Origin of the sequence: Exiguobacterium sp. s152, assembly GCF_018618335.1 — a bacterium.
Lineage (GTDB): Bacteria > Bacillota > Bacilli > Exiguobacteriales > Exiguobacteriaceae > Exiguobacterium > Exiguobacterium chiriqhucha.
Map to the genome: position 1 here is coordinate 572,256 of NZ_JACSLX010000001.1, position 55,870 is coordinate 628,125.

A 55,870-nucleotide genomic window follows, 5' to 3' on the forward strand; every position below is an offset into this window, starting at 1 on the left:
TGACGGTTGACCTGACTGATTTTCGTCATCAAGTCGTTCACTTTCTTGACGACGACGTCGCCTTCTGAGGCGAGGTCGGCCTGCACTTTTTGGAGTGAGGACGACATGTAGTTGAACGTCTCCGCGAGCGTAATCGCCCGTTGGCGGACGACGCTGCGCGCGCCGGCGTCATCCGGGTTGACCGACAAATCTTGGAGCGAGGCCCAGAACAAGTCGAGCGATTTGGCGAGGCCGGTCTCGGACGGCTCGTTGACGATGTCCTCCATCCGACCGAACGCCGCCTCTTTCGTCGCGTAATAGGCGTTCTTCACCGACTCGTCGCGGTACTGCTGGTCGATCATCAAATCGCGGATTCGGGCGAGCGTCTCACCGCGGACACCCGTCCCGAACTGCCCGGCCTTCGTGCCCCCGAAGTTGACGCTGAGTTGTTCGGTCATGCCGAGCGACAAGCGTTGGCGCGAGTAGCCCGGGTTCGAGGCGTTAGCGACGTTGTTCCCTGTCGCCTGGAGCGCCCATTGGTGCGTCGTTAAACTGCGGCGCGCCGTTTCTAATCCCATAAATGTTGAGCCCATCAAACTTCCTCCTTATACATCCCGGCTGAACGAGCGCGTCTCGAGCGCCTGTTGACCGTACGTGAAATCATCTGCCTCTGGCATGAGCATGTCCAAATGCCATTCGATATACCGGAGCGACTGTTCGAGCAGGACGGCGTTCAATTCATTCTGCCGTTTCAGCTCGAAGAGAACCGGTCGTAACGCTTCCTTCTCTTCATCGTCCAAAACGAGCGTTCCTTGAAGTCGTTCCGCTTCTTTTTGTTTGATTTGTCGGACGAGCGTCGCCTCTTCCTTGACGAGCGCGCTGAAAGCAGGCATGTCGCCGTTGACGAGCAGCCGTTCTTTGTCATAAGCCAGTTCGAGCAAGCGTGTATGTAATGTGAGCATAAGTCTCTCCTTTGTCCAAAAAAAGAGCCGACTAAAGAAAGGGTGTCCCTTGTTTAGTCAGCTTCCGTGCCATCTTATTTATGCGAAGGTCTCCCTCGGACCCCGCTTTCATTCATCCTTGTAGAAAGCGTTTGGCGATGTCGCGCGCGTCCCGTGAATACGTCCCGGCGTTAATCTCTGCCTTCAAGGCGTTGATTTTCTCCAGGCGCTCCGGGTGTTTCACCGGTTCTTCAAACCGGGCGCGGGCTTCGGCCGATATCGATAGCTGGTCCGTTTGGCGTGTCAGCTCGGGCTTCGTCTCAGGTTGCGTTTTCTTCTCATAAGTGTTCGGTAAGTGTACCCACTTTGCAGAATCGATGCGCATGCGTGTCCCCCCTCTTCTCAGTTGTTAATCCAAACGATAAGCGCGAACGCTCTGTTTCGTGACGCTGGTTTGTAGCCCTTTCAGTTCTTGCTGCATGTCGCTCTGACAGCCCGCGCATACCTTTCCTTGGTTCGTCGGATTGCCGCAACGCACGCAGGCGATGTTCAGTGACGGGTTGTCCTTGATGATCAGGCGTCCTTCATGGATATATCGCGTGATATCAAGTTCGGAGACGCCTGTCGCTTCGACGAGGGCTCCAATTGTCGTCTGTTTGTTGGCGGGTTCGCGGATGAAGTCCCGGACTTTCAAGAAGTTTTGGAAATCGACTTCCGCGCAGGATGGGCAGTATGGCGAGCGGCTTTGTTTCATGAACAGCCGTCCGCACGTTTGACAAGTTGTTGCTTCCACAGTCATTCACCTCTGCCCTTTATATCGGACGCATTTTTGATTTGTTTAGCGTCCGGAACAGGCAAACGGCAGAAACTTGTTCCGCCCCGGCCCGGCGCAAGGTGAGCGCCGCCTGATGGAGCGTCGTCCCCGTCGTATAGACGTCGTCGACGAGGACAATTTTGCCACGGCGCGGCAACTGCTGTACAGCGAACGGATTCGTACGGTGCCGCCTTTCTTCTTTCCCAAGTTCACGCTGACTCGAAACCTCGGATTTGACGAGCACCTGCTCCGTCGGTCCGATCATCCTTGCGAGCAGCTCCGCCTGATTGAAACGCCGCGTCCGTAACCGCTCCTCACTGAGCGGGATCGGGACGTAGACGACACCCGGTTCCCGCACCGCGCGTAATACGTCGCGCAGTTGGTGCGCCAAGACGACGTCGCCGCCGAACTTATAACGATGGAGCCAATTCGCGCCCGCCTCGTCATAGGCGTAGAGCGAACGGACGGTCAAGTCGAGGTCAAGGGCGAGCCAACGGACGCAATCGCCGCACGTCGCTCCGTCCTCGGTCGGATGCCCGCAGCGCGGACAACCCGCGACGAGCGGTGTCAACATCTTCTCACAGTCTGGACAGGCCCAATCCCGCTTCAACAGCGTCGCCGGGCTCCACGGGACGGTGAACGGTTTTCGGCAGACGAGGCAGTTCATCGCCGGTTCGCCTCCTCAATCTCACGGATGGCTTTGTCTTGGCGAAACGTGCGCTCGTCGTAAAAAAAGACGACGTCGCCGGTCGGTGCGGTCGGTTTGCGCCCGGCCCGGCCAGCCATCTGAATGAGGGCGCGCGACGAGAACAAGGCGTGACTGCTGTCGAGGACGGCGACGTGAACCCCGGTGACGGTCATGCCCCGCTCCCAAATCGATGTCGCGAGCACGATTCCGTTCGTCGATTCGAGCCACTCGAGCACGTCGGTCCGCTCATCCGTATCGGCCGAGACGGCCTGGTAGGCGAACCCGTTCGCCGCGAGCAGTTCCCCGTAACGGACGAGGTCCGGTTTCGTCGGGACGAACAACAGACGCGGTGCCGCCTCGTACCGGCGACAGAAGTCGAGGATGGCGGATTCCTTCTCACGGATGAGCCGGGGCACGGGCAAGTCATGGCCGTGATAGCGCCGGGACAGATGCACCGTCGGGAACTGACGCTGCCAGACGGTCGGCGTCGCCGTCACGAATAAAAACAATCCTTTCCCGGCCCGGCGGAGCGTCCACCAGAGCGCGAGGTCGAAGGCGAACGGGAAGGCGTCGGACTCGTCGACGAGCACAAAATCGAACACATGTCGGAGGTTCACGAGCAGCGGCGCCGTCGCGACGGTGATCATGCCGATTGTGTCCTTGTCCCCACCGCCGTAGCGCCGGGTGATCGGGACGGTGAAGGCGGCCTCAAGCCGATCGGCCCACTCGATGGCGACGTCACGGCGCGGTGAGACGATGAGGACGCGCTTCCCGTCATTGACGGCACGCGCGATGACAGGGAACGTCATCTCTGTCTTCCCCGCCCCGCAGACGGCATGGACGAGCCCGCTCGTCTTCGTCTCCCACCAAGTGAGAAGCTGTGCGCTCACGCGCTGTTGGTCCGCACCCAATTGGAACGGCATGACGAGGTCAGTCGGCTCGACCGACGTCGTCACCTCCGCTTCGGCAAGACGATCGCACTGACAGACGCGACCGAGGTGGAGGCAGTTGCGGCAATAGCGGCACGGTCCGTGATGGCACATATAAGCACGCGTGTCCGTGCTCAGACAGCGCTGGCAGACGCCGAAGCGGATGGCGGGAGTTCCTTCGGGTGTCACGATGAGTTGACCCATAACATCAATCCTTTTTCTATACACGCTAGCAGACGAACATCACGTCCACACGTCACGTTCGTCGATGGAACGTGGACGGTTAACGGCAAGACACCCTCTCATTTCAGGCTGTAGACGGAGGTGAACGAGCAGACAATCGACTATACTCCAAGTAGACCAATTACTGGAAATGAGGAAACAGTCATGTTCAAACGACCCATCCACAATATCTTGACCGGTTTAGGCATGCTCGGCGTCCTGCTGGCTGGTCTCTGGCTTTCCTACGAGGTGCTCGGGAGCGACAAAGCGAAACAGCGGGCCATCACCGCGGCGGAGGCTTACGTCGCGACGACGTATCCCGCGCTCACGCTCGACGTGTCGGACACGCAATACATGTTCCCGTACGGTTCGAGCTATGCCGTCACGTTCACATCGCCCACGAGCGTCGACACGACGTTTGCGGTCCTCGTCACGAAATCCGGCGACGTCATCCATGATGAGTATGAGGACGTCATCAGTGGCGAACAGACGTATCAACGATTGAACGACGCCTACTTCGAACTGACGGACCGTCTGTTCACGTCGGGGCGTTTCCCGTTCGCGGTCACATATGGGCATGGCCACATCCCTCAGGAAGACGATCAGACGAGCCCCCCAGGTGTCCGGCTCGCAGACCTTCAGCTCGATGAGACGCTCGACGTGTCCCGCTATGCGGCCGAGTATGGCCACATCCACCTCGATTTGCCGGACGGGCCGTTCTCGCCTGAGGCGATGGCCGACTCGTTGACGGCGACGAAGCGCTTCTTCGACACCGAAGACGTCCCGTTTCATTCCATCAGCCTCAGCCTCCTCGACTACGAGACGGTCTACTTCGTCCGCAGCATCCTGTACGAGGAGATCTCGTCACCGCGTCTTGCAGAGATTATCCGGGACCGCACATCCACTGACTGACAAAAGGTTCAACCGACGGCCATCGGTTGAACCTTTTCGTCGTCCATCATGAGCAGACAAAAAAACAGGCACGCCATTTCTGGCGCACCTGTGTTTATGATTCGTCCGTGTCTTCCGACGCCGTCTCACGCAAGGCGAGTCGCACCCGCTCCACGTGATTCTCCGTCATCTCGATGACGGTCAAGACGTAACGGTCGAACTCGAGCGTGTCACCGACCTCGTGCGTCTCGCGGTGGACCTGGAGCCAACCGCCGAGCGTATCGATGCCTTCTGAACGTTCGAACGTGATGCCGAACCGTTCCTCGAGTTCTTCAAGCAAGACGCGCGTATCGATTTCATACGTCGTGTCGTCAACCGTATGAATCGGGTCGACCTCGTCCTCGTCGAACTCGTCACGGATTTCTCCGACGATTTCTTCAAGCAAGTCTTCGAGCGTGATGAGACCGGCCGTCCCGCCGTATTCGTCCAAGACGATGGCGATGTGGGTCCGAGCCTCACGCATCTGTTTCAATGTATCTTCCAAAGGCGTCATTTCATGCACGACCGGAAGCTCTTTCACATAAGTGGAGAGATTGATGGACGGGCTGACCGCGAGTCCCATCAATACCTCTTTGACGTTGATGTAGCCGATCAAGTTATCCTTGTCGCCGTCCTCAGTGATCGGATAACGGGTATATTGACTGTCCGCGAACGTCTCGAGCACTTCGGCCCGCGTCGCTTCAATATCAATCGCCTCGACTTTCGTCCGGGGCACCATCACGTCTTTCGTGACGTGCTGGTCGAACGAGAAGATGTTTTGCATCATCGCGAGTTCCGTCTGGTTGATTTCACCGCTTTGGAAACTTTGCGCCATGATGATCTTCAACTCTTCTTCCGAGTGCGCTTGCTCATGTCCGGCCGGTTTGACGCCGAACAATCCGAGCAACATCCGTGCCGATCCGTTCAATAACCAGATGAACGGGAACATGATCCGTCCGAACCAGAACAACGGTCGGGCGAAGATGAGCGTCATCCGTTCCGCATATTGAATCGCGAGCGTCTTCGGTGCGAGTTCCCCGATGACGACGTGCAAGAACGTCACGATCGCGAACGCGACGGCGAACGAGATAATCGATGCGAGCGACGCCGGGATGTCGAACTCGTTAAAGAGCGGGGTAAGCAATCGCACGACCGACGGTTCCCCGAGGAAACCGAGTCCGAGCGCCGTCACCGTGATACCGAGCTGACACGCCGACAAGTAATAGTCGAGGTCAGATGCGACCTTTTTCGCGAGAATCGCCGACTTGTTCCCTTCCGCCACCAATTGATCGAGTCGTGACATCCGCACTTTGACGACCGCGAACTCCGATCCGACAAAAAATGCAGTGAGCGCGATCAATAACGCCACCAACAACAACAATACCCAAATCGGGCCTTCCACTTCTCCGCCACCGCCACCGGCAGCCATTACGTGTGTAGAGTAGATCCTGTCCACATGTTCCTCGAGAGACTCGAGGGTCACCTCCATATAAATAATTTACAAGGTCACACGACTGTGTCCTTGCCTAATGAATAACCTACCATGAGAGCCCGCCTCTCGGCAACTAAAAGGAGGCGCTCACATGGAACGCCTCCGAACACTCAGTTTTGTTTATAGAACATGATCGCCTCATACGCCCGGAGCGACAGCGTCGTCCCGTCGAGTTGCGGCACATCATAGTTATGACTGACGACGTCGGCATGCGTGAAACCGGCCGGAATCTCATATGTCGTCTCCGGTCCATAGAAGTTCGCGACGACGAGCACTTCCTCGTGTTCCGTCTTGCGCGTGTATGCCCAGACGTCGAGCGCGTCCGGCGTCAGAATCGTATAGTCCCCGTCCGTCAAGACATCGAGCTCTTTGCGGAGCGAGATCAAGTTCTTGTAGTGGTAGAACACCGAGTTCGGGTCATCGAGTGCCGTCTCGACGTTCACATCCGCATAGTTCGGCGCCACGTTAATCCACGGTGTCCCGCTCGTGAATCCGGCGTGCGGCGTCGCGTCCCACTGCATCGGCGTCCGCGAGTTGTCACGCGACTTTTGTTTGATGGCGGCCATCATGTCCTCGTGCGACACGCCCTGTTCGCGCTTCAACTTATACACGTTGAGCGTCTCGATGTCGCGATACTCGTCGAGCGAGTCGAAGCCCGGGTTCGTCATCCCGATCTCCTCGCCTTGATAGATGTACGGCGTCCCTTGCAGGCCGTGGAGCACCGTCGCGAGCATCTTCGCGCTCTCGACGCGGTGGTCGGTGTCGTTGCCAAAGCGGCTGACGACGCGCGGCTGGTCGTGGTTGCACCAGAAGATGGCGTTCCAGCCCTTGCCGTGCATTCCTTCCTGCCACGTCGACATGATGTCTTTCAGTTGCACGAAGTCGAACGGTGCGGCGACGAACTTCTCGCCGTTCGGATAATCGACTTTCAAATGATGGAAGCTGAACGTCATACTGAGCTCGCGCTCGTCCGGACTCGAGTAACGGACGCAATGCTCGAGCGTCGTCGACGACATCTCGCCGACCGTGATGACGTCGTGCCCGTCGAATACTTCGCGGTTCATCTCTTTCAAATATTCGTGGATGCGCGGCCCGTCCGTATAGAACTTGCGGCCGTCCGAATCGTCTTCTGGGAAGTCCTGCTGCTTCGAGATCAAGTTGATGACGTCGAGGCGGAACCCTTTGATGCCTTTGTCGCGCCAGAAGCGCATCATCTCATAGACGTCCTCACGCATCTGCTCGTTCTCCCAGTTCAAATCGGCTTGGGTCACATCGAACAAGTGGAGGTAATACTGGCCGCTCGCCTCGTCATATTTCCAGGCGTTGCCGCCGAACTTCGACTCCCAGTTCGTCGGTTCGTCGCGCCAGATGTAGTAGTCGCGATACCGTTCGTCACCGGCGAGCGACTTCTGGAACCATTCATGCTCGGTCGAGGAGTGATTGACGACGATGTCCATCATGAGCCCGATGCCGCGTGCCTCGGCCTCGCGGACAAGCTCGTCGAGGTCGTCCATCGTCCCGTATGACGAGTCAATCGCGTAATAATCGCTGACGTCATAGCCGTTGTCATTTTGCGGCGACTTGTACACCGGGGTCATCCAAATGTATTCGATGCCAAGCTCGGCCAAGTAATCGAGCTTCGCCGTCACCCCTTTGATGGAGCCGGTGGCATTGCCTTCCGGGCTATAGAAGCTTTTCGGATAAATTTGATAGACGACAGATTTGCGCCAGTTTGGTTGTGTCATAGATGTAGTCTCCTTTTGTAAGAGTTTTCATTTGTACAGGAAAAGGGGAAGAACCTCCGTCCCTCCCCTTGTCAGTGATCTTCTTATGCAACTTTGTTTTGTTCGATTTCACCCTTCTTCATGTAACGTTTCGACAGCGCGAGCGTCAACACGAACGGAATGACGAGGGCGATGACCATTCCGACGATGAAGATGAGAATCTTATCGGTGAAGATTGACAGGAATCCAGGAAGACCCCCGACCCCGACAGCGAACGCCTGGACGTCGTTCAACGTGATAAACACCGCCGCGACGGCCGACCCGATCATCGCCGAGTAGAATGGGAACTTGTTCGGCAAGTTCACCCCGAACATGGCCGGCTCGGTAATTCCGAAGAAGGCCGAGATCGATGACGTCGACGCCATGCTCTTTTGTTTGGCGTCATGTTTGAACACGAGGAACATCGCGAGTGCGGCTGCACCTTGGGCAATGTTCGACAAAGCGAGCATCGGCCAGAGGAACGTCCCGTTCGTCTCCGCGATGAGCTGCAAGTCGATGGCGAGGAACAAGTGGTGCATCCCGGTGACGACGAGCGGTGCGTAGAGCAAACCGAACAGGAGTGCCCCGACGACCGGTACCGCTTCGAACACGTTGACAATTCCCGTCGCAATCACGTTACCGAGGCCGCGTGTGAGCGGTCCGACGATTGAGAGGGCGAGGAAACCGGTGATGACGATTGTCGTGATCGGCACAACGAGCAATTGAATTGCGTTCGGTACATGTTTCTTCAAGAAGATTTCAATGTGGCTCAAAATGAAAGCCGCGGCCAAAATCGGAAGAATCTGACCTTGGTAGCCGACTTTCTCGATTTCGAACAGGCCGAGGATGTTGAACGTCGGAACTTCGCCTTCAAGCGCCGCTTGTCCGTAGCCCCATGCGTTCAAGAGGTCCGGGTGGACGAGCAAGAGACCCATGACAATCCCGAGCACTTCGCTGCCGCCGAACCGTTTCGTCGCCGACCAACCGACAAGGGCCGGGAGGAAGACGAACGCCGTGTTCGCCATCATGTTGACGAGGTCCCATAGCCCTTGCAGGTTCGGATACTCCTCAATCAGCGTCGCGCCTTCGACGAACAGTCCTTCTGAGGCGAGCAAGTTGTTAATCCCCATCAAGAGACCGGCGACGATGATGGCCGGGATGATCGGCATGAACACGTCCGAGAACACTTTGACGAGTTTCTGGAGCGGGTTCATCTTCTTGCCGCCGGACGATTTGACCTCGGCGACCGTCGCTGCTTCAAGCCCGGCGAGTTTGATGAACTCGGCGTAGACGCGCTCGACGTCACCGGCTCCGATGACGACCTGGTACACACCCGAGTTTTCGAATGCCCCTTTGACGAGATCGGCTTCTTTCACTTTCGCTTCATTGACGAGCGACTGGTCTTTCAACGAAAGACGGAGACGCGTGACACAGTGTGCCGCTTTGTCGACGTTATCCTTGCCCCCGATGGCTTCAAGGATATCCGCGGCGATTTGACGATAATCTGCCTTCATATTGTAGGCCTCCTTTGTTTGAAAGCGTTTGTTGAAAACGGTTACTTATGAGTACAAACAAAGTTTAACTTATATAGATAAGTCATGTCAACAACTTATCTATATAAGTTAGGTGTGACAACTGTGTGACAGGCGTTCAGTATTTTTGTTCCCTCTTGCCTTGATTCAAAACGAAAAAAAGACTCCTTTCGAAAAAGGAGCCTTAACGACGCGCCACATCGCTGAACTGAAACTTGTCGAGTCGGTGGCGGGACTCGGTATATTCGAACTGTCTGCCCTCATAGAGGAACGTGTCGTTCGTGATGACGATGACATATTCATAATCGTGCAGATCGAGCCGCAACCGGTCGAGCTCGGTCACGTCCTCGGCCGCGATCTTCCGTTTGGCGTAACTGATTTGCATCCCGAGCTCGTGCTCGACATAGGCGTAAATCGATTGCGCAGCGATTTCTTCCGTCAGGCCGGGTACGAGGTCTTTGACGAAATAGTTCACATCCAAGATGACGTTCTCGCCATCGAAGTTGCGGACCCGCTCAATCCGATACATCCGTGTCCCCGGCGCCAAGTTCATCCGGTCGGCGAGCCACGCCGGCGCCTCGATGTCCTCGAATGAGGCGACCGATGTCTGAATCGAGCGACCGAGCATGCTGGCATACACTTCCGAGAAACTGACGATGCCGTTGAACTGGAACTCGATCTGATCGCGCCGCAGCACGAACACGCCTTTCCCGTGATGCTTCCGGACATAGCCGTGCTCTTGGAGCAAATCGAGCGCCTTTCGGACCGTTCCTCGGCTCGCGTCATACTCGTGCATGAGCTCGGTCTCGGACGGCAGTTTCGACTCCGCTGCATATTCGCCCGTCTTCATCCGCTCGGCGAGGCGCTCATAGATTTGACGATATTTGGCCACAGGCTCACTCCTCTCTATCGAAAAAGACGACCGGATGGCCGTCTTTTGTTTACCATTCGCGGCGATACCACGTGATGCCGATCGCGCCTGGTCCGAGGTGTGTCCCGATGACCGGTCCGAAATGACCGCCCGTGACATGCGCCTGCGGAAACTTCTGTTTCATCGAGGCGATTTCCTCGGCCTGACGTTCCGGGCAGTTGGCGTGGATGATGCCGATACAGTAGCCTGTCCCGTCGCCTTGAATCGACTGTTCCATCATCTCTTCGATGCGACGGACCGCCTTCTTGTACGTCCGAATCTTCTCGAACGGTACAATCATGCGGTCTTGGAAATGGAGCACCGGTTTGATTTGAAGGAACGACCCGACGAGCGCTTGCGCCGCGCTGAGTCGACCGCCCCGTTGGAGGTGGTCGAGGTCATCGACGACGAAGTACGCCCGAATCAACTCGCGCATCTTTTCAAGGTGGGCCATGATTTCTTGCGCCGACGCGCCTGCATCGCGCAAATGAATCGCTTCCTCGACGAGGAACGCTTGAGGCATACATGAGATCTCCGAATCGAATGCGTGAACGTTGACGTCGACCATGTCGTTCAAGGCGATCATCGATTGATACGTCCCACTGATGCCGCTCGAGAGCGTGATCGCGATCACGTCCGTCACCTCGTTCGGGAGGCGCTCAATCAGTTCAATCGTTTCACCGATGCTCGGCTGGGACGTCGTCGGCAAGTTCCCTGCCTCGATCCGGTCATAAAAAGCCTCGGTCGTGATATCGACGGCTTCGCGGAACGACTTCCCGTCAAAAATCACGCTGAGCGGTGCGACGTGGACGTCGTGGCGCTCACAAAATTCGGCCGGCAAATAGGCGGTACTGTCGGTCAAAATGGCTATGTTTCCCATGCTATATCCTCACTTTACATCGTTTCATTTTCCAATTGAATGTGGATTCCATTCCATATTGTAGCATAAAAACGATGTATTGCATCGGTCGAGGTCAAATCTCAACCCATCCGCGACGGATGGCATCGACAACGGCTTGGGTCCGGTCGTTCACTTCCATCTTGCGGAGCACTGACGAGACGTGGTTCTTGACCGTCTTCTCGCTGATGAACAACATGTCGCTGATGTCGCGGTTCGAGCGGCCCTCAGCGAGCAAGTGGAGCACTTCGACTTCACGGCGTGAGAGCAATTGGTAGACGGGATCGTCGGTACGGCTCTCGACGTTGCGGCCGGCCTGTTCGCCTTTGAATTGGAGCAAGCGACGGTACTCTTTCAAGACGTTCGTCGTCACTTTCGGGTGCAAGTACGCCCCGTCCTTCGCAACCGAGCGCACGGCCGAGATCAGCTCGGTCGATGCGACTTCTTTGAGCAAGAACCCAGATGCCCCGGCTTCGAGTGCATGCGTGATGTACGACTCATCGTCGTGGATCGACAAGATGAGGACGCGCGTCTCTGGTGAGAGCACGGACAACTGCTTCGTCGCCTCAATCCCGTTCAATTCAGGCATGTTGATGTCGAGAATCAAGATTTCCGGCTTGTGGTCCGCGGCGATGCGAATCGCCTCGATCCCGGTGCGCCCTTCGGCGACGACCGTGAACTCGTCCTCTAAATCAAAAATCCGTTTCAAGCCTTCTCGAAACAGCTCATGGTCATCCACAATCGCGATGCGTGTTTGTAATTGTTCCATCTGGATACTCCCCCTTGTTCTTGTCTTACGTGATCGGAATCGACATGCGGACGACCGTCCCTTTGCCGACTTCCGAATCAATGGTCATGCTTCCGTTCACCAACTCGATCCGTTCTCGCATCCCAACGATCCCGAATGACTCTTCGCCAATCGAACTCGGCACGAATCCAACCCCATGGTCGCGTACATGAATATGTATCGCATCATGCGCTTGCTCGACGTTGACGATAATCTCCGCCGTCTTCGAATGTTTGATCGCGTTTTGGACGGCCTCTTGGACGAGTCGGAACACGTTAATCTCCAATTTTTCGGGAAGGCGGGCCCGTGATCCCCGGTAGTTGAGCCGGGTCTTGATGGCCGTATATTCCTCGGTCTGATGGAGATAGCGTTCGAGCGTCGGCAAGAAACCGAGGTCGTCAAGCGACATCGGACGAAGGTCGTAGATGAGACGCCGGACGTCGACGAGCGCGCCGCGGATGAGGCGTTTCAGCTCGTGCAGTTCGGCGAACGCCTCGTCTTTCCCCCGCTTGTCGAACGTCTTCTCAATCAAATCGGCCCGAATCAAGATGTGAGCAAGCGATTGCGCTGGTCCATCGTGCATCTCACGGGCGAGGTGGCGCCGTTCACGTTCGGCCGCCTCAAAGACGCTGATTGCCATCTCTTGCTTCTTCATCATGTCCGAGTACTCTTGCTGTAGGTCATCCCGCAGGAAGTTCAATACGACAGAGACGCGGCTGACGAGTCTGTCGGCCCGCTCAATCGTGTCCTCGAGGATGAGCAGGCGGCGTTCAAGGTCGTTGCGACGCTGTTGGCCGGCCATCTCTTCTTTTTGGATGAGAAAACGCTCGAGCTGCATTTGGTTGGCGCGTTCGTACGCCTCCCGAATCTCTTGCTCGCTATGTATATGAAACTTCTTGCTCACTTGGACGAGTTTGTTCTTCGCCGCTTTCACGAGCAGGTCGAGCCGTTCCGACTCCTCGATATAAAACTCAATCTTTTGCGTCAACTCTTTCAGTTCGTTCTGAATCAACGAATACTCGTTGGCCGAACTCTCGGTAATCCGGACGATCTCCTCTTTACTTTCCGTCACCGTATCAATCATATTTGTTATGATATGTTCTAAAGCTGTACGATCAGTAATATGATTCACGATGCCATCCCCTAATAATTCGGTAGTAAGTCCTCATCTATTCCTATTATCGTCTGCGGAACGTTCGTTTCCAGTAAAACTTGGAGGCTCTCCTTCCATTTCGCCGCAACTGGCGTTGACGCCTACTTGAATTTTAAAAAAAATATTCAAAAATAGAAAGGAGAATTTTCAGAAATGTCTACTGAACCGAATTATACTATAAAACAAGACGGAGAATACGAGGTCGTCATTCAAAAGTCGAAATTTATCGCCCACTTCAAACGGGTCACGTCCGAGGACGAGGCGCAGGCGTTCATCCAAGCCATCAAGAAGGCGCACTGGAACGCCAACCATAATTGTTCCGCCTATATCATCGGCGAACGGAACGAGTTCCAAAAAGCGAACGATGACGGCGAGCCGAGCGGGACGGCCGGGTTGCCGATGCTCGAGGTGTTGCGCAAACGCGACTTGAAGGACACGGTCGTCGTCGTCACCCGCTACTTCGGCGGCATCAAACTCGGTGGCGGCGGTCTCATCCGTGCCTACGGCGGCACGGTGAGCGAAGGGCTCGACGCGGTCGGCATCGTCGAACGTATCCCGATGCAACGCTTGACGCTCACGGTCGATTACGGCTGGATCGGCAAAGTCGAGAACGAGCTACGCCAATCGTCATACCTCCTCGACGACATCGTCTACGCGGACACCGTCACGTTCCACATCTCGGTGCCGGTGGAAGAGACCGAGGCCGCCCTCGCCTGGCTCGTCGATTTGACGAACGGCCAAGGAGGACTCGAGACCCAGGACCAACGTATCATCGAACGTGATTTTGTGCGGTAGGTCACGTATACTAAAGGAAACGAATGAAATGAGGAGACGACATGGAACAAGACTCCCGCAAGAAACGTCCCGTGTGGAAAATCGTACTGCTCGTGTTCGGCCTCGTCTTGCTGATCGGCGGGTCGGCCTTCGGCTACTTCGTCTATAAGGCGAACGAGACGGCGGAGAACGCGAACAGCGAACTGACACGCGGGGACAAATCGGATCGCCGTGAAGAGACGGTCGATTTGACGAAAGATCACTTCTCCGTCTTACTCGCCGGCGTCGATGGCGGTGCCTCGCTCGAGGAAGAAGGACGGACCGACTCGCTCATGGTGGCGACGTTCAACAAGGAATCGCGCCAAGTGACGCTCGTCAGCATCCCGCGCGACTCGTACGTCGATATCGTCACGACCGACGGGGAGTTCAAGGACAAAATCAATCACGCCTACGCCTACGGCGGCATCGACACGACGATCGCGACGGTCGAGAAGCTGTTCGACATCCCAATCGACTATTACGCGACGATCAACTTTGATGGCATCGAGGATCTCGTCGATGCGGTCGGCGGCGTCGAGGTCGATGTGCTCGTCCCGATCTCCGGACGGGCGACCGGCAACGTCGAACTCGAACCAGGCGTCCAGACGCTAGACGGCAAGGAAGCGCTCGCCTATGCGCGCATGCGCAAAGATGACCCTGAAGGCGACGTCGGACGGGCGAAGCGTCAACAGCAAGTGCTCGAGGCGATCATCAACGAGGCGACGACGATCAATTCGTTCACGAAGCTAAACCGGATCATGAATGCGGTCGGCGATAACATCCGAACGAACATGTCCCTCTCCGAGGCGTCACAGCTACAGCCGTACACAAAGTCGCTCCGCTCGTTCAATCAAGAGACGCTCGCAGGCGGCGATTTGACGATCGGAGGCGTCTACTATTACGAGCTCGACCCGGCCGACTTGAGTGAGAAGCGTTCACTCTTAAAGACCGAGCTCGGCCTCCCGCTCACGGCGGAAGACAGTGACAACGGGACGGGCGACGGCTTGAATGAAACGGAAGACGGTTTCAGCGAGACGACGACCTACTGACCACAACAAAAGCCCAAGGACACGATGTCCTTGGGCTTTTGTTGATGACTCACGTCTTCGGCCGTCCGAGCAGACGCCTGGACGTCTGGATAATCGGCTTATAGTTTGGGTGAATCAACTCGGTCGACTCGACGATCAGCTCGATGACGATCAGGACGATGACGAACGTGATGATGGCTCCGAGCATCGTCGTCTTCGCGAACAGAATCGAGGCGATGCCGAAAAAGAACGTCATCCCGTACATGAGCAGGACGGCTTGCCGCGTCGTGAAGCCCATATCGATCAACTGGTGATGCATATGCGACTTATCAGGCGACATCGGCGGACGCCCTTGCACGAGCCGACGGACGATCGCAAAAATCGTGTCCGAGATCGGCAGACCGAGCAAGAGGACCGGGACGACGAGCGAGAACAGCGTCACGTTCTTGAATCCGATCAAGGAGAAGACGGCGAGCATATAGCCGAGGAAGAGCGCCCCGGTGTCGCCCATGAATATCTTCGCTGGATAGAAGTTATGGACGAGAAAGCCGAGCGTGCTCGCCAGGAGCAACAGCGCCATCATCGTCAAATAAACGTTCCCTTGGATGATTGCGAGCAGCGCGATCGTTCCGAGGGCAATGCTCGAGACCCCTGCGGCGAGACCGTCGAGACCATCGATCAAGTTGATGGCGTTCGTGATCCCGATCAGCCAGAGCACCGTCACCGGGATGCTCCACGAACCGAGATACAGCTGTTGGTCGAACGGCAGGTTAATCAATTCGATGCGCATGCCTGAATTCAAGACAATGACCGTCGCGATCATCTGACCCATCAGTTTGACACGGGCCGTCAGTTGGAAGCGATCATCGATCAAGCCGGTCAACAAGATGACGACCGCCCCGATCAAGATGGCATCGTTATAACGGCTCGTCGGCAATAGGAGCGCATAGCCGATAAAGAAAGCGATGAAGATGGCGAGGCCTCCGATCCGTGGCATCGTCCGTAAATGTACTTTTCGGGCGTTCGGGTGATCGACCGCTCCGATCAGAAAAGCAAACCGGCGAACGAGCGGCGTGATCAAGATGGCCATCACAAAACTGACCAACATGGCAATCCATAGCATGGGCCAACGTTCCTCTCTCATAAAAAAATAGACTCTGGCGAATTATAGCATATTTCCCGTGAGGCGAGACGTATCAGAAATGTTACAACAAAAAATCCCGACGAGTGAATCTCGTCGGGTCTGGTCAGGCGTGGGCCGGGTGCGTCGTCACGTCATCCGTGGCTTCGTATGTATATAACCCGCGTCCTACTTTTTTGATGTCAGGATTGACGGACTCGATTTTCACCATTAACTGGTAAATATTGCTAATGTGGTGACGATAACGCAACTCGAGCTCCATTTGAATGTCCCGCACGCTCATCGTCTTCCGTTCCTTCAACAGGTCTGTTACCTGATGGACATAGACCTCGAGCGGATAACGTTGATTGACGCGACGTGGGCGCATTCGTTTTGACGGATCGAGTAGCGATTCTTCTTCCCGCTTGTTCCGGTTCAGTTCCGAAATCAAATACTCGGCCCGGCGTTGCAGCTGGCGATACGACTCTTCGATCTCCATCAGTTCCCGATAAATATTTTCATTCACGTTTGTAGATTCCATGCACAAATCCTCCTCTACACCTAATTGATGTTCCCCATCACCCAAATTCATCAATTATTACCAGTTATTACTTGTTCCCATATAAAAGTGTAACGGTTTTGTAATGTACTTGTCATCTATTTTTAGGCATTTCTATCTATTTTAGGTCTTTTGGACCAACACAAAAAGATGACGACTGTTCGGGGCAGTCGTCATCTCACGGAAGATGATCGTAGTCTTTACGCGCCGACGCGTTCGAGGATGCGTGCGAGCGAGAGTTCATCGGTCGAAGAAACGATGAGGTCTGCATGACCGAGCATCGACTCTTCCCCGACGGCGACAGCAAACATGTTTGCCGCTTTGATTGCAGTTACGCCTGCAGCTGCGTCTTCAACGCCGATGGCATGTTCGGGTTTCACGCCAAGGGCAGAGGCAGCCTTCAAAAACACTTCGGGATGTGGTTTTGATTCGGCGACAGTTGCTGCATCGACAATGTGATCGAAGTAATGACGGACACCAAGTGCGTCTACGACCGCGAATGCGTTTTTAGAAGCCGAAGCCATTCCGATTTTGAGACCAGCCTCTTTAATTTCATCAAGGAATGAAATGATGCCCGGCAACAAGTCGGCTGAAGAGATGTGTTGAATGAGTTCAACGTAATGCTCGTTCTTCTTCTGTGCGAGTTCCGCTTTTTCATCCGGTGTGAAATCGTCCTGTCTTCCACCGAGCGCGAGGATGCGCTCGAGCGAGTCCGTCCGACTCACGCCTTTTAGCGTCTCATTGAACTCGCGGTCAAACGGAATATCGAGCTCTTCTCCAAGTTGTTTCCAAGCAAGGTAATGGTACTCCGCGGTGTCAGTGATGACACCGTCCAAATCAAAAATGACTGCTTCAATCGTCGACATACATGCTTTCCGCCTTTCCTTCTTATGCTTCTGTCGTCAGACTACATTAAGGGAACTTGACAAGTACCCGTTGCACGATTGGTCATTGATGCAAACGGTTGCACTTGTTCGATTTCTATTATAAATGAAAAAGCCATCATCATGCAACCGCTTTCGCAAAAAAATAAAAAAGCAGGAGAAGCAGGTGCTTCTCCCACGACTTATAATTGGATTCCGACGACTTTCACGTTCACTGATAACGGTGTCATGGCAAGCATCGTGTCCATGTCTTGCGTGATGCGTTCTTGCACGGCCGTCACCGTCTTGACGATCGATTGACCGTACGCGATGTAAAGTGACAAGTTGATTGTGACGCCTTCTGACGACTCGTCGACTTTGACGTGCTTCATGAGCGCGCGCTCTGACAATTTCGTATCTTCTTGTGTGAACGACACGTATTTCGTCTCTTTGACCACGACAGCGGCGATCATTTCCACGACGTGGCGTGAGACGTTGACGTCTCCTTCAGTGCTGTGCATTCCATTTTCGTATGGCATGGTGTCACTTCCTTAACTCTAGTTTCGCTTCCCATCTTAAAGTGTAGCGGAAAACCGCCATTTAGAAAAGGGTTTACGATTTCACGTCCTTCATATCTTGGGCACGGCGAACGTCAATCTCGACGAGCGGCTTCAACAGCTTAACGACCGGCGGGCTGATAATCACCAGGACGATTAAGAAGGCGACGCCGAACAAGACGAGCAATTGGAGCCACGACGTCGGCATGAAACCGGCTGGGATGAACGCCTTCCAGGCGACGACGAGGAAGACGTGCACCAAATAGACGTAGAGGCTATACTTCCCGGCCCGGGTGAACACCGGCAGTTCACGCCCTGGAATCGTCAAGGCGAAGCTGATCGCCATAAGAATCGACACCGTGTAGACGATCAAGAAAGCGAACGGCCCGCTCCAAATCGCCTCCGGCACCGCCGACTCATAAGCGAACCGGAATTTGAACAAGTTACCGATATGATAGAACGTACCCTCCTGTTGGAAACTCATCGAGGCGAGCAGCCCGAGCGTGAGCGTCGTGAAGACGGCAAAACCGCCAATCCGGTAACGGTTGCGCTGTTCGGCCCGCTTCGGCAGTTCGAAAAAGTTCAACGTGTTCCGTTCGCTCATCCAGTTCCCGATCAAGAAGAACGGGTAGAACATGATGACTTTTCGCAGCGCGAAGAACCCGGTCGACTCAGCTTGGAAGCCGAACAGGAGCGCGAACAAGAGCGCGAACAGCACGTATCCTTTCAATTGTGTCACGTACGGGGTGATGACGTACCAGATGATAATCGCCATCAAATACCAGAGCGCCCAATACGGCGTCAAGATGTTCAGTGCAGGGTTCTCGAGTGATAAGAGCGGGATGCCCTCGGTGAAGGCGAACCACGAGCCGAGAATCACTTGCCAGATGACGTAGACGACGAACAACTGGATGACGCGCAAATAACGGTTCTCCCGGAAGAAGTAACCGCTCAACATGATGAACAACGGCATGTGGAACGTGTATAAAAATAAATAGACCCATTTCGGCAGGATGTCGTCATACGCGCCGCGTACGTCGGTCAACAAGTGACCGAACACGACGAGCAACACGAGCACGCCTTTAATATTATCGTACCAATGATTTCGCATGTCTTTCCCTCTAGTTCTTTATTAGTTTTCTGATGTTCTCTCTTTTTTGCCTCATCCATCATAGCCGATTTTTTGAGCTGATGAAATTACGATTCCACAAAAAAATGATGACTTCACTGTCATCATTCCCCGGATTTGCCCTCCGCAAGCCGAAACGTCAAGAAATCTTCAAGCTAGAGCACGTTTCGCGCGTATTCAAATAGACGAGAGTGGGTACAGTATAGTATAGTAGTCTTACTAAATAATCAGAATATTCTAATAAAAGGAGGTGTGGAGAATGGCTTCCGTCATCCGTAACCGTCATCATATGGTGCATGACCCGAAACGTTCATTCTCTAACTTCGGATTTTGGTGGTTCACCGGCGCCTTTTCCGTCGGACTGCTCATCGTCGCCTTCGAACCCATCCGGGAACGATTTACCGCCATCCATCCGATTCTGTCTGCCCTGTCGTTCGTGTTCATCTCGTTCTTCATCGGTGTCGCCATGAAGCTCGCCCGGGACGTCTGGTGGCTTAATTATCTGCTTGAGCGCACATCGAACCAGTATATGTACATCGGCGCGGATACGCTCCGCGGTTGGCAGTACACGCTTGACTCCATCTGGTTATTGACCCGCACGTCACAAAAAAAGCTCGGCCGATTGTATATCCAAATCGACCGAACCGTTCGTTCTGAAGAGGCGAAACGTCTGTTCGCCGCCTATTTGATTGATCGAGGTGTGCTCGTCGTCTATTCGAGACCACCGAAACCGAAGAAGATGGCTTAACCGAGGAACGGTTCTAGCCATGCCCGAGCTGCCTCGACTTCTTCCATGCGCAGCTCGTGCCCACCTCCGTGATAGAAGAGTTCGACGTCCGCTCCGGCACTCCGTAGCGTCGACGTGAGCTCTTCTGTTTCTGTTTTCGGGCAAATCGGGTCACGTTCTCCGGCCGAGATAAACACGTTCGCACCAGCGAGGTCCGGTAACGTGAGCGAGCGGTCCGGGACCATCGGGTGGAATAAGAGCGACGCGTGGAATGCGTTTTGTCGGTACAGCGCCGAGCCGATCAAGTTGGCGCCGTTCGAATAACCGAGCGGAATCATCTTGTCCCGGTCGATGCCGTACTCTGTCGTGGCGTCATCCAAAAACGTCAAGAACCGTTCCGTCTGTTTCTTCAAGTCCTCGAGGTCGAGGACGCCTTCCGCGTGACGGCGGAAGAAGCGGGACATGCCGTTCTCGAGGACGTCCCCGCGCAGCGTCAAAATGTTCGCCTCGGGGGCGAGGATTCGAGCGAGCGGAATCAAGTCCTGTTCCGTCCCTCCTGTACCGTGCAATAAAACGAGTGTCGTCTCGGTCGTGCCTTTGATGAATTGATGAATCATGTCATGTCTCCTCTCGGGATTGTAATCGTCGGTAACGTGCGAGTGATCGCCTCCCGGTCTTGTTCGAACCAAGCCGGGAGTTTGAGTGTCGAGCCGAGGCCCTCCAAGCTCTCATCGATCAAAAAGCCAGGAGCGTCGGTCGCCAGTTCGTGAAGAATCCGGCCGCCGTCATGGAAGTAGACCGAACGGAAATAGTGACGCTCTTTCACTTCGGTCGGGCGTAGCCCGAGCTCGAAGATGGCATCTTGCCATGAGGCATAGTCTTCCCCATCATTGATGCGCCAGGCGATATGATGGACCGTCCCCGAACCAGGAACCCCGTTCGGTAGGATGGTCTTTTTCACGTCGATGACGTTGCCGTAGTCGGCCGTCGCCTCGAGGCGAATCCATTCTGAATCTTCCCCTACCGTCTCAAAGCCAAACAGCCCCGTCAACAGGCGAACCGTCGCCTCCAGGTCTTTCGACAACAACGTCGCCCCGGCAAAACCAACAATCGCCTCACGTGATGTCACGCCCGGCACGACCCAACTTGTCTGTTTCGTACTGGTCCGGGCGACAAGCTCGACGACGAGTCCGTCCGGGTCTTCAAACAGGAGCGACGGCTCGCCGAAGCGCTCGGTCGCGACCGTACCGACGCCATGGTCGTTCAATCGTTTCTCCCAGAACAACAGACTGCCTTCCGGGACGAGATAAGCCGTGACACCGACCTGTCCGCTGCCGACGCTACCTTTGCCGATACCAGGGATCGGGAAGAACGTGATGACCGTCCCCGGTGACCCTTGCTCGTCCCCGAAATAGAGGTGGTACGTGCCCGGGTCGTCGAAGTTGACCGTCTGTTTGACGAATCGAAGTCCGAGGACATTCCCATAAAAATCTAATGTACGTTGTGGGTCTTTCACCATCGCCGAAATGTGATGGATACCCGCTGATTGCTTCGTCATGTCATGTCCTCCTTTTTATTATCTTGATTTCAAGATAAATCATTTTTGAAGAAATGTGAAACTTTTTGCTCAACATGGCGTACGCTACTAGTAGACACCTATAAGGAGGTACATACTATGACGTTACAAATTGATCGTGTCTCGAAGCAGTTCGGCGACTTCACGGCCGTCGACGACTTGAGCTTTCATGTCCCAAAAGGCGAGATGTTCGGGCTGCTCGGGGCGAACGGCGCCGGTAAGACGACGACGTTCCGCATGATTCTCGACATCCTCAAACCGAGTGCCGGGACGATTACGTGGGACGGCCGCAACGTCGATCATCGCATCGTCGGCTATCTGCCGGAAGAACGAGGCCTTTATCCGAAATCACCCGTCCGTGACCAGCTCGTCTTCTTGGCTAGCCTGAAAGGCATGCGGCAAGCCGAGGCGAAGCGGGCCGTCAAGACGTGGCTCGAACGGCTCGAGATCCCTCAGTATGAGACGATGCGCGTCGAACAACTGTCAAAAGGAAACCAACAGAAGATTCAACTCGTGGCCGCCCTGCTCCACAACCCGGAACTGCTTATTCTCGATGAACCGTTCAGCGGGCTCGACCCGGTCAACGTCGAGATTTTAAAACGTGAAGTGCTCGCGCTCCGTGACGCCGGGACGACGATCGTCTTCTCGAGTCACCGGATGGAACACGTCGAAGAGCTGTGCCAACATATCGGCATCTTGAAAGGCGGCCGTGCCGTCGTCAGCGGCGACGTCCCGACGATCAAGACTCGTTACGAGGAGCCGGTGCTCTTCATCGAGACCGATCGACCGGACCTGCTGCAAGCCCTCCCGGTCGTCCGGGCGGTCGAACCACATAAGAATGGCCACTTCGTTCGGCTCGACTCGTTCGACGACAGCGATGCGGTGCTCGGTGCCCTCGTGGCGAACGGGGCCGCCATCAAGACGTTCATGCGCCAGCCCGTCTCATTAAACGACATCTTCATCAAGGAGGTCGGCCAACATGTTTCATAACTTCGGACCACTCTACTCGTTCACGTTACGCTCGAAATTGCGCTCGAAGGCGTTCCTCATCTCGACGCTGTTGACGATCCTGTTCATCTTCGGTTTCACGAACATCGACCGATTGCTCGCGAACTTCGAGGACACGGACCAGGCGCAAGCCATCCTCGTCACCGACAATAATGAACTGACGACGCTCATGCAGTCGCTCGGTTATGAGGACATCGAATCGTCCGCCATCACCGAGTCCGAGGCGCGCGCCGGGCTCGATAACGGCGACTATGAGATTGTCGCCTTCATCGAAGGGGATTCGGCACGCGTTTTATCGGAACGGCCGGAACCGGATTTCACGACGGTGTTACAGACGGCGCTACGAGAAGTCCGGAACGCCGAACTGATTGAGGCGTCGAACATCGATCCGACCGTCCTCGCGGCGTTGAATGAGCCTGTGACGGTCGAGGAATCGTATCTCGGCCGCGGCGGAGAGAACTCGGACGAGCTGTTCTCGTCGTTCGCCTTCGTCTACGTCATGCTCATGTTGCTCTACGTCTCGATTATCACGTACGGGTCGATGATTTCGACCGAGGTCACGACCGAGAAATCGTCGCGCGTCATGGAGCTCATCATCTCGACGACGCATCCGGTGACGCACATGCTCGCTAAAATCTCGGCCATCGGGACGCTCGCCCTGCTCCAAATCGCCATCTTCCTCGGCTTCGGTTACTTCAGCGCCCGCAGCAACGAGATGGCACAGTCGGTCATCGACAACGCCGGCAACGTCCGCGCCGTCGTCTATCTGTTGACGTTCTTCACGCTCGGCTATCTGCTCTATGCGGCCATGTTCGCCGTGCTCGGCTCGCTCGTCAGCCGGGTCGAGGAGTCGCAACAAATGACGATGCCGGTCATCATGCTCCTCGTCGCCGGGTTCCTCGCCGCCATGTTCGGTTTGAACAATCCGGAGGCACCGATTGTCACGATTCTGTCGTACGTGCCGTTCTTCACGCCGATGCTCATGTTCCTTCGCGTCATGCTCGTCGATGTCCCAGTGTGGGAAGTCGCGTTATCAATCGGTATCATGATTGCCACAATCGGTGTGATTTTGTGGGTCGGCTCGAAATTTTATCGTGGCGGCGTCTTGTTCTACGGCAACAATGCGATTAAACAATGGCGACAAATATTACAGAATCGACAATAACGTTTACAGCATTTTCGTTTTCGTATACTCTAAAGAATGTGCAAAATGAGGAGGAAACGAACTATGCGATCACGATTACTCGCAGCTTTAATCTTTACTTTCATGACGACGCTCACGACGTTCATCTGTTATACCGTCTTCTTGGACGCCGATGCGCTGTGGCAAATCTTGCTCGCATACGCAGGAAGCACGTTCCTCGGGACGCTCGCTTTTTGGTATCCGGTCAGCCGACGTCCGGAGACGTCGCGGTTCGGCGGCGCGTGGATCGGCATCTTGATCACAGCGACGACGCTCATCGGATTCACCGCAATCCGCTTCACCGTTCGTGGTGACGCCGCGTCCTTACTCGACTGGCAGACGATGCTCGCGAGCCTCGCCTATACGTTCGGTTACGTCGGCTGGGTGCTCACGATCCTCAATATCGTGCTCGGCTTCCTACTTGCCGGGACACGACCGAAAGTACGCTACGACGCGCGCATGGCGCGTTAATATCAATAAAAGGAGCCTAGACGCATTGTCTTGGCTCCTTTTGTATTCATCCTTTGCTCTGCTCCCTTCCAATTTGCTGATGATATAACATCGACGCATCAAGTAGTTCATCAAGTTTAAGGGTTAGCATCATTTTTTCTCGTTTGCTTAATTTCTGTCCATAAAACATCAAATCTCTAAATTCACGATCCGCACTTCGATAACTTTTACCTAATTGCTCCCTAGTGCTTTTCATTGTTTCCACCATCTCCATATCTGTACCTCCTCCCTAACTAAATTAAAAAAACACGAACTTTTAGTCCGTGTTGTTCACTGCAATTTATACGATTTGTCGACGACCCCGAACTCCGTGTATTGGAACGAGTTGTCGACGAACTGGTCCGGTACGAGTTGCTCGATATAGCGAGCGAACGGCACAATCCGATGCGTCGGTTCGTGCGAGCGTCCCAGGTCGAGCACAGCATCGACGAGCGCCTCGAGCGCATGATGTGACGTCGGTTCCTCGTCTTCAGCGAAGATGCGACGGAGTTCTTCCTCATGCATCAGGTCAAAGATGCGCATACGCGCCTCGAGCTGCCGCTGTATGTCCTCAGTCGACTTGCCGTGCATCGCCTCGTCGTAGGCGAGCTTCATCTGTTCGAGCTCCGGGACCGTCCCTTTCATGAGCACTTTAAGCGATTCACCCGTCCAAATATGGCGGGCCAAATAATTCGCGTCAATCTTGAGCGCCTCGGCGAGCGCCTCTATGTAAGGCATCGTCGGGTAGACTTCACTCAGTTCGGTCCGGCGAATAAAGTACGGAGCGACGCCGATGCGATCGGCGAGCGCCTCGACCGAGATGCCGGCCCGCTCACGTAAAATTCGAATCCGATCCCCATAACCCCGATACGGTGCGTTCTTTCCATCCATATGTCTCCTCCCCCTCTCTTTTTAGTATAGTTCCCGAATCCATAAAAAAATACTCGGAAGCGTATGCCTCCGAGTAAAATGTTCAACTTATTTTTTCGTCAATTCGACGACTTCTGTAGAACCGGCTGTGACCGTGTCGCCTTCAGCAACGAGTTTGTTCACGCCGAAGCTGTCATGGTTCGTGATGATCACCGGTGTGATCGTCGACGGCGCGTTCGCTTTGATGAAGTCGAGGTCGAATGTGACGAGCGTGTCGCCAGCTTTAACTGCTTGACCTTCTGTCACGTGCGTTTCGAAGCCTTCACCTTTAAGGTTGACCGTGTCGAGACCGATGTGAATCAAGTACTCGGCACCGTTGTCAGCGTTGATCCCAATCGCGTGTTTTGTCGGGAAGACAGTCGCGATTGTACCGTTGACCGGCGAGACGACTTTGCCGTCTGTCGGTTCGACGGCGATGCCGTCACCCATCATTTTTTGCGAGAACACTTGGTCAGGAACGTTCGTGATGTCAATGACCTTCCCTGTAAGCGGTGAAACCGCGTTAAGTTGTTCTTCTTTACCACCGAATAGTTTTTTAAAGAATCCCATAGCTTAATCCCTCCAACATGTTCTGTTAATCAAAGTCTTAGCTTTTATACCCGAAAAGCTTCCTCTTCAATCCCTACCCTATAAACGGTATAGTTGTAATAAGGTAGTGCGAATTCGTTTACACATCGTAAGAATACGAGTGTGCAATCGCTTTTGCAAGCCCTTTTTACACTTTATAAAAATTTCACATGATGGAGGCGCTTACAATGACGACTTTCACAAAATTGTCATATGAACGGCCCGACTTGGACGCTCTAAACAGCCGATTGTCGGACTATTCAGTCGAATTGCAACAAGCGAGCACACTCGAGGAAGCGAACGAACTGATTCGCCAAATCAACCAGGAACGGAACGAATTCGAGACGCAAAGTCAGCTCGTCTCGATCCGCCACTCAATCGACACGCGTGATGCATTCTACGAGGGCGAGCAGACGTTCTTTGACGATGCCTTGCCGGTGTACGAGAAAGAAGTGCAAGCGTATTATCGCGTTTTGACCGAGCACGACCTTCGCAGCCAACTCGAACAGGAATGGGGCAGCCAGTTGTTCGAACTTGCCGAGCGCGCCCTCAAGACGTTCGAAGAGTCGCTCATCCCGAAACTGCAGGAAGAGAACCGATTGGCTACCGCTTATCAGAAAGTCATGTCGGCGGCCCAAATCGAATTCGACGGCAAGACGCTCAACTTGTCCCAGTTTGGCCCGTATCTGCAATCCCCTGACCGTTCGGTGCGAAAAGCGGCGTCCGAGGCCCGTTATACATATCTCGCCGACAACGGGGACGAACTCGACCGCATCTACGGCGAACTCGTACGCGTCCGGACCGACATCGCTCATTCACTCGGCTTCCCGTCGTTTGTCGAGCTCGGTTACGCCCGGATGCAACGTGTCGGCTATGACGAATCAAAAGTCGACAACTTCCGCAAGCAAGTGCGCGACGTCATCGTCCCGCTCGCAACGACGTTAAAAGAGAAGCAGACGAAACGGATCGATGTCGACGCCCTCTATTACTATGACGAGTCGTTCGTCTTCCCAGATGGCAACGCGACACCACAGGGCGACGAGGCGTTCATCATCGAAGGCGGGAACACGATGTACCGTGAACTCTCGAAAGAGACGGACGAGTTCTTCCAATTCATGCAACAGCGCGGCGCCCTCGACTTGACGGCGAAACCGGGCAAGGCCGGAGGCGGCTATTGCACGTACCTTCCGTCTGAAGGTCTCCCGTTCATCTTCTCAAACTTCAACGGGACGGCCGGCGATATCGACGTGCTCACGCATGAGGTCGGTCACGCCTTCCAAGTGTACGAGAGCCGTCATTTGACGACGCCGGAATATGCGTTCCCGACATACGAGGCGTGTGAAATTCACTCGATGTCGATGGAGTTCTTCTGCTGGCCATGGATGGAGCTGTTCTTCGGCGATCAAGTCGACAAGTACAAGTTCAATCACTTGGCCGGAAGCATCACGTTCTTGCCGTACGGTGTCCTCGTCGATGAGTTCCAGCACGTCGTCTACCGTAATCCGGATATGACGGCCGCTGAACGTCGCCAGGCATGGCGCGACCTTGAGAAGGTATATCTCCCGCACCGCGACTATGAGACGAACGACTATCTCGAGTCGGGCGCTTGGTGGCACCAACAAGGACACATCTTCCAGAGCCCGTTCTACTATATCGACTACACGCTCGCGCAAGTGTGTGCCTTCCAGTTCTGGGTGCGCATGCATGAGGACCGTGAGGCGGCGTGGAGCGATTACCTCACGCTCTGCCAAGCCGGCGGTAGCCGCTCGTTCCTCGAGCTCGTCGAATTGGCCGGTCTCAAGTCGCCGTTCGAGGACGGCGTGTTGAAACAGACGGTCGGACAGATTGAAGACTACTTGTTGAAACATCCACTCGCGAACTAAAACGAACCCACTCACGTCAGCGTGAGTGGGTTTTCGCGTTCTAGCCCGAGCATGGCGCCGACGTACTGTGAGGCCGTCATAAAGGCGATGAAGGCGCAAAGTTCACTGATTTCGGCATCCGTGAAGACGTCTTGGAGCACACGGATTGACGAGGCCGGCGTGTCGCCTTTCAGTTGTAAAAACACATCAGCGAACCCGACGGCGAGTGCCGTCCGTTCGTCGAAAATATGCGGTTCAGGCTTTCCTTTCGCTTGGCAGTAGTCACAGCCGTTCTGTTGGGCGAGCGTCCGTCGTACTTGTTCTTTCAACTTTGCGGACAGCTTTCCATCGCCCGCTAATGTGTCTCCGAGCGTGGACCATTGTCGCATCACGTCCTCATCGTGGCCGAGCAAGCGTTCAAATGGGGTCTTTCCTTTTGTCGATGGTTGAATTCGTGTCATTGTTATACCTCCTGATTTCAGTATAGAAGGTGTCTTTTCGATTTCCCATTTCACTCTGAACGGAATCACGGTACAATACATGCCATATCGTACGAGATGAGGAGGATTTCATTCCATGCTTAAAATCGATGATACAGACAGACTCATTCTCGCCGAACTGGCTGCGGACAGCCGCCTCTCGATGAGCGAACTCGGACGTCGTATCAACTTATCAGCCCCGTCCGTCGGCGAACGTGTTCGACGGCTCGAATCGTTCGGCGTCATCAATGGTTACACGATCGAGGTCGATCATGAATTGCTCGGACAACCGATTCAATGTCTGATTGAGGCAACCGTGAAGAATGGAAACTATGAGGCGTTCACTCAGTTTTTGGGTCAGCAGTCGAACGTGTCGTTCTGTTATCGCATCTCCGGGAGCGCCTGCTATATGTTGAAGATGCAATTCACGACGTTCGCTGAGGCCGAACAGTTCATCGATGCGACTATCCCTTACGCCCAGACCGTCACACATTTCATCTTCTCCGAAATTGACCTCAAAAACAGATGAGCCCCCTCAATGGGACTCACCTGTTTTCGTCAAATCACATCCAACGGTTCTTTCCCACTCGGTGGCGGGAACGCCTCGTCGAGCGCGTTATAGTCGTCCTCGGTCAAGTTGAGGAGCATCGCCGCGCCATTCTCTTCGACGTGCGCTTTCTGCCCTGCTTTCGGGATGGCGATGACGTTTCCGCTCCGCACCGTCCACGCGAGCAAAATTTGGGCCGGTGTCGCGCTATACGCCTCGGCGATCCGGTTCACCGTTTCATTCTCGAAGATGTCCGCCTTCACGTCGCTTCCTTCGGCGAGCGGGGCGTAAGCCATCATCGGGATGCCCTGTTCCTGTAAGAACGGCAACAAGTCGTACTCGACACCACGGCTGCCGAGATGATAGAGCACTTGGTTGACGGCACAATGCTTCCCGTTCGGCAAGGCGAGCAGTTCTTTCATGTCGTCGACATCAAAGTTCGAGACACCCCACGCCCGAATCTTGCCATCCGCCTTCAACTGTTCGAGCCCATCGACAGTCTCCTCGAGCGGGATGTTCCCGCGCCAATGAAGCAGATACAAGTCGAGGTAATCGGTGCCAAGACGTTCGAGCGTGGCGTCACACGCTTGGACGAGCTTGTCGCCTCCGGCGTTATGCGGATACACTTTCGAGACGAGGAACACGCCTTCTCGCCGGTCTCGAATCGCTTCACCGACGAGCGACTCCGATTTCCCTTCCCCGTACATCTCCGCCGTATCGATGACGTGCAACCCGCAGTCGAGTCCCGTCCGGAGTGCCTCGATCTCGGCTTCCCGTTTCGATTCGTCTTCTCCCATGCGCCATGTGCCTTGCCCGAGGGCCCTCATCTCACGCCCGTCTGGCAGTTCAGCCACGTGTTGTTTCAATGCCGCCAAAATTAATGTATGTGGAATGCGGTTCATGCCATTTCCTCCTTCGTCCATTGTTCGTGTAACGGTCCAGTCGTCCCGAAGACGGGATCGGTCGCCGGCTTGTCGACTCGTTCGATCCGTTGCACACTGTCCGGTCGCTCTTCCGGTTTCCCCGTCAACGTGTCGTAGTCGCGTCCTTCCGGATACGCACCGACGATGGCGAAATCTTCACTCGCCTCGAGACGGCGATGTCCCGTCCCGGCCGGTAAAATCAAGACGTCCCCCGCTTGAATCGAGACGAGGTCTCCGGTCGCACCCCCGAGTTGAACCGTCGCCCGGCCCGATTTCACGCCAAGCACTTCATGTGTGTTGCTGTGGTAGTGGTGGTAATCGAACACCCCGTTGACCCAGCTGTTCCCCCAGCCGTTATGTTCGAACGTCTCTTGCATGCCGTCCGGCTCGTCGAACACGCCTCGGTATAAAAGCACCGGAAAATTTGGATTGTTCGGAATCGAACCGTCGTCTTCAAATCGATATGTCTTCATATCCATATTGTCCCCTCCTTTGTCTCTAGTGTCTGTACCCGACATGAGACAACAAAAAACGGCTGCTCGTCAGGAGCAACCGTTTTGTCAGGAGATAACATCTTCCCCATTCTGTTCAATATGCCCTTCTCCCCAGGCACACATCGCATCCAAAATCGGTTGGAGCGACCAGCCGTATTCGGACAGAGAATAGACGACTTTCGGCGGTACTTGTTCATACACCGTGCGGATGATGACCCCGTCCGCCTCGAGCTCGCGCAACTGTTGCGTGAGCATTTTTTGCGTGATGTTCGGCATGAGCTTTTTCAATTCACTCGTGCGCCGTTCCCCTTTAATCAAATGACACATGATGACGACTTTCCACTTTCCGCCGATGACGTCAAGCGTCGCCTCGACCGGGATGTTGTATGGCATAATGGTTCCTCCTTATGGACCGGGATAGGTACTTTTCGGTGCCTATCGTACTTGAAAGTGCGTACTTCCCAATTGAATTCGATGGACTTATGATAGCAACTGTAGCTCAGTTATACAAGCTCATCTCACCGGTAACTGCTTCTTGAGACAGTAAGGGTCTTTTTCGACCGTACTGGACAATAAAGAAGATTGAGATGTTCGAGCTACTTCGAGACGAAGGGCCCTCGTCTCAACAAACATTCTTAGGAGGAATTACTCATGAATCAACCGTACACACAACCTGTCGACGAACAGGCACCGAAAAACGGAGGGTTGGCACTGCTCGCCCTCGCCATCAGCGCCTTCGGCATCGGGACGACCGAGTTTGTCCCGGTCGGCCTGCTTGCATCAATCGCCAGCGACTTGAACATCGGCATCACGCTCGCCGGTCTCATCATCTCCGGTTATGCCATCGGCGTCGCCGTCGGTGCGCCGATTTTGACAGCGCTCACGAACCGGATGAATCGCAAGACGTTGCTCATGGCACTCATGGTCGTCTTTATCGGTGGGAACTTGGTATCCGCCTTGTCGACCAGCTTTGAACTGTTGATTGCTACCCGGTTCATCACCGCGTTCGCACACGGCGTCTTCTTCTCCATCGGGGCGACGATCGCCGTACAGCTCGTGCCACCGCATAAAAAAGCGAGTGCCATCGCACTCATGTTTACCGGCTTGACAGTCGCGACCGTTACCGGCGTCCCGCTCGGCACGTTCATCGGCCAAGCGTTCGGCTGGCGCGCCACGTTCTTTGCCGTCGCCGCACTTGGGATCGTCTCGATTATCGCCAGCTTCTTCTTGATTCCGAAAGACTTGAAACAGTCGCCGCCCGCGAAGTTCTCCGACATGAAGAAATTGCTCACGAACAGCCGTATCATGCTCGGCTTTTTGATCACATCCCTCGGTTACGGCGGAACGTTCGTCGCCTTCACGTACTTGACGCCAATCATGCAGGACGTGACGAACATCAGTCCGAGCTTGATTAGTATCGTCCTACTCGTCTATGGGATCGCCGTCGCCATCGGCAACTGGGCAGGCGGGAAGTTCGCCAATGAGGACCCGGCCAAGGCGCTGTTCTATATGTTCATCGTTCACGCCGCTGTCATGATCGTCATGTCGTTCATGATTCCGTTCAAAGTCGCGGGACTCATCGCCATCGTCTTGATGGGATTGCTCGCTTTCATGAACGTACCTGGACTTCAGCTATATATTGTGCAACTCGCTGAAAAATATGTACCGGCTGCGGTCGATGTCGCGTCGGCGCTCAACATCGCCGCCTTCAATATCGGAATCGCGCTCGGTGCGACCATCGGTGGAATCGTCGCGGACTCGATTGGTCTCGTGCATACGCCTTGGGTCGGTGGCATCATGGTCATCCTCGCTGTCATCTTGACCGCCGTCTCACGTCGTTTGGAAGCGAAATAAGGAGGAGCTTATGTTCAATAATCACAAAAGCTACAATCGGATGTATCGGGAGGGCGAGCTCACGCTCGGCCTCCACATCCCGTTAGAAAATTTCAAGATGCGCACCCCGACGCTCGAGCGTCAAGTCGAGCTCGTTCAAAAAGCAGATGACTATGGCTTCACGGCGCTCTGGCTTCGGGACGTCTTACTGAAAGACCCGTACTTCTTGGACCCGGCAGTCGGTCAGATTTACGACATGTTGATTTACGGGACGCACTTGCTTGGTCAGACGAAACGCATCGCCCTCGGCACGTCCGCCCTCGTCTTGCCGCTCCGGCATCCGCTCCGTTCGGCGAAAGAAGTCGCGACGATTGAAGCGTTGTTCCCGGAACGTTTGATTCTCGGCATCTCGTCCGGTGACCGTCGAGCCGACTTCAAAGGACTCGGGGTCGACCATGCGACAAGGGGCGATCAGTTCAAAGAGTCGCTCCGTATCATGGAGCAGGCCCTCTACCACAACTATCCGACCATCGATTCGTCGTACGGCGAGGTCCATGAGGCGACGCTCGTTCCCCGTCCGAAAAAACGCATCCCAACGATGATCACCGGGTTCGCGCAGCAGGATATGGACTGGCTCGGGAAACACGGGGACGGGTGGATGTATTATCCGCAGGCCCCATTCGCCCAGCAACAAGTGCTGAACGATTGGCGCGAATCAGGTCAGACGCATGGAAAAGGGTTCCGTCCGTTCTCGATGCCGATGCATCTCGATTTGGCGCATGACCCGGACGAACTGCCGACTCCAATCCGGCTCGGCTTCCGTGTCGGTCGCAATCAGTTAATCAAACTGCTCGAGGCGTATCGGGCCATCGGCGTCAATCATTTGTTCTTCGCCTTGTTCGACGGGCAACGTCCGGCCGACGAAGTCATCGAGGAGCTCGGGGAATATGTGCTCCCGCATTTCCCATCGCTTTCATAATACTCAGGTACTCAAAAAGACGACTTTCCCTAAGTGGAAGTCGTCTTTTGCATTACAGCCAATGGCTCGGTCGCGTGTAAACGGGTGCCAGTCTCGTCTGCCGGTCCCCGTTCATCGCGTTCACTTGCATCTGTGTCAAAAACAGACCGTCGGTTAATACAGCTCCTCGCACATCGAGATCTCGTACGTCGGCGCCCATGAAGTCGACATAGGACAGGTCTTGCCCACGTAAGTTAGCGCCAATCAACAAGGCACCCCGGTAACACGTGCCTCTGACATCGTGTCGACTCAAGTTTCGACCAATCAAATCGGCCCGGTCTTGTTCGTGTCGTGACGTCAACTTCAGGTCGTCCTGTTTCAATCCTTCCACACGTATGTGCTGACTGAGTCGGACGAACAACGGGCGGGCTTGTTGTCGAAATGCCATCAGCGCCGTCCCGGTCAACTGTTCAGGCGCCAACTCACGGAATGCCAGTAGCTCTTCCAATAACGTCTCGAGTAACCGCGCATCGTGCTCAGGGATCTCCCGGGTCAGGATGTCAGTGATGTAGAGCAACAGCTCATGGACTTGGTTCATGATTGGTACCGTCGCGAACATACGCGCGCCGTCTACATCGTCCTCCCGCCAGCTTCGTCCGTGAAACGTCACTTGTGACACGAACTGCCCGGCCCCGAGACAGTCGTACACCGTACATCCTTTGAAGCCCCGCTCACGCAGTTCGGAATGGATGTTGCAGGCATACGAATCTGCCAAATGGACACACGGCTGTCCTGCGGGTTTATCCATAGGGAAATCCTCAGATTTCAAGTAGTGGAACGCCACACAACAGAGACCGAAACAATTCGCACAATCCGGTTTGAGCGATTCACGCAACATATGTAAATCGGGCATCGCCATCCATTGTCACTCCTTTCTTGTATGTCTTGACTCTATATATACAAGTATAAAGCATGCCCCTGTTTTTCCCATACAAAAACCAACCTACTTTCACACAGGTTGGTCCGTTCGTTCAGTTCACTTTATTCTCGAGCTGTTGCAACTTCGTCGAGTAGTACTCGATGATGTCGCGACGTCGGATGATGCCGATGAAATACTTCCCGTCATCGACGACCGGCACGAAGTTTTGATCCGTGATCGCATCGACGAGCTCCTCGATTTGCGCCGTGATGGCGACCGGCTTATACCGTACGCGTTGCTTGATATCTTTCAACCTTGTCCGCAGCACTTTTTCGTAGTCTTCTTCCCCGCGAAGCTGTTCGGCGAGTGCCCAGAGTAAATCCCCTTCCGTCATCGTCCCGGCATAAAAGCCGTTTTCGGATACGAGCGGCACCGAGGTGAAGCGATGATGCTTCATCTTCTCGAGCGCTTGGCGCACCGTCGATTCCGGGTCTAGATATTTGACGTCTTCTTTCGGATATAAAAAGAAAGCGATATTCATGTACAATCTCTCCTCAATCTAAAAATCCACCTCTTCATTGTACCATGTATTAGGGTCTAGTCAGCACAAAATGACCATCTAATCTGCATCTGTTCTGTCACAAGGAGGCTTATTCTCTCTTTACCATAAAGCGTTTCCAAACAATCCGTCCGAAGTTGTTGTGAACACACAAACAGGCACGGCCCCGAACAGCTTCTCCAAAGCCAATCTTGACCGTGAATCAAACTTCTTGTCTCACATGTTTGGTTGACCAATCTAAACGGAATTATCCAAAACGGCTTCACTGTAGCTATACCCGAGTGGAGGTCATTCTAGCCTCAAAAACCGTAACAAACGTGCAACAGATCCCCATCAAAAAAAGCCTAGGAACGTTCCCTAGGCTTGTCTCACTCAAATAAATTCGAGCAACGTCTTGTTGAACTTGTCCATCTCGTCAAGGACGGTACCGTGACCGCTCTCCTCGAACCGCTCGATGCGCGAGTTCGGGATGCCCTTTTCCATCTCGAGCGCGAACTCGAACGGACAAATCTTGTCGTGCACGCCATGGATGATGAGCGTCTCGACATTTACTTTCGGCAAGTCCTCACGCAAATCTTCATCGCGGAGTGCTTTCGCCGAAGCGATCGTCCCGTGACTCGACGCGACGAGCGACAGATGATGGAACCAGTTTTGCATCGGTTTCGAATGTTCTTTCTCGAAGAAAATCTCACCGAACCCTTCGAGCATCTTCGGTCGGTCTTTCAACGTGTCCTCAATCAACGCATCGACCTCAGCTTGCGTCATCCCGTAAGGATAGTCCGGACGTTGCGTGAACACTGGTGCCGCAGCACCTGACAGGACAAGTTTCTTCAACCCGTCATCCGGGAAATCGACGGCATAACGGATGGCAATCGCCCCACCCATCGAGAAACCGACGAGCGTGAAATCTTTGATGCCAAGACCGTCAACGACCATGTGCACGTCTGACGCCATCGTCGCATAGTCATAACCTGTCGCCGGTGCATCCGACTTGCCGTAGCCACGATAGTCGATCCCGACGTAACGGTAGCCTGCTTCGAGCAACGCATTCTTTTGATACTCGAACATGTTGTTGTTCGCTGGCCAGCCGTGCAAGAAGACGACGGCATCGCCTGCCCCGACGTCTTCCACGTAAATACTCGTTCCATCATGTGCTGTAATATAGTTCCCCATTGGTCAAAACCCCCAGTTGGATTGTTGAGCGGCGTGCGTGTTTGCCCACAATCCACTTTTTCCCGTTTGACCGAAGTAGAAACCTGTCAACTGTCGCGCCAGAGCGATTCGGCTTTCAAGACATGCTTAATCGCCGACGCTCCTTCGCGTAATACGGACGTCCGCCACGACTCATCTTCCGGATAAAACATGGCCATAAATTCTTTTCGAATGCCGTTGCGGGCTTCCGGGTCTTTCGTACCTTCAAAGTAGAGCCGGTTCTCGAGAATAATCGTCAAGAACTCGCGAATCGTCGCTTTCGTCGACGTCCCGAATGTCCCGAACTCGAACAACGCCGAGACGAGTTGTTTGTCCGGATAGTGCGTGTCCCTTACGTAATAGAAATGGTTCGTCGAGTCTCCGAGGACGTCGGCCGGGTCATACGTCTGGATATTTTTCAATCCGTATGTCCGCTTCAGTTCGTCGACGTCACGCCCGTCCTGTTCACTGATGACCATCGTCACTTCGTTCGTCGGACCGAGCGCCGTATGCCAGTCCATATGGATGACGCGGTCGTAGCGGTCGAGCAAATCGTGCTGCACCTCTTTCAAGAAGATGGCGGACGGCTCATCCGATTCGCCGCCGTAATAGACACCTTTCGGGAACTGATACTGCCCCATTCCTTTCGCCTCGGTCATCGCGTCAAACCCGTCGAGCTTGATGCCAGATCCGAGGAACGAGTAGATGTGTTCGCGCGCCTCATGGTAATCATCGATGACGCCGTCCGGGACGAACAAGTGCCGCATGACCTCATATTCTTTATTGACGTTACGCGGGAGGGCCTCCCGGTCGATGACATAGTTTCGGTTCAAGTCAACGTTATGTTCATTGACGCGGCGGAAGTGTTTCATTCCCCACGGATTGACGGCATGGATGAGACAGATGCCGGTCGACTCGTACCGAAGGTTTTCGAGTTGCGTCTCGACGAACTGGTGTGTCACGGCTGCACCGGCGTACCCTTCGATGCCGTGCTCCCCGATTGTCATGAGAAGCACCACTTCGCGTGATCCCGCAGGTTCACCGATGATGACATCAATCGTATCCTCGCCGATCGAGTGGGACATCACGCGGGCCGTCGGATAATAGGGTTTGACGCGGTCGAGCAGGGCGAGAAACTTCTCACGCGACTCTTCGTATGATGATGAAAAATACTGACTCATAGTGACTCCCTCCATTCTAATCTTCTGTATCCCATTCCCATTCCTGGCCAGACTAAAAACGCCCCCTTAAGGAGACGTTTTCAACGCTTAGTGGGCACCGGCCTTCGTGCCCCGGTTCTGACGGCGGAACTCGAACAAATAGACGAGCGGTGCGAGTAGGACCGCTCCGAACACCCAATACGCGCCCGGAGTCACGAACAGCGTCTCGAACGCCCGGAAAAACCAGGCGACGAGCGAGAAGCCGACGACAAGTTCGGCCGTCCAGATGACTCCACGACGCACGGCGAGCATGAGCGTGTTCGTTTTTTGGAAGAGGGCTGCGAGAAAGGCAATTAAAAAGGCCGGGAAACTACTGAACCAAAGCATCCGATTGAGCGTCGATTCGGCAAAATACGTGTTGCCGAGCGACACCGTGATGACATAATGCGCGACGAGCACCAATAAGACGACAATCCAACCCATGAGGACGTCACGTTCCCATTTTTTCATTGTTCTCCCTCCGTTCCACGCAACAGAGCTACCCTTATATTTACCCGTTTTGCGAATTCTTCGGACAATTCTGCGTCAAAAAAGACGCGTCCCGTGAGGAACACGCCAGATTATTTGTCCATCAAGTGACGAGCCCATTCGGTTGCCCGCTCGAGCTCTCCGTCTTTGAGTGGCCCTTCTTTATCGAGGACAATGAACGACTCTTTCAACACCGGTTCCGCTCCCTTGTCCAGCAGCAATCGTTCGATTCGGGTCGACGCGTGGCCGAACCATTTGACGATTTTTCCGACAAAAAAGCCTTGGTCCTCTTCAGCCATGCTCGTATCGAACGCCGCGGCCCGAATGCCCCGGAGCGCATGATCCGATAGGCCGTCTAAAAAGGTTTTCACGTCCTCGGTCTCGCGTCCGCCATGTGTCGGTGAACCGACGACGAACAAATCGAGATTGGCGAGGTCGCCGTATCCGACATGGCTGATTTGCATGATGTCAACTTGGTGCAAGTCGCTGAACCCGTCCTTGATGGCATACGCGACTTTTTCAGTGCACCCGTACATCGAATCAAAGATGATGAGGATTTTCATAGGGAATCCCTCCATTACACGAAAACACGATATGTCTACAGTTGACTGTTCCCTTAATGAACCGAACCTCATCATGGATTCATTTAATTTTCATGTCTTTTCTTCATACGTATAGCCACAAAGATGAAAACACCAACAGCGAGCGCCCCATATGCCACCTTATCTAAATGGTCACGCATGCTGAATGGGGCGTCATGCCGATATTCGGCCCGCTTCCACCCCGACTCGTCCTCGACCGCGAGCACATCCTCCATCGCTTCCCCGTTCACTTCTCGATAGGTCGTCCCAATCGGATACATGTTCGAGGCATCCCCATAATAGCTCCCGTCCATATCGTCGGCCATCGTCTTCACCTCACCGACGACCTCACCCAAATCGCCCTCCAATACGGCAACATCCATCACTTCATACACTCGTCCATCCAACACGACGAACGCATACGCCCATGACAAGGCTTGGGCCGACAAGGAGACGGATAGCAACAATAACATTAATCCTATGACACGCCTCATCGAATCGCCCAGACGAACGTCGCCGAGTCGCTCAAGTCGATTTCGTCCGGTTCGAGTTCCGGCATCGCCGCCTCTGAGAAGAGCACCTCGTCATGGAGCGTGAGACGCGTCGGTGAATAAAGATGCAGCTCGCCCCACGTATAATCGATTTGAAGCAAATCGCCGAGCGACGCCCCGGCTCCTTTTGCCAACAGTTCCGCCCGATGGCGCGCGTTCGTCGCCGCACTCGCGAGCAGTTCATCTTGAACTGTATCCGCATCCTTGATTGTGAACGAGATGGACAGCTTCGGTTCGGCTAGTGAGTTGCTGACGTGTTCGATGACCGCGGACAACTGTTTCGTCTCGAGCGGAAACTCGAGTTTCGTCTTCTGTTGACAGACATAACCACGGAATCGTGATTTATAGTTGCCTTCTTCATCCCGATAGCTCTCATAGTCCGTATCGATCGAGAAGTCGGTCGTCTTTAAATCCGTTTTCGCGAAACCGGCCTGCTCGATTGCTTTTTGCAGCCGCGTGACGGCGAGTACCGCCCCGTTCATCGTCTCCTCATAGCGGACGGCTCTTGACGACAAATCCATTCTCACGACAATCAAATCTGGCTTGGCCGATACTTTTCCCGTACCTTTGACGGTGATCGTGCGTTCCATACGATTTCCTCCTCATCGTTTAAGAAATGCCGAATAGTTTCGTGACGGCCTTCCACTTGCGCGGATAGGCGTTGCTGCCGCTATGCGTCCGAACGGTGCCATCCGGTTGTGTAATCATCAGACTCCACTGCGTCCCGTCAAGGATTATTAAGTCGCCTTCTACTTCAAACGTCGACGGCCACTTGTCTGTCCCTAACGCTAAAAAAGCGGTGTACATATCTTTCGTTTCTACTTCATCGTACGTGACGAACGTGTCCTTCGGCCTTTTATGGCTTTCCCTCCGCCAGTCAATGTATCGGACAGCCGTCCCGTCTGGAAAGAATGTCAAGGTAGACTCGTTCATAATCCCGAAGCCACCTACCTTGAATTGGATTTCGAACGATTTGTCCTGCATGCCATGCCCTCCTTTAGATGTCATCCACTGTGTGTCTTTCTTCGTTATCCTCATGGCGTGTTCCCCCCCTTTACGATGAAGTCACGTTTTTCCGGTCAGCGAGATCAACAGTCCGATGAGATAGCCGAATGCTGCACCTGTCGCAATCCCGTACACCAATTCAAATCCGAGTAGGAGCGAACTGATGATGCCAATCCCCGCTCCAAACACTAGTCCGAGTCCTACACCCGACGCTCGCCAATTCTGTTCTGTCATCGTAGTCTCCCTTCTCCTATATATCCCTTCCCGTTAACGGAACCGGTCCATCATAAACGCCTCTACGTCATCGAGTGTTTCAGCACCTCGTAGCGACGGATAGGCATCACGACTGAAGACGAGCCCTTCGTCCGTGTTCAAGAACATGTATCGCTCACCGTCCGGAAAGCCGTAATCACTCACATCCATAACTTGAAGCGTTGCCCCGTTTTGTGACCAGACGTGGGAAGTGTCATGCCGTCTCGGCATAAAAATCCCTTCCATGCCGAGGCGAAGTTCAGATATGACGTCCGCATCTGACTGAAGCACTTTCGAACCGACGCCTGCAACGGTGAGTACTTTCATCTCACTCCCGGGCTCAACCTCGCCCCGATAGACGTCTGTCACGCCAATCGTCACGATCGACTGATATTCCGCTTGTCCGTTGAAATCCAGCTCGATGTGGTCAATCTGTTTGACGACGCCCCGCACCACGACAGGCTCCCATTTCGAGAACAGTTCATCTTCACTCATCTCAATCAGGTTTGCCGACGACATCCCGACATCGATGTCCTTTTCATCGATATACGCGACCGACATATTGCTCGAGCTGTCCGACAGCGGAATCAACTCTTTGAAGCCGTCCCATGTCACGGCAAAGAGTGCAACAGCAGCGACAGCGATGAGACCTCCCATCCAACGCCAATGTCTTCGTTTCTTTCCCTCGACTTCCATCGATTCCTCGACGAAACGGTCATCGACGTCCCCCATCAAACGTGTGAGCCTCATAGCGCCACCCCTTCCGCTTCGAGTATTTGCTTCAAGTCGTTCCGTGTCCGAAGCAGCACCATTTTGACCTTGCTCTCGCTCACGTGGCGCATCTTCGCGATATCCTTGATCGACTGAAAGTGAAAGTAACGCCCCATGAAAATCTGCCGGGTCTCTTGCGACAACTGGTCCAAAAATTCGTTCAATAACTCGACGACTTCCGAATCGGTCGCAGCGGAGGCGGCGAGACAGTGCTCAAGCTCGCTCGCGATAAGCGGGACTTGCCCCGCTCCACGCTTCTTGGCGTTCGCTTTCTCATACTTGTGGAGCGCGACGTTCCGGACCAGCTTTGCCAAGTAGGCAGCGAGGCGCACTGGACGCGTCGGTGGAATCGCTTGCCACGCCTTCATGTACGTGTCATTGACGCACTCGTCCGCGTCCTCCCGGCTATGCAAAATGTTATAGGAAATCGTATGACAATAGCCGCCGTATTTTTGCGCCGTCGCCTCAATCGCCCGCTCGGAACGCCTCCAATACAAATCGATAATCGCTTGATCGTCCAATCGAATCCCCCTCTCGATGTACTTACATCTTTATAGACCGGAAATGAAATCCATCGGTCACAACTTCTGTAAAAGTTTTTTGGAGCGGCTCTTCACGGCCGGGCTTCCCGTCTCGCGTTGCGACTCGAGCAATGCTTTCAGCTCGTCCCGAAATCGTGGATGCACGGCGCTCAAATCAAACATCGCCTGCAGGGCGTTGACGATGACGCTCGACTCGGTGTCAATCCAACCGGTGAGTACGTGAACGATGCCGGACGCCTCTTCCTCTGTCCACGTCATCCGTGGCATGAGTTGGGCCAAGTGCCACCTCACTTGTTGTTGGGTGGCGATCTGTAGCTGCTCGAACAAGGACGCCTGATGTGCTTGCAGCAGCTCCGGATGACGGCGTGTCACTTTCTCCATCGCGTCCGCACTCCGCATCCGGACGATGGGACGGGCATCGGTCAAGCCGGTCATCAATTCACTGAATCGGCCCGGGTCGTTCCCAACAAATTCGACGACCTCATCGACGCGACCGACCGAGCGCAAATCCCCACCACTCAACAATTCTCGGATGTCCATTATTCCACCTCTTTCTTCATTCTTATTTTACAAAAAAAGGGACCCAGTAGACACTGAATCCCGATGCATTCCGATTAGTTATTCTCTTGCTTCAATCGGTCGATAATATTATCCGACTTCACTTTCGAGATGGCATATAGCATCGAAGAACCGACGATGAGGAAGATTACGACCGTGACGAAGAAGATGTCGCCCCACGGCAATGTGAACGGTGCCTCGAACGTGTTGATTTGCGCCCGATAAATGAGGTACATGATCAGCACACTGACCGGCACCCCATACGCCAATGCCTTGATTCCGTAGAAGATGCTCTCATAGTACACCATCTTGTTGAACCCTTTCGGTGTCATGCCGACCGATCGCAGCATCGCGAACTCGCGGCGCCGGAGCGAGACACTCGTCGAGATCGTGTTGAAGATGTTCGCCACCGAGATGAGCGAAATCAAGACGATGAACCCATAGACGAAAATCGATAACAGCAACAACACTTGCTCTTGTTGTTCACGTTGTTCCGACACGTTGAAGATATATTGGTCCATGTTCTGTTCCGCTTCAATGACTTGCTGCGTCGCCTCAGGATTACTCGTGTTCAAGGCGATCGATGGGCTCGACTGCTGCATCAACTGACCGATCGCATCCTCTTCGAACGTCCCTTCCCGGACGATCACATCGAGCCATCCGAGTGAACTCGTCATTACACCGGTCGGGGCGACGTCGGTCATGGCTCCGATTTTGATCGTTTTGAGCGGTGCCGCCTCGTCCGTCGCGTTCTCGTCCCGGAGTTCGAGCGTATCACCAATCTCTGTCTCAATCGTCTTCGAGTTGACAAACTTTTTCTTGTCCACGTCTTGATACGACACTTCGTCAATCAAGACGGCGCCGGGGACGTCTCCGTCTTCAAAGTTGCTGGCGGATGCCCCGATCTGCTTCAAGTACGCATCGAAGCTGTCGTCATCTAATTGATAGAGGGAGACGTAATACATGAACTTCCCATCGACGAAGGTGGATGCCAAATCTTCATTTTCGGTGACTGCGCTCGGTAATTGCGCTTCGTCGACCATCGTCTGGACGGTCGTGTTCTCGAAGTACGTCCCGCCCGTCACATTGTCCAACGTCTCATAGCGCTGTAAGTCATCCTTCGTGAGATTCGACCCGTTCACGAGGATATCGAACTCGTACGTGCCTTGCGACATCTCGAGCGACTGTTCGAGCCGGTCCGTGAAGTAACTGACGACTAAAAACAGCACAATACTGATGACGAGTGAGAACACGGTCGCCAAATACCGTTTCCGGTTCCGTTTCGTGTTTTTCAATCCAATCTCTGCTTCCAACCCGAAGATGCGGCGCACGAGTTTTGACGTCTTCACGTTCTTCGACGTCAGTCGCACGTCCTGTGTTTGCCGAATCGCGTCAATCGCCGAAATCTTCGAAGCGCGGCGCGCCGGCAGATAACACGAGATGAAAATCGTCACGCTCGAAATGAGTATCGTCAACAAGAGTGTGAGCGGTGTGACGACGACCTCAAACTTCTCCGTCACGTTGAGCGCCTTCTCCGCAAAGGCATTGATGAACAGGAACGTGACCCCGATTCCGGCCACCCCGGCAATGATACCGATTGGGATGCTGATTCCTCCGATAATCAATCCTTCAAAGAAGACCGAATTTCGTTTTTGCCGTTTCGTCGCCCCGACACTCGCGAGCATCCCGAGGTAGCGTGAGCGCTCAGATACGCTGATGGCAAAGGCATTATAGATGAGCGAAATCGAGCCGATGACGATGACCGCCATGATGATGCCACCGAACCCGTACAGCGTCTTGCGCAAGCCGTCATCATCGGTCACCCCATAATAGCGAAGCAACGACGCGTTATAGGCAATCCCTTCAATTTTCTGTTCGCGCATCAGTTGTTTCGTATCTTCATAAATCGAACCGTTCACGTCGTTCAAGGCGACGAACGTATCGACGGTCGCACCATTCAATGCTCTGTCGTCAATGTATCCGACGACCGTGTAACCCGGCGACCACGTGGGCTCCCAGGCTGGGCGCGTCATCGTGCCGACGACGGTCAACGTCACTGTCTCCTCGATGTTCAACTGTTCAAGCATCGTCTCCCCGTCACGCATCAAGCCATCGCTTTGCGTCAACACGCGACCTGACGATTCGTCCATGCGCTCGCCGATCTCGAGCGTCAACTCGTCACCGATGTTGTACGTGACTTGTGCGTTTTGACGGATAGCTTCAGAAATGACGACTTCGCCTTCTTTGTTCGGCAAGCGTCCCTCCGTCAAGTCGACGGGAAAATTCTTCAACCCCGAAGTATTATAGTTGCGGACGTATAAGTACGGTTTATAGGCATTCTGTGATTCTTTTAATTCCGCATAGCCGTCACTCGACAGGATGACGTCCTTCGTGGCCGCGTCATTCCGGATTGCCTCGATCTGGTCTTCGTTCGTGTTGACATATTTGACGTGCCACTCCCCGTTCTCCGCGATGTCTTGGCGAATCATCAAGTCCAGGAACGACGAACCGAGTGTCGTCACAGCCGTAATCATCGCCACCGAGATGATGACCCCGATGATGGTGACGAGCGAGCGCCGCTTGTTCTCGCGCAAGTGCCGAAGCGTCATTTTATTGATGATGTTCATGCGCGGACGACCTCGTTCTTCGCAATCTTCCCATCCTCAATCGAGATGATGCGGTCGGCCTGTAAGGCGATCCGTTCGTCGTGGGTGATGATGATGAGCGTCTGATTGAACTTCTTGTTGAACAGTTTGAGAAGGCTCATGATTTCTTCACTGTTTTGACTGTCCAAGTTCCCTGTCGGCTCGTCGGCCAGGATGATGGCCGGGTTGCTGATGAGTGCCCGGCCGATAGAGACGCGTTGTTGCTGCCCACCAGACAGTTGGTTCGGCAAATGCGTCAGCCGGTTCGACAATCCAAGAATGCCGATGATGCGCTCCAAATGAGCGGCGTCAACTTTTTGCTCGTCCAATAACATCGGTAACGTGATGTTCTCCTCGACCGTCAAAATCGGAATCAAGTTATAAAATTGATAAATCAAACCGATTTGACGACGGCGGAAGATGGCGAGCTGTGTCTCATCCAACTTGTAAATATCGGTGTTGTCGATCAACACCTGTCCACTTGTCGGGACGTCGACACCGCCGAGCAAATGCAACAACGTCGACTTCCCCGAGCCCGACGGTCCGACGATGCAGACGAACTCGCCTTTTTTGACGGTGAACGACACGTCATCGAGCGCCCGCACTTCCATCTCGTCTTTCCCGTATACTTTTGATAAGTGTTGTACTTCTAATATGTTCATGGTTGCACCCTCCAGTACTTGATCTACTTTGAGTGTACCGAGCGAGTGTGACACGTCCGTGACTCAAAAGTGACTGTTTCGTCACTTAGACGATGGATTTGTAGAATCGAACTTGAAACGCGGTCCCGGCTCCACGTTCACTGCGGACGGTCAATTCCCCTTGCTGGCTCGTGATGATGCTGTGGGCCATGGCGAGCCCGATGCCGACGCTGTCGTCGCTCGCATTCATGCCTTTATAAAAACGCTGGAAGATGTACGGGACGTCTTGTTTGGCGATTCCGCTCCCCGTGTCGCGGATGATGATTTCCGTATACAGTGTGTTCTCACTAAAGTCGATGAACAACTCGCCTTGTTCCGGTGTATGTTCTACGCAGTTCTTCAAGATGTTGATGAGCGCCTCGGTCGTCCACTTCATATCGCCTTCGAACGCGACGTCACGCTCACCCGTAATCTGGAGCCGTTGCATTTTAATATCGATCGGCACAAGCATCGGTTCTGTCACGGCTTGAATGAGCGCGGGGACAGATACCGGTTCCTGCTTGAAATGAATCGTCCCGGCATCGATTTTAGACAGCTTGAGCAGTGACGAGACGAGCCATTCCATCCGCTCGAGCTGCACCTGTACGTTATGCGTGAACTCTTGCCGCTTGTCATCTGACAGCCTCGGGTCACTGAGCAAGTCCGCCATGACGGTCATCGAGGTGAGCGGCGTCTTCAATTGATGAGAAATGTCGGAGATGGCATCCGTCAACTTCTGCTTGTCCTCTTCAAGATGCGTCCCTTGCTCGGACAGCATCTTCGTCACTTTATAAATTTGACTCTTCAACAGACTGAGCTCGCCTTCACGGTTGTCGCGGACATCGAGTTTATAATTGCCGTTGCTGATCTCTTGCAGGTAACTCGACAGCTGATTGATTTCCCGATAGCGCCACGTCGTGAACCGATATGTCACGATCAAGAACGCGACCGACAAAAGGAGGACGAGAATGACGGCCCCCATCGATAGGAACAAAGATGCGACGATAGAAGCCACCCCAATCAACAGCAGCAGACTGACTAAATAGATACGGATTTCTCGATTGCGCAACATGTCAGCGTTCCACCTTATAGCCAATCCCGCGAACCGTCTTAATCAACGTCGGCCGTTGCGGGTCATCTTCGAGTTTCTCGCGTAATCGTTTGATGTAGACGGTTAACGTATTGTCGTTCACGAAGTCCCCGCCCATGTCCCAAATTTGGTCGAGTAGTTGCGCTCGGGACAACACTTGTCCTGTATGTCTGCCGAAGATGAGCAATAGGCGATATTCAAGCGCCGTCAACAGGATCTCGCTTCCATCTTTTTTGACTTTGGCGTCTTGGGTATTGATTTCAACCGCCCCGATTGTCAAAATGGGCGAGCTGACCTGTTTATGGTAGCGGCGCAACACCGAGTGAATCCGCGAGATGAGTTCACGGACCCGGAACGGTTTCGTGATGTAGTCGTCCGCTCCCATATCGAGTCCCATGACGACGTTCACTTCATCATCGAACGCTGTCAAAAAGATGACAGGTATGTCCTGTTTTTGTTTCACGAGCCGGCATAAGTCATAGCCGCTCCCATCTGGCAGCGACAAGTCGAATAGACACAGGTCGATCGTATGTAACTGCTGTTCGATCAAACGTGTGGCGTCGGCCACGTTGTGGCACAACGTCGTCGTGAATTGTTCTTGCTCGAGTGAATATTGGAGACCGGAAGCGATCGTCCGGTCGTCTTCGACGATTAGAATATGCATGGTATTCCCTCCTGACTCTTCTTCTCATAATATAGCAGTCTTTTTCAAGTGTGGAGACAAAACAAAAACCGAACGAGACGACTCGTTCGGTCAGATTATGCTTTTGTCACCCGAAGGCACTCCGGTCGTTCGAACCCGACTTCCCCTAAAAATCGCAGCGCATCCATCGTCAACTCGTCGCACGTGATCGTATTGACGCTCGGTTCCGTCTGTTCATCGACCCACACTTTCCAAATTTCGACTTCATCCGCTGTCTTCAAGTGGTCGGTTATATACGCGACGAGCTGTTCGGCTCTCGCATCCGTATAACGCCAACGCAATTCCACGACGTGTGGTTTTGACGAATACGCCTCGACATTTTCTTGTTCATAATACAGGTCGCACTTGATTTCAATCTCATCAAGGTGTTCTTCTGCTTCGACGTTCATCAAAATTTTTTCGTCACGGTCGAGGTCCTCATCGTCTGTGAGCATCTCGGGCAAGATGACACCTTTTTTGATGGCTTCGTTGATCGATAAGAACTTGATGTACGGATTTTCGACTTCTTTTAATGGGTGGTCGCTCGTTATAAATTGAAATTCACTCATGTAAGAACCTCCTCCTGTTTTGATCAATGGGGCGTCATCGTTTCATCGCACGGATGGAGATGAAGAGCCCAATCCAATAGCCGATAATCGAACCGATGACGATGCCATACATGGACGGAAAATCGAATAATAATGAGACGATCAGCCCGCCAGCCGTTCCAAACACAAGGCCAAGACCGACTGCTGATTCGCGCCACTCGTTCATGTTCATCCCTCCCATCCCTTCTTACGAACCAAGTGGATCAAAAGTTTCGATTCACTATCGCCACATAAGAAAGGGACCCAGCATCTGCTGAATCCCATCATTCCTTATTCGACTGTCGACGCCGCCTCGGCAAGCGTCGCTTCTTCTTTATGATAATTCTCAACGAACGCGTCAAGATGGGCCCGCACTTCGTCTGTCGATTTCGTGTCCATGAGCTTCACACGGAGGTCACTCGCCCCGCGGAACCCTTTCACGTAAATCTTGAAGAAGCGGTGCAAGTTCGAAATCGAACGCGGCACCTCTTCTTGGAACTTGTCTTGCAAATCGAGTTGGAGACGAAGCAAGTCGAGGTACTCTTCCATCGAATGCTCACGCGGCTCTTTCTCGAACGCGAACGGGTTCTTGAAAATCCCACGGCCAATCATGACGCCGTCGACGCCATATTTCTCGACGAGTTCTAATCCCATTTGACGGTCAAGGATGTCGCCGTTGATCGTGATGAGCGTATCCGGTGCAATCTCATCACGCAGTTTGACGATATCCGGAATCATCTCCCAGTGCGCATCGACTTTACTCATCTCGTTGCGTGTCCGCAAGTGAATCGACAAGTTGGCGATGTCTTGCTTCAAGAGATGCGTCAACCAGTCGCGCCACTCGTCGAGCTTCGCGAAACCGAGACGCGTCTTGACGCTGACCGGGATGCCGCCCGCTTTCGCCGCTTGAATGAGTTCGGCTGCGACGTCAGGACGGAGGATGAGTCCGCTCCCTTTCCCACGCTTGGCCACGTTCGGGACCGGGCAACCCATATTGATGTCGAGGCCTTTATAGCCCATCTCGGCCATGCCGATGCTCATCTCACGGAAGTAATCCGGGTTGTCACCCCAAATGTGGGCGACCATCGGCTGTTCGTCCTCGGTGAACGTCAAACGTCCACGCAGGCTGCCTTTCCCTTCCGGATGACAGTAGCTGTCCGAGTTGGCGAACTCGGTGAAGAACACGTCCGGGCGTCCGGCATGGGCGACGACGTGGCGGAAGACGACATCGGTCACGTCTTCCATCGGGGCAAGTATAAAGAATGGACGCGGCAGGTCGCGCCAGAAGTTTTCTTTCATAACACTTTATTCCTTTCTTTAAAACTAATCTATTTCGACAAAATTAATATTTTCTAAGAATTCTGTATGTCGCGTGTGACATGATACGTAAGCGCCGTTTGTTAGTTCATCTTTATCAAACCATAAACATAAATCAACAAATTGATGATCAGCTTTGACTCTACCAACTGGTCTAATGGCTACGAATTCACCATCTGTATCAATACCTTTTCCAGTAAGAGCAATTATTAAATCATTAAAATTAACATCCGTACTCTGATTCACGAACACTAATACATTTGGTATAAGATGGTGTTCATTGACACTCCTAAACTGCTGTACGGATGTTCGAAACTTTTTTTGCAAAGTATTAAATGATGAATCAGGAACACAGATAACTTCCCCTGACTTTGCATCGTTTAAGAAGTCACTTTCGTCAATAGTTTTTTCTTCAGCATAAAATAGGAGTTTACCATCTTTATTGTAAACTTCAAAGTCCGGTGTTTTTACTTCTTCCTCACTAATTTTTCTAGCGTCTAATCCTAAATGACTAAAGTATTCTGAAACTAAATTCTCACCTTTGTCTGCCATATAAGTGTCCCCCTTAACTACTTTTCTCCAACCACGCCACCGTCTCCACATGCGCCGTATGCGGGAACATGTCAACCGGTGTGACTTCGACGAGTCGGTAGCCGCGATCAGCGAGATAACGCATATCGCGTGCCTGCGTCGCGACGTTACACGATACGTAAACAATCCGCTTCGGTGCCATCTCGACCATCGTCTCAAGGAACGACTCGGCACAGCCTTTACGCGGCGGGTCGACGACGATGACGTCAGGATTGATGCCATCCTGCTTCCACTGCGGCAACACATCTTCTGCCGCGCCGCACGCGTACGTCACGTTGTCGATTTCATTGACGAGCGCGTTCTGTTTCGCGTCCTCAATCGCTTCCGGCACGACTTCGACGCCATACACGTGCGCCGCTTTCCGGGCGAGAAACAGACTGATCGTCCCGATGCCGCAATAGGCGTCGACGACTTGTTCGGTCCCGGTGAGTTGCGCGTATTCGAGCGCCTTGCCGTATAACTTCTCCGTCTGGACCGGGTTGACTTGGAAGAACGAGTGCGGGGAAATCGTGAACGTGAGTCCACCTATTTTGTCCTCAATCGTCTCATGGCCATACAACAATTTGTTTGTCGAACCCAAGATGACGTTCGTCTTGTCCGGGTTGATGTTTTGCATGATCGACGTCACGTCCGGCAGACGTTTCAAGATGTCGGCGACAATCTCGTTCACGCCTTTTATTTTCGTCGTCTTCGTGATCAGGACGATCATCAATTCACCCGAATGGTAGCCGTAACGGGCCATGACGTGGCGGATGACGCCGCGCCCGGTCTTCTCATCGTACGCCGGCACACCGTGCGCCGCGAGCACGTCACGGACGACTTGGACGGCCTCATCGTTGCGTTCGTCTTGGATGAGACATTCCTTCATCTCGACGATATCGTGCGAACGTGGACGATAGAAACCGGCGACGAGGCGACCGGCCTCGTCTTTGAACGGCACTTGTGCCTTGTTGCGGTAACGCCATGGTTCCGGCATGCCGATTGTCTCGTGGACAGGCACATCGAATTGGCCAAGTCGCTTCAACGCATCGACGACACGGTCCCGTTTTTGACGGAGCTGGCCGTCGTAACTGAAGTGTTGGAGCTGACAGCCCCCGCACTGATAGAAAATCGGGCACGGTGGCTCGACGCGGTCCGCACTCGCTTCTTTCACATCGAGCAAGCGGGCGAACCCGTACTGTTTATTCGTCTTCGTCACGACGATTTCCACGGTCTCTCCCGGAAGTGCGTTCGGGACGAACAACGTATAACCGTCGACGCGTGCCACGCCCGCGCCTTCATGCGTGAGGTCGTGGATGTGGACGTCGAGACGGTCATTTTTTTGGACTGGTAACATGAGTCTCTCCTTTCCCGATTCAAAAAATAGTGTGTATTGGTTCATACCCGTTCCAAGCGAACGAAAAGCTCGGCGTGTGCGCCACGCCGAGCCGAATCATTCTGCTTTCTCGTTTGACACGTTGAACAGCTGTTTGATCATCTGTTCGCGTTCATACTGGGCGTTCAAGTCTTCCATCTCACGGATGCGCGCGTTCGGTGCGAGCACCGTCAAGTGACGGAACAAGTTTCGCATCTCGCCCGTGCATTCGCCGCCGTATTCGCCGTCGATATTGAGACTCATCCGTTCCGTCGTCGTCTTCATCTTGACGCGTCCCGTCTTGACGTGCTCGACGAGCGGACTCGACAAGTGCTCGCCACGGAGCAACAAACGGACGACGTGGATGAACTCGAACAAGTTACACTTGCGCAAGATGAACAAGTCGAACAGTCCGTCGTTCAGTGAGGCGTGTGGTGAAATCTTCTCGAAGCCACCGACCGAGTTCGAGTTCGACGTGAGGAAAATCATGACCTCGCCACTGAACGTGCCCTCGTCGTGCTCGAGCTCGATATACGTCGGCTTGATGAGTGGAAGTTTCTCCATCCCTTTGACGTAATAGGCGAGCTGACCGAGCGCCGTCTTCAGTTTCGACGGCACCTCGTACGACAGCTCCGTCATGATGCCGCCACCGGCGATATTGATGAAGTAGTGGATATCCCCTGTCTCCCCTTCAATCTCACCGAGGTCGACCGGCATCTCGAATCCGTCACAGATGACGTCGAGGGCACCGACGACGTTGAGCGGAATCCGCATCGCTCGGGCAAAGTCGTTCGTCGTTCCGACTGGGATGAGCCCGATCGTCGGACGCGTGTCGAGCGGGGCGAGTCCCGAGATAACCTCGTTCAGCGTCCCGTCCCCACCAGCCGCGATAATCAAGTCGAACTCGGCCTCCGCGGCTCGAACGGCTTCGAGCGTCGCGTCGCCGATTGCTTTCGTCGCGTACGTCGACGTCTCATAACCCGCATCTTCGAGGCGGTTCAAAATGTACGGGAGTTCCCGTTTGATCACTTCTTTTCCAGATGTCGGGTTATAGATGACCCGTGCGCGTTTTCGTTGCATAATGTTCTCTCCCCATGCTCAAGTCGAGCGAAAAGCGAGACACAAGTGCCTCGCCGCTTGTTTAGCGTTTGGCAATCTCTTCGTGGAACAAGCCATCGAGGAGTGCCGGGTTCGCCATCCCTTTCGTCTGCTTCATGATCTGCCCGATGATAAAGCCTTTGGCACGGTCTTTCCCGTTCTTAAAGTCTTCAATCATCTGCGGATGCGCTTCGAACAAGTCGAGGATGTAGCCGCGGAGCAAGTTCTCGTCCGAGATTTGGGCGAGACCGTTCGCTTCGACGTACGCCTTCGGCTCGGCGCCTTCTTCGATCATGGCTGTGAACACGCGTTTGGCAATCTTCGAAGAAATTGTACCTTCTCCAATCAAACGAATCAACTCCGCGAGCGAGCTCGGCGTCAATTTCATCGTCTCGATCGTATCGTCCGATTTGTTCAAGTGACCGAGCACTTCGCCCATGAGCCAGTTCGCGGCCGCTTTCGGTTCGGCACCGGCTGCCGTCGTCGCTTCGAAGAAGTCCGAGAACTCCCGCGTCGACGTGAGCGCCTTGGCGTCATACGCCGACAGGCCATAGTTATTCATATAACGTTCGCGACGTGCGACCGGAAGTTCCGGAAGCGTGGCGCGGATGCGTTCTTTCCATTCCTCATCGATTTCGAGACGGACGAGGTCCGGCTCTGGGAAGTAGCGGTAATCGGCCGCTCCTTCTTTGACACGCATAAGAATCGTCTTCTTCGCCGCCTCGTCAAAACGGAGCGTCTCTTGACGCATGATGCCGCCCGTGATGAGCAATTTGCGGTGACGGTCTTCCTCATACTCGAGCGCCTTCAAGACGTTCGAGAACGAGTTCAAGTTTTTGAGCTCCGTCTTCGTTCCGAACGGCTCTTGACCGAACGGACGGACCGAGATGTTACAGTCGCAACGAAGCGACCCTTCTTCCATCTTGACGTCCGAGACGCCCGCGAACGAGAGCACTTCTTTCAAGCGCTCGAGGTACGCGACAGCATCTTTCGGTGAACGCATGTCAGCCTCACTGACGATCTCGATGAGGGGTGACCCAGTCCGGTTGAAGTCGACGACCGAGTGTTTCTCGCCCGTGTGGTTCATCTTCCCGGCATCTTCCTCGAGATGGACGCGTTCGATGCGGAACCGCTTCATCTCACCGTCGACTTCGACGTCGACGTGACCGTTGAAGCCGATTGGCTGGTCGAACTGCGAGATTTGATACGCTTTCGGCGTATCCGGATAGAAATAGTTCTTGCGGTCGAATTTCGTGTCGGTCGCGATTTCGCAGTTGAGTGCCATCGCGGCCTTGATGGCGAGATTGACCGCCTCTTCGTTCAATTTAGGCAAGACGCCCGGGTGTCCGAGACAAATCGGACACGTCTGTGTATTCGTTTCGGCACCGTATGTGCGCGAGCAGCCACACCAAATCTTCGACTTCGTGCTCAGCTCGGCGTGCACCTCGATCCCGATGATCGTTTCAAAGTTCATCGTACGTCCTCCTTAGAGCTGTGGCATCTTGAAACCGCCGTTTGCTTGTTCAAAAGCATGGGCCACGCGGTAGAGTGTTGGTTCACTGAAATGGTTCCCGATGATCTGTAAACCGACCGGGAGGCCTTCTGACAAGCCAGCCGGTACCGAGATGGCCGGGATACCCGCCAAGTTGACCGGAATCGTCATAATATCGTTGGCATACATCGTGAGCGGATCTTCGAGCTGGTCACCGAGTTTGAACGCGACCGTCGGCGCAGTCGGTCCGATAATCGCATCGTAGTCGGCGAACACGTTCGCGAAGTCTTGCTTCATGAGCGTGCGGACCTGTTGCGATTTCTTATAGAACGCATCGTAATAACCCGAGCTGAGTGCGTACGTCCCGAGCATGATGCGGCGTTTCACTTCTTCCCCGAAACCTTGTTCGCGCGAATACGTGAACACTTCTTCGAGCGCATCAGCCTCGGCACGGCGCCCGTAACGGATGCCGTCAAACCGGGCGAGGTTCGAAGACGCTTCTGATGACGCGAGCAAGTAGTATGTCGGGAGCGCATATTTCACCGTCGGAAGCGAGACCTCCTCGACCGTCGCACCTAGCGACTTGAGCGTCTCGACCGCTTCTTCAATCTGTTTGCGGACACCGTCTGACACGCCTTCGGCCATGAACTCTTTTGGAAGCGCGAGCTTCATGCCTTTGATGTCGCCGTGAAGAGATTTCGTGTAATCCGGAAGGTCGACCGTTGCTGACGTCGAGTCCATGTCGCAATGACCGGCAATCGCGTTCAACAAGTAGGCGTTATCTTCGACCGTACGTGTGAGCGGACCGATTTGGTCGAGCGACGAGGCGAATGCGACGAGCCCGTAACGTGAGACGAGACCGTACGTCGGTTTCATCCCGACGACGCCACAATAGGCCGCCGGTTGACGAATCGAGCCACCTGTATCCGAGCCGAGGCTAAACAGGACTTGGCCGGCCGCGACCGTTGCCGCTGAACCGCCTGACGAACCGCCTGGTACGCGCGTCGGGTCCCACGGGTTACGGACGACTTTGAACGCCGAGTTCTCGTTCGATGAACCCATCGCGAACTCGTCCATGTTCAACTTCCCGATTGTGACGGCACCGGCGTCATGGAGACGCTCGACGACCGTCGCGTCATGGGCCGGGACGAAGTTCTCGAGGAACTTCGAGGCACACGTCGTGCGTGTCCCTTTCGTGACGATGTTGTCTTTGACGCCGATCGGCAAACCGAAGAGCGGGTTGTCCGAGGTCTTAGCGAGCTCGTCCATCCGTTTCGCCTGTTCGAACGCGTCTTCGTTGAGCGTCAAGAAGGCACCGATTTTCTCGTCGGTCGCCTCGATGCGGTCAAATGATTCTTTGACGAGGTCGGATACCGTGACTTCGCCTTCTTTTATAAGCGTATGCAGCTTGGCTACACCGTGATCAAATAAACTCATGAAGGGCCTCCTTATTCAAAGACCGCTGGGACACGGACTTGGCCGTTCTCCCAATCAGGTGCCATCCGTTCGACTTCCTCGCGTGGAAGTGAAGGACGAACCTCGTCTTTGCGTAGTACGTTTTTCAAATCTAGGGCATGGGTCGTCGGAATGACGCCCGTCGTATCGAGTTCATCGAGTTGCTCGGCGAACTCGAGGATTTTTGTCAATTGCTCCGTGAAGTGCGTCACTTCATCTTCTGTGATCGCAAGTCGGGCGAGTCCGGCAACGTGCCGAACTTCAGCTTCTGTGATTCGAGCCAAAGGTTCCACCTCCAACAGTTTTCAATACATCGTCCATTATCATACCACTTTTTTATAAGACAAAAAAGAAAATCCCATCTCTCCAAGGAGGAACGATTTTTTGAAAAGTTAGGGAATCCGCCCACACTATTGACTCGTTTCCCAAAACCCCTATTCGGTCCGCCCTCCAATCTCATTATGCTTAGGAGGAAGCATCATTTTTTCGAGGGGGATTCCTATGTCAATTCGTAACAAACTGATCGTCGCCTTCACCGTCTTGCTCGTGTTGCTGCTCGGGGTGAGCGGCTACTCGTTTTATGCGTTGAACGCGTCCAAGGCCGCCCAGCAAGATATGAACGTCTCGTGGGTTCCAGGGATGGATCAAATCCATCTCGTCGATAAACAGCTGCTCGAGATTCGTCAACAGATGATGCGCCACGCCTTGGTTGAGGACGAGGTGACGAAGCAAAATGTCGAAACGAACCTCGACACGGGCATCACGATTCTCGAGCAACAGATGAGCGGTTATGAGTCGACGATCATCACGAAAGCCGATCAGGAGCTGTTCGATCAAGCGACAGATCAATGGACGACATTTAAAACGAATATCGAGGAGCTCATCCGCATCTCGAACGCGGACGGTCAAGCCGCGGCCGACACCTATATCCGGGATACGGCGACACCGGCCGCCGACGCCCTCTCGAACACGCTCGGTCTGCTCGTCAACTTGAACCGCGATGAGATTCGGTCTGACACGGAAGCTGGTCAGGCATTGTTCGAGCAAGTCCAGCTCACGCTCATCATCATCATGGCCGCGGCAATCGTCTTCACGGTGCTCATGATGCTGTTCATCTTCCGCTCGATTTTCGAGCCGCTCAAAGAGTTCAAAGTGAAGATGCGGGAGCTGGCCACGAGCCAAGGCGACTTGACGACGGCTATCCCGGTGAAGCGCCGTGACGAGTTCTCGGGACTCGCCCGCGACTTCAACCAGTTCCTCGCCAATCTCCGGCAATTGATTTTACAAGTGAACGGTGTGTCTCACGGGGTGACCGAACAGTCGGCACGCATGTATGACGAACTGCGTGAGCTCGACACATACATGACGACGACGGCCGCCACGACCGAAGATTTGACGGCCGGGATGCAACAGACAGCCGCGAGCGCCCAAGAGATGAACGCGTCGGCTTCTGACATGGAACGGACGCTCCACAACATCGTGACGATGGCTGCCGAGCGCAAAGCCGAGGCCGAGCAAGTCGATGCCCGCGCCGTCGCCCTGCGCGACCATGCCGTCGAGGCGAAAGCATCAGCACTCC

Annotated in this window: 65 protein-coding genes (2 of these 65 only partly in view); 12 read left to right on the top strand and 53 right to left on the bottom strand. The window is 54.1% G+C overall.

Annotation, left to right across the window (positions count from 1 at the left end; all coding sequences use genetic code 11):
* From flgK to KNP72_RS02950, 6 genes are all read right to left on the bottom strand, one after another.
* Positions 1–572, bottom strand: the 5' end (the start) of a protein-coding gene (gene flgK / locus KNP72_RS02925; RefSeq protein WP_214832059.1) for a flagellar hook-associated protein FlgK. Its footprint begins 922 nt before the window's first position; only the first 572 of its 1,494 coding nucleotides appear in the window; it begins with the start codon at positions 570–572; the stop codon falls past the left edge of the window.
* A 12-nt stretch (positions 573–584) separates the two neighbouring features.
* A complete protein-coding gene (gene flgN, locus KNP72_RS02930; protein ID WP_214717862.1) occupies positions 585–941 on the bottom strand; it encodes a flagellar export chaperone FlgN in 357 nt (118 codons plus the stop codon).
* Between the two features lie 112 nt (positions 942–1,053).
* Positions 1,054–1,305 (bottom strand): flagellar biosynthesis anti-sigma factor FlgM, encoded by a 252-nt coding sequence (locus tag KNP72_RS02935; protein ID WP_021066556.1) that lies wholly within the window; start codon positions 1,303–1,305, stop codon positions 1,054–1,056.
* A 24-nt stretch (positions 1,306–1,329) separates the two neighbouring features.
* A complete protein-coding gene (locus KNP72_RS02940; protein WP_214718347.1) occupies positions 1,330–1,674 on the bottom strand; it encodes a flagellar protein in 345 nt (114 codons plus the stop codon).
* Positions 1,675–1,732: 58 nt separating this feature from the next.
* Complete coding sequence (locus KNP72_RS02945) at positions 1,733–2,401, bottom strand: ComFC family protein (RefSeq protein ID WP_214717864.1); 669 nt, start codon at positions 2,399–2,401, stop codon at positions 1,733–1,735.
* Positions 2,398–3,555: a helicase-related protein gene (locus KNP72_RS02950; RefSeq protein WP_214717866.1), complete on the bottom strand. Its 1,158-nt coding sequence runs from the start codon at positions 3,553–3,555 to the stop codon at positions 2,398–2,400. The genes KNP72_RS02945 and KNP72_RS02950 overlap by 4 nt, the downstream gene beginning before the upstream one ends.
* Positions 3,556–3,738: 183 nt before the next feature.
* On the opposite strand from KNP72_RS02950, the gene KNP72_RS02955 reads away from it, so the two are divergent.
* Positions 3,739–4,485: a hypothetical protein gene (locus KNP72_RS02955; protein ID WP_214717868.1), complete on the top strand. Its 747-nt coding sequence runs from the start codon at positions 3,739–3,741 to the stop codon at positions 4,483–4,485.
* A gap of 94 nt (positions 4,486–4,579) precedes the next feature.
* Here KNP72_RS02955 and KNP72_RS02960 read toward each other — a convergent pair whose 3' ends face one another.
* From KNP72_RS02960 to KNP72_RS16005, 7 genes are all read right to left on the bottom strand, one after another.
* Positions 4,580–5,932, bottom strand: a complete 1,353-nt coding sequence (locus tag KNP72_RS02960; RefSeq protein ID WP_251128823.1) for a hemolysin family protein — start codon at positions 5,930–5,932, stop codon at positions 4,580–4,582.
* A gap of 173 nt (positions 5,933–6,105) precedes the next feature.
* Positions 6,106–7,740, bottom strand: a complete 1,635-nt coding sequence (gene treC / locus KNP72_RS02965) for an alpha,alpha-phosphotrehalase (protein WP_214832060.1) — start codon at positions 7,738–7,740, stop codon at positions 6,106–6,108.
* Between the two features lie 83 nt (positions 7,741–7,823).
* Positions 7,824–9,272, bottom strand: coding sequence for a PTS system trehalose-specific EIIBC component (gene treP, locus KNP72_RS02970; protein WP_214832061.1), 1,449 nt, complete (start codon positions 9,270–9,272; stop codon positions 7,824–7,826).
* A gap of 202 nt (positions 9,273–9,474) precedes the next feature.
* On the bottom strand, positions 9,475–10,140 hold the full coding sequence (gene treR, locus KNP72_RS02975; protein WP_251128862.1) for a trehalose operon repressor: 666 nt from the start codon (positions 10,138–10,140) through the stop codon (positions 9,475–9,477).
* Positions 10,141–10,231: 91 nt separating this feature from the next.
* A complete protein-coding gene (locus KNP72_RS02980) occupies positions 10,232–11,080 on the bottom strand; it encodes a DegV family protein (RefSeq protein ID WP_214832063.1) in 849 nt (282 codons plus the stop codon).
* A 94-nt stretch (positions 11,081–11,174) separates the two neighbouring features.
* Entirely contained in the window at positions 11,175–11,867 is a 693-nt protein-coding gene (locus KNP72_RS02985) for a response regulator transcription factor (RefSeq protein ID WP_021066543.1), read from the bottom strand.
* A gap of 25 nt (positions 11,868–11,892) precedes the next feature.
* Positions 11,893–13,017, bottom strand: a complete 1,125-nt coding sequence (locus tag KNP72_RS16005; RefSeq protein WP_214717886.1) for a sensor histidine kinase — start codon at positions 13,015–13,017, stop codon at positions 11,893–11,895.
* 174 nt (positions 13,018–13,191) lie between these two features.
* Between KNP72_RS16005 and KNP72_RS02995 the strand changes: the two genes are divergently transcribed.
* Together KNP72_RS02995 and KNP72_RS03000 are read left to right on the top strand one after the other, a co-directional pair.
* Positions 13,192–13,833, top strand: a complete 642-nt coding sequence (locus tag KNP72_RS02995; RefSeq protein WP_214832064.1) for a YigZ family protein — start codon at positions 13,192–13,194, stop codon at positions 13,831–13,833.
* A gap of 41 nt (positions 13,834–13,874) precedes the next feature.
* A complete protein-coding gene (locus KNP72_RS03000) occupies positions 13,875–14,900 on the top strand; it encodes an LCP family protein (protein ID WP_214832065.1) in 1,026 nt (341 codons plus the stop codon).
* Positions 14,901–14,949: 49 nt separating this feature from the next.
* Here KNP72_RS03000 and KNP72_RS03005 read toward each other — a convergent pair whose 3' ends face one another.
* From KNP72_RS03005 to KNP72_RS03025, 5 genes are all read right to left on the bottom strand, one after another.
* On the bottom strand, positions 14,950–16,002 hold the full coding sequence (locus KNP72_RS03005; RefSeq protein WP_021066539.1) for a glycosyltransferase family 4 protein: 1,053 nt from the start codon (positions 16,000–16,002) through the stop codon (positions 14,950–14,952).
* A 124-nt stretch (positions 16,003–16,126) separates the two neighbouring features.
* The gene (locus tag KNP72_RS03010; protein ID WP_021066538.1) at positions 16,127–16,540 is read right to left on the bottom strand and encodes a Rok-like winged helix domain-containing protein; all 414 of its coding nucleotides are present in this window, start codon (positions 16,538–16,540) and stop codon (positions 16,127–16,129) included.
* A 218-nt stretch (positions 16,541–16,758) separates the two neighbouring features.
* Entirely contained in the window at positions 16,759–17,424 is a 666-nt protein-coding gene (pgmB, locus tag KNP72_RS03015) for a beta-phosphoglucomutase (protein ID WP_021066537.1), read from the bottom strand.
* A 200-nt stretch (positions 17,425–17,624) separates the two neighbouring features.
* The gene (locus KNP72_RS03020) at positions 17,625–17,960 is read right to left on the bottom strand and encodes an Asp23/Gls24 family envelope stress response protein (RefSeq protein ID WP_029594988.1); all 336 of its coding nucleotides are present in this window, start codon (positions 17,958–17,960) and stop codon (positions 17,625–17,627) included.
* A gap of 73 nt (positions 17,961–18,033) precedes the next feature.
* The gene (locus tag KNP72_RS03025; RefSeq protein ID WP_214832067.1) at positions 18,034–19,089 is read right to left on the bottom strand and encodes an acyltransferase family protein; all 1,056 of its coding nucleotides are present in this window, start codon (positions 19,087–19,089) and stop codon (positions 18,034–18,036) included.
* Between the two features lie 277 nt (positions 19,090–19,366).
* Between KNP72_RS03025 and KNP72_RS03030 the strand changes: the two genes are divergently transcribed.
* Positions 19,367–19,855 carry a hypothetical protein gene (locus KNP72_RS03030; RefSeq protein ID WP_058764232.1) on the top strand — a complete coding sequence of 163 codons (489 nt, stop codon included), beginning with the start codon at positions 19,367–19,369 and terminating at the stop codon, positions 19,853–19,855.
* On the opposite strand, the gene KNP72_RS03035 is transcribed toward KNP72_RS03030, so the two are convergent.
* Positions 19,852–20,451, bottom strand: a complete 600-nt coding sequence (locus KNP72_RS03035) for an alpha/beta hydrolase (protein WP_214832068.1) — start codon at positions 20,449–20,451, stop codon at positions 19,852–19,854. The genes KNP72_RS03030 and KNP72_RS03035 overlap by 4 nt on opposite strands.
* Positions 20,448–21,392 (bottom strand): VOC family protein, encoded by a 945-nt coding sequence (locus KNP72_RS03040; protein WP_214832069.1) that lies wholly within the window; start codon positions 21,390–21,392, stop codon positions 20,448–20,450. Before KNP72_RS03040 ends, KNP72_RS03035 begins: the two co-directional genes overlap by 4 nt.
* 117 nt (positions 21,393–21,509) lie before the next feature.
* Here KNP72_RS03040 and KNP72_RS03045 point away from each other — a divergent pair, with 117 nt between their 5' ends.
* The 3 genes from KNP72_RS03045 (at position 21,510) to KNP72_RS03055 (ending at position 24,072) form a co-directional block, all read left to right on the top strand.
* Positions 21,510–22,400, top strand: a complete 891-nt coding sequence (locus KNP72_RS03045) for an ABC transporter ATP-binding protein (RefSeq protein WP_214717907.1) — start codon at positions 21,510–21,512, stop codon at positions 22,398–22,400.
* The gene (locus KNP72_RS03050; protein ID WP_214717910.1) at positions 22,390–23,583 is read left to right on the top strand and encodes an ABC transporter permease; all 1,194 of its coding nucleotides are present in this window, start codon (positions 22,390–22,392) and stop codon (positions 23,581–23,583) included. The genes KNP72_RS03045 and KNP72_RS03050 overlap by 11 nt, the downstream gene beginning before the upstream one ends.
* Positions 23,584–23,646: 63 nt before the next feature.
* Positions 23,647–24,072 (top strand): hypothetical protein, encoded by a 426-nt coding sequence (locus KNP72_RS03055; RefSeq protein WP_021066529.1) that lies wholly within the window; start codon positions 23,647–23,649, stop codon positions 24,070–24,072.
* Between the two features lie 46 nt (positions 24,073–24,118).
* On the opposite strand, the gene KNP72_RS03060 is transcribed toward KNP72_RS03055, so the two are convergent.
* The 3 genes from KNP72_RS03060 to KNP72_RS03070 all read right to left on the bottom strand — a co-directional run bounded on the left by KNP72_RS03060 (position 24,119) and on the right by KNP72_RS03070 (position 25,569).
* A complete protein-coding gene (locus KNP72_RS03060; protein ID WP_214717916.1) occupies positions 24,119–24,325 on the bottom strand; it encodes a hypothetical protein in 207 nt (68 codons plus the stop codon).
* A gap of 56 nt (positions 24,326–24,381) precedes the next feature.
* Positions 24,382–24,981, bottom strand: coding sequence for a helix-turn-helix domain-containing protein (locus KNP72_RS03065; RefSeq protein WP_214832070.1), 600 nt, complete (start codon positions 24,979–24,981; stop codon positions 24,382–24,384).
* A gap of 87 nt (positions 24,982–25,068) precedes the next feature.
* Entirely contained in the window at positions 25,069–25,569 is a 501-nt protein-coding gene (locus tag KNP72_RS03070; protein ID WP_021066526.1) for a PTS sugar transporter subunit IIA, read from the bottom strand.
* A gap of 206 nt (positions 25,570–25,775) precedes the next feature.
* On the opposite strand from KNP72_RS03070, the gene KNP72_RS03075 reads away from it, so the two are divergent.
* The gene (locus KNP72_RS03075) at positions 25,776–27,470 is read left to right on the top strand and encodes a M3 family oligoendopeptidase (RefSeq protein ID WP_214832071.1); all 1,695 of its coding nucleotides are present in this window, start codon (positions 25,776–25,778) and stop codon (positions 27,468–27,470) included.
* 11 nt (positions 27,471–27,481) lie between these two features.
* Here the strand turns inward: KNP72_RS03075 and KNP72_RS03080 are convergent, their stop codons facing one another.
* Positions 27,482–27,910, bottom strand: a complete 429-nt coding sequence (locus tag KNP72_RS03080; protein WP_214832072.1) for a carboxymuconolactone decarboxylase family protein — start codon at positions 27,908–27,910, stop codon at positions 27,482–27,484.
* Positions 27,911–28,025: 115 nt separating this feature from the next.
* On the opposite strand from KNP72_RS03080, the gene KNP72_RS03085 reads away from it, so the two are divergent.
* Complete coding sequence (locus KNP72_RS03085) at positions 28,026–28,457, top strand: Lrp/AsnC family transcriptional regulator (protein ID WP_214832073.1); 432 nt, start codon at positions 28,026–28,028, stop codon at positions 28,455–28,457.
* A 29-nt stretch (positions 28,458–28,486) separates the two neighbouring features.
* On the opposite strand, the gene KNP72_RS03090 is transcribed toward KNP72_RS03085, so the two are convergent.
* From KNP72_RS03090 to KNP72_RS03100, 3 genes are all read right to left on the bottom strand, one after another.
* A complete protein-coding gene (locus KNP72_RS03090) occupies positions 28,487–29,377 on the bottom strand; it encodes an aldo/keto reductase (protein ID WP_214832075.1) in 891 nt (296 codons plus the stop codon).
* Complete coding sequence (locus KNP72_RS03095; protein ID WP_214801147.1) at positions 29,374–29,877, bottom strand: cupin domain-containing protein; 504 nt, start codon at positions 29,875–29,877, stop codon at positions 29,374–29,376. Before KNP72_RS03095 ends, KNP72_RS03090 begins: the two co-directional genes overlap by 4 nt.
* A gap of 81 nt (positions 29,878–29,958) precedes the next feature.
* Complete coding sequence (locus KNP72_RS03100) at positions 29,959–30,288, bottom strand: winged helix-turn-helix transcriptional regulator (protein ID WP_214832270.1); 330 nt, start codon at positions 30,286–30,288, stop codon at positions 29,959–29,961.
* 255 nt (positions 30,289–30,543) lie between these two features.
* Between KNP72_RS03100 and KNP72_RS03105 the strand changes: the two genes are divergently transcribed.
* Positions 30,544–31,746: an MFS transporter gene (locus KNP72_RS03105; protein WP_214832077.1), complete on the top strand. Its 1,203-nt coding sequence runs from the start codon at positions 30,544–30,546 to the stop codon at positions 31,744–31,746.
* Between the two features lie 10 nt (positions 31,747–31,756).
* A complete protein-coding gene (locus tag KNP72_RS03110; protein ID WP_214832079.1) occupies positions 31,757–32,704 on the top strand; it encodes an LLM class oxidoreductase in 948 nt (315 codons plus the stop codon).
* A gap of 52 nt (positions 32,705–32,756) precedes the next feature.
* Here the strand turns inward: KNP72_RS03110 and KNP72_RS03115 are convergent, their stop codons facing one another.
* The 26 genes from KNP72_RS03115 to gatC all read right to left on the bottom strand — a co-directional run bounded on the left by KNP72_RS03115 (position 32,757) and on the right by gatC (position 54,575).
* Entirely contained in the window at positions 32,757–33,491 is a 735-nt protein-coding gene (locus KNP72_RS03115; protein WP_214832081.1) for a pentapeptide repeat-containing protein, read from the bottom strand.
* Positions 33,492–33,714: 223 nt separating this feature from the next.
* Positions 33,715–34,143 carry a CBS domain-containing protein gene (locus tag KNP72_RS03120; protein ID WP_021066516.1) on the bottom strand — a complete coding sequence of 143 codons (429 nt, stop codon included), beginning with the start codon at positions 34,141–34,143 and terminating at the stop codon, positions 33,715–33,717.
* A 390-nt stretch (positions 34,144–34,533) separates the two neighbouring features.
* Positions 34,534–35,334 (bottom strand): alpha/beta fold hydrolase, encoded by an 801-nt coding sequence (locus tag KNP72_RS03125; RefSeq protein ID WP_214832083.1) that lies wholly within the window; start codon positions 35,332–35,334, stop codon positions 34,534–34,536.
* An 86-nt stretch (positions 35,335–35,420) separates the two neighbouring features.
* Entirely contained in the window at positions 35,421–36,533 is a 1,113-nt protein-coding gene (locus KNP72_RS03130) for a M14 family metallopeptidase (protein WP_214832085.1), read from the bottom strand.
* Between the two features lie 87 nt (positions 36,534–36,620).
* Positions 36,621–37,022 (bottom strand): hypothetical protein, encoded by a 402-nt coding sequence (locus KNP72_RS03135; RefSeq protein ID WP_214832086.1) that lies wholly within the window; start codon positions 37,020–37,022, stop codon positions 36,621–36,623.
* 110 nt (positions 37,023–37,132) lie between these two features.
* Complete coding sequence (locus tag KNP72_RS03140; RefSeq protein WP_251128825.1) at positions 37,133–37,603, bottom strand: flavodoxin family protein; 471 nt, start codon at positions 37,601–37,603, stop codon at positions 37,133–37,135.
* Positions 37,604–37,686: 83 nt separating this feature from the next.
* Positions 37,687–38,094, bottom strand: a complete 408-nt coding sequence (locus tag KNP72_RS03145; protein ID WP_251128826.1) for a hypothetical protein — start codon at positions 38,092–38,094, stop codon at positions 37,687–37,689.
* Positions 38,095–38,111: 17 nt separating this feature from the next.
* Positions 38,112–38,762: an SIMPL domain-containing protein gene (locus KNP72_RS03150; protein WP_214832089.1), complete on the bottom strand. Its 651-nt coding sequence runs from the start codon at positions 38,760–38,762 to the stop codon at positions 38,112–38,114.
* Positions 38,763–38,781: 19 nt separating this feature from the next.
* Positions 38,782–39,156, bottom strand: a complete 375-nt coding sequence (locus KNP72_RS03155) for a hypothetical protein (protein WP_214832090.1) — start codon at positions 39,154–39,156, stop codon at positions 38,782–38,784.
* A gap of 81 nt (positions 39,157–39,237) precedes the next feature.
* Positions 39,238–39,411 (bottom strand): hypothetical protein, encoded by a 174-nt coding sequence (locus KNP72_RS03160; protein ID WP_214832091.1) that lies wholly within the window; start codon positions 39,409–39,411, stop codon positions 39,238–39,240.
* A 33-nt stretch (positions 39,412–39,444) separates the two neighbouring features.
* Complete coding sequence (locus KNP72_RS03165) at positions 39,445–40,179, bottom strand: hypothetical protein (protein ID WP_214832093.1); 735 nt, start codon at positions 40,177–40,179, stop codon at positions 39,445–39,447.
* Positions 40,176–40,721, bottom strand: coding sequence for an RNA polymerase sigma factor (locus KNP72_RS03170; RefSeq protein WP_214832094.1), 546 nt, complete (start codon positions 40,719–40,721; stop codon positions 40,176–40,178). The genes KNP72_RS03165 and KNP72_RS03170 overlap by 4 nt, the downstream gene beginning before the upstream one ends.
* Before the next feature lie 57 nt (positions 40,722–40,778).
* Positions 40,779–41,282 carry a hypothetical protein gene (locus KNP72_RS03175; RefSeq protein ID WP_214832095.1) on the bottom strand — a complete coding sequence of 168 codons (504 nt, stop codon included), beginning with the start codon at positions 41,280–41,282 and terminating at the stop codon, positions 40,779–40,781.
* 74 nt (positions 41,283–41,356) lie between these two features.
* Positions 41,357–43,927, bottom strand: a complete 2,571-nt coding sequence (locus tag KNP72_RS03180) for an ABC transporter permease (RefSeq protein WP_214832096.1) — start codon at positions 43,925–43,927, stop codon at positions 41,357–41,359.
* Entirely contained in the window at positions 43,924–44,607 is a 684-nt protein-coding gene (locus KNP72_RS03185; RefSeq protein WP_214760367.1) for an ABC transporter ATP-binding protein, read from the bottom strand. The genes KNP72_RS03180 and KNP72_RS03185 overlap by 4 nt, the downstream gene beginning before the upstream one ends.
* An 85-nt stretch (positions 44,608–44,692) precedes the next feature.
* Positions 44,693–45,697, bottom strand: coding sequence for a sensor histidine kinase (locus KNP72_RS03190; RefSeq protein WP_214832097.1), 1,005 nt, complete (start codon positions 45,695–45,697; stop codon positions 44,693–44,695).
* Position 45,698: 1 nt separating this feature from the next.
* Positions 45,699–46,379, bottom strand: coding sequence for a response regulator transcription factor (locus tag KNP72_RS03195; RefSeq protein WP_214832098.1), 681 nt, complete (start codon positions 46,377–46,379; stop codon positions 45,699–45,701).
* 95 nt (positions 46,380–46,474) lie between these two features.
* The gene (locus KNP72_RS03200; RefSeq protein ID WP_214832099.1) at positions 46,475–46,966 is read right to left on the bottom strand and encodes a hypothetical protein; all 492 of its coding nucleotides are present in this window, start codon (positions 46,964–46,966) and stop codon (positions 46,475–46,477) included.
* 34 nt (positions 46,967–47,000) lie between these two features.
* On the bottom strand, positions 47,001–47,171 hold the full coding sequence (locus KNP72_RS03205; protein WP_214832101.1) for a hypothetical protein: 171 nt from the start codon (positions 47,169–47,171) through the stop codon (positions 47,001–47,003).
* 104 nt (positions 47,172–47,275) lie between these two features.
* A complete protein-coding gene (locus KNP72_RS03210; protein WP_214832102.1) occupies positions 47,276–48,283 on the bottom strand; it encodes a tRNA dihydrouridine synthase in 1,008 nt (335 codons plus the stop codon).
* Positions 48,284–48,307: 24 nt separating this feature from the next.
* The gene (locus tag KNP72_RS03215) at positions 48,308–48,853 is read right to left on the bottom strand and encodes a hypothetical protein (RefSeq protein ID WP_214832103.1); all 546 of its coding nucleotides are present in this window, start codon (positions 48,851–48,853) and stop codon (positions 48,308–48,310) included.
* Between the two features lie 13 nt (positions 48,854–48,866).
* Positions 48,867–50,228: a 23S rRNA (uracil(1939)-C(5))-methyltransferase RlmD gene (rlmD, locus tag KNP72_RS03220; RefSeq protein WP_214832104.1), complete on the bottom strand. Its 1,362-nt coding sequence runs from the start codon at positions 50,226–50,228 to the stop codon at positions 48,867–48,869.
* Positions 50,229–50,324: 96 nt separating this feature from the next.
* On the bottom strand, positions 50,325–51,326 hold the full coding sequence (locus tag KNP72_RS03225; RefSeq protein ID WP_021066490.1) for a diacylglycerol kinase: 1,002 nt from the start codon (positions 51,324–51,326) through the stop codon (positions 50,325–50,327).
* A 61-nt stretch (positions 51,327–51,387) separates the two neighbouring features.
* A complete protein-coding gene (gatB, locus tag KNP72_RS03230; RefSeq protein WP_214718001.1) occupies positions 51,388–52,818 on the bottom strand; it encodes an Asp-tRNA(Asn)/Glu-tRNA(Gln) amidotransferase subunit GatB in 1,431 nt (476 codons plus the stop codon).
* Between the two features lie 12 nt (positions 52,819–52,830).
* Positions 52,831–54,273 carry an Asp-tRNA(Asn)/Glu-tRNA(Gln) amidotransferase subunit GatA gene (gene gatA / locus KNP72_RS03235; protein WP_029594953.1) on the bottom strand — a complete coding sequence of 481 codons (1,443 nt, stop codon included), beginning with the start codon at positions 54,271–54,273 and terminating at the stop codon, positions 52,831–52,833.
* A gap of 11 nt (positions 54,274–54,284) precedes the next feature.
* Positions 54,285–54,575 (bottom strand): Asp-tRNA(Asn)/Glu-tRNA(Gln) amidotransferase subunit GatC, encoded by a 291-nt coding sequence (gene gatC / locus KNP72_RS03240; RefSeq protein WP_021066487.1) that lies wholly within the window; start codon positions 54,573–54,575, stop codon positions 54,285–54,287.
* A gap of 217 nt (positions 54,576–54,792) precedes the next feature.
* On the opposite strand from gatC, the gene KNP72_RS03245 reads away from it, so the two are divergent.
* A protein-coding gene (locus KNP72_RS03245; protein ID WP_214832105.1) for a methyl-accepting chemotaxis protein crosses the window boundary here: on the top strand, positions 54,793–55,870 show its 5' portion. It continues 626 nt past the right edge of the window; the window shows 1,078 of its 1,704 coding nt (coding positions 1–1,078); the start codon lies at positions 54,793–54,795; its stop codon lies off the right edge, out of view.

Bases quoted from the DNA above. Each gene is read 5' to 3' on its own strand.
- flgN (WP_214717862.1), bottom strand. From the start codon at position 941: ATGCTCACATTACATACACGCTTGCTCGAACTGGCTTATGACAAAGAA.
- KNP72_RS02935 (WP_021066556.1), bottom strand. From the start codon at position 1,305: ATGCGCATCGATTCTGCAAAGTGGGTACACTTACCGAACACTTATGAG.
- KNP72_RS02940 (WP_214718347.1), bottom strand. From the start codon at position 1,674: ATGAAACAAAGCCGCTCGCCATACTGCCCATCCTGCGCGGAAGTCGAT.
- KNP72_RS02945 (WP_214717864.1), bottom strand. From the start codon at position 2,401: ATGAACTGCCTCGTCTGCCGAAAACCGTTCACCGTCCCGTGGAGCCCG.
- KNP72_RS02950 (WP_214717866.1), bottom strand. From the start codon at position 3,555: ATGGGTCAACTCATCGTGACACCCGAAGGAACTCCCGCCATCCGCTTC.
- KNP72_RS02955 (WP_214717868.1), top strand. From the start codon at position 3,739: ATGTTCAAACGACCCATCCACAATATCTTGACCGGTTTAGGCATGCTC.
- KNP72_RS02960 (WP_251128823.1), bottom strand. From the start codon at position 5,932: ATGGCTGCCGGTGGCGGTGGCGGAGAAGTGGAAGGCCCGATTTGGGTA.
- treC (WP_214832060.1), bottom strand. From the start codon at position 7,740: ATGACACAACCAAACTGGCGCAAATCTGTCGTCTATCAAATTTATCCG.
- treP (WP_214832061.1), bottom strand. From the start codon at position 9,272: ATGAAGGCAGATTATCGTCAAATCGCCGCGGATATCCTTGAAGCCATC.
- treR (WP_251128862.1), bottom strand. From the start codon at position 10,140: ATGAAGACGGGCGAATATGCAGCGGAGTCGAAACTGCCGTCCGAGACC.
- KNP72_RS02980 (WP_214832063.1), bottom strand. From the start codon at position 11,080: ATGGGAAACATAGCCATTTTGACCGACAGTACCGCCTATTTGCCGGCC.
- KNP72_RS02985 (WP_021066543.1), bottom strand. From the start codon at position 11,867: ATGGAACAATTACAAACACGCATCGCGATTGTGGATGACCATGAGCTG.
- KNP72_RS02995 (WP_214832064.1), top strand. From the start codon at position 13,192: ATGTCTACTGAACCGAATTATACTATAAAACAAGACGGAGAATACGAG.
- KNP72_RS03000 (WP_214832065.1), top strand. From the start codon at position 13,875: ATGGAACAAGACTCCCGCAAGAAACGTCCCGTGTGGAAAATCGTACTG.
- KNP72_RS03005 (WP_021066539.1), bottom strand. From the start codon at position 16,002: ATGCTATGGATTGCCATGTTGGTCAGTTTTGTGATGGCCATCTTGATC.
- KNP72_RS03010 (WP_021066538.1), bottom strand. From the start codon at position 16,540: ATGGAATCTACAAACGTGAATGAAAATATTTATCGGGAACTGATGGAG.
- pgmB (WP_021066537.1), bottom strand. From the start codon at position 17,424: ATGTCGACGATTGAAGCAGTCATTTTTGATTTGGACGGTGTCATCACT.
- KNP72_RS03020 (WP_029594988.1), bottom strand. From the start codon at position 17,960: ATGCCATACGAAAATGGAATGCACAGCACTGAAGGAGACGTCAACGTC.
- KNP72_RS03025 (WP_214832067.1), bottom strand. From the start codon at position 19,089: ATGCGAAATCATTGGTACGATAATATTAAAGGCGTGCTCGTGTTGCTC.
- KNP72_RS03030 (WP_058764232.1), top strand. From the start codon at position 19,367: ATGGCTTCCGTCATCCGTAACCGTCATCATATGGTGCATGACCCGAAA.
- KNP72_RS03035 (WP_214832068.1), bottom strand. From the start codon at position 20,451: ATGATTCATCAATTCATCAAAGGCACGACCGAGACGACACTCGTTTTA.
- KNP72_RS03040 (WP_214832069.1), bottom strand. From the start codon at position 21,392: ATGACGAAGCAATCAGCGGGTATCCATCACATTTCGGCGATGGTGAAA.
- KNP72_RS03045 (WP_214717907.1), top strand. From the start codon at position 21,510: ATGACGTTACAAATTGATCGTGTCTCGAAGCAGTTCGGCGACTTCACG.
- KNP72_RS03050 (WP_214717910.1), top strand. From the start codon at position 22,390: ATGTTTCATAACTTCGGACCACTCTACTCGTTCACGTTACGCTCGAAA.
- KNP72_RS03055 (WP_021066529.1), top strand. From the start codon at position 23,647: ATGCGATCACGATTACTCGCAGCTTTAATCTTTACTTTCATGACGACG.
- KNP72_RS03060 (WP_214717916.1), bottom strand. From the start codon at position 24,325: ATGGAGATGGTGGAAACAATGAAAAGCACTAGGGAGCAATTAGGTAAA.
- KNP72_RS03065 (WP_214832070.1), bottom strand. From the start codon at position 24,981: ATGGATGGAAAGAACGCACCGTATCGGGGTTATGGGGATCGGATTCGA.
- KNP72_RS03070 (WP_021066526.1), bottom strand. From the start codon at position 25,569: ATGGGATTCTTTAAAAAACTATTCGGTGGTAAAGAAGAACAACTTAAC.
- KNP72_RS03075 (WP_214832071.1), top strand. From the start codon at position 25,776: ATGACGACTTTCACAAAATTGTCATATGAACGGCCCGACTTGGACGCT.
- KNP72_RS03080 (WP_214832072.1), bottom strand. From the start codon at position 27,910: ATGACACGAATTCAACCATCGACAAAAGGAAAGACCCCATTTGAACGC.
- KNP72_RS03085 (WP_214832073.1), top strand. From the start codon at position 28,026: ATGCTTAAAATCGATGATACAGACAGACTCATTCTCGCCGAACTGGCT.
- KNP72_RS03090 (WP_214832075.1), bottom strand. From the start codon at position 29,377: ATGAACCGCATTCCACATACATTAATTTTGGCGGCATTGAAACAACAC.
- KNP72_RS03095 (WP_214801147.1), bottom strand. From the start codon at position 29,877: ATGGATATGAAGACATATCGATTTGAAGACGACGGTTCGATTCCGAAC.
- KNP72_RS03105 (WP_214832077.1), top strand. From the start codon at position 30,544: ATGAATCAACCGTACACACAACCTGTCGACGAACAGGCACCGAAAAAC.
- KNP72_RS03110 (WP_214832079.1), top strand. From the start codon at position 31,757: ATGTTCAATAATCACAAAAGCTACAATCGGATGTATCGGGAGGGCGAG.
- KNP72_RS03115 (WP_214832081.1), bottom strand. From the start codon at position 33,491: ATGGATAAACCCGCAGGACAGCCGTGTGTCCATTTGGCAGATTCGTAT.
- KNP72_RS03120 (WP_021066516.1), bottom strand. From the start codon at position 34,143: ATGAATATCGCTTTCTTTTTATATCCGAAAGAAGACGTCAAATATCTA.
- KNP72_RS03125 (WP_214832083.1), bottom strand. From the start codon at position 35,334: ATGGGGAACTATATTACAGCACATGATGGAACGAGTATTTACGTGGAA.
- KNP72_RS03130 (WP_214832085.1), bottom strand. From the start codon at position 36,533: ATGAGTCAGTATTTTTCATCATCATACGAAGAGTCGCGTGAGAAGTTT.
- KNP72_RS03135 (WP_214832086.1), bottom strand. From the start codon at position 37,022: ATGAAAAAATGGGAACGTGACGTCCTCATGGGTTGGATTGTCGTCTTA.
- KNP72_RS03140 (WP_251128825.1), bottom strand. From the start codon at position 37,603: ATGAAAATCCTCATCATCTTTGATTCGATGTACGGGTGCACTGAAAAA.
- KNP72_RS03145 (WP_251128826.1), bottom strand. From the start codon at position 38,094: ATGTTATTGTTGCTATCCGTCTCCTTGTCGGCCCAAGCCTTGTCATGG.
- KNP72_RS03150 (WP_214832089.1), bottom strand. From the start codon at position 38,762: ATGGAACGCACGATCACCGTCAAAGGTACGGGAAAAGTATCGGCCAAG.
- KNP72_RS03155 (WP_214832090.1), bottom strand. From the start codon at position 39,156: ATGCAGGACAAATCGTTCGAAATCCAATTCAAGGTAGGTGGCTTCGGG.
- KNP72_RS03160 (WP_214832091.1), bottom strand. From the start codon at position 39,411: ATGACAGAACAGAATTGGCGAGCGTCGGGTGTAGGACTCGGACTAGTG.
- KNP72_RS03165 (WP_214832093.1), bottom strand. From the start codon at position 40,179: ATGAGGCTCACACGTTTGATGGGGGACGTCGATGACCGTTTCGTCGAG.
- KNP72_RS03175 (WP_214832095.1), bottom strand. From the start codon at position 41,282: ATGGACATCCGAGAATTGTTGAGTGGTGGGGATTTGCGCTCGGTCGGT.
- KNP72_RS03180 (WP_214832096.1), bottom strand. From the start codon at position 43,927: ATGAACATCATCAATAAAATGACGCTTCGGCACTTGCGCGAGAACAAG.
- KNP72_RS03185 (WP_214760367.1), bottom strand. From the start codon at position 44,607: ATGAACATATTAGAAGTACAACACTTATCAAAAGTATACGGGAAAGAC.
- KNP72_RS03190 (WP_214832097.1), bottom strand. From the start codon at position 45,697: ATGTTGCGCAATCGAGAAATCCGTATCTATTTAGTCAGTCTGCTGCTG.
- KNP72_RS03195 (WP_214832098.1), bottom strand. From the start codon at position 46,379: ATGCATATTCTAATCGTCGAAGACGACCGGACGATCGCTTCCGGTCTC.
- KNP72_RS03200 (WP_214832099.1), bottom strand. From the start codon at position 46,966: ATGAGTGAATTTCAATTTATAACGAGCGACCACCCATTAAAAGAAGTC.
- KNP72_RS03205 (WP_214832101.1), bottom strand. From the start codon at position 47,171: ATGAACGAGTGGCGCGAATCAGCAGTCGGTCTTGGCCTTGTGTTTGGA.
- KNP72_RS03210 (WP_214832102.1), bottom strand. From the start codon at position 48,283: ATGAAAGAAAACTTCTGGCGCGACCTGCCGCGTCCATTCTTTATACTT.
- KNP72_RS03215 (WP_214832103.1), bottom strand. From the start codon at position 48,853: ATGGCAGACAAAGGTGAGAATTTAGTTTCAGAATACTTTAGTCATTTA.
- rlmD (WP_214832104.1), bottom strand. From the start codon at position 50,228: ATGTTACCAGTCCAAAAAAATGACCGTCTCGACGTCCACATCCACGAC.
- KNP72_RS03225 (WP_021066490.1), bottom strand. From the start codon at position 51,326: ATGCAACGAAAACGCGCACGGGTCATCTATAACCCGACATCTGGAAAA.
- gatB (WP_214718001.1), bottom strand. From the start codon at position 52,818: ATGAACTTTGAAACGATCATCGGGATCGAGGTGCACGCCGAGCTGAGC.
- gatA (WP_029594953.1), bottom strand. From the start codon at position 54,273: ATGAGTTTATTTGATCACGGTGTAGCCAAGCTGCATACGCTTATAAAA.